The organism is Maribacter sp. 4G9, assembly GCF_002742265.1.
In the GTDB taxonomy this organism is placed as follows: domain Bacteria; phylum Bacteroidota; class Bacteroidia; order Flavobacteriales; family Flavobacteriaceae; genus Maribacter.
The window spans coordinates 57,672-108,570 of record NZ_MDGL01000043.1 but is presented as its reverse complement, the minus strand read 5'-3'; the positions used below and the strand labels follow the sequence as shown (position 1 = coordinate 108,570).

46 protein-coding genes and 2 tRNA genes are annotated in these 50,899 nt (G+C 39.9%); 30 read left to right on the top strand and 18 right to left on the bottom strand.

All coding sequences use genetic code 11. The features are described 5' to 3' along the window. Nucleotides 1-48 precede the first annotated feature (48 nt). Nucleotides 49-1,980: an immunoglobulin-like domain-containing protein gene (locus BFP75_RS22620; protein ID WP_099544465.1), complete on the top strand. Its 1,932-nt coding sequence runs from the start codon at nucleotides 49-51 to the stop codon at nucleotides 1,978-1,980. A 453-nt stretch (nucleotides 1,981-2,433) separates the two neighbouring features. On the opposite strand, the gene BFP75_RS06680 is transcribed toward BFP75_RS22620, so the two are convergent. Together BFP75_RS06680 and BFP75_RS06675 are read right to left on the bottom strand one after the other, a co-directional pair. Next, nucleotides 2,434-4,326, bottom strand: coding sequence for a hypothetical protein (locus tag BFP75_RS06680; RefSeq protein ID WP_123803342.1), 1,893 nt, complete (start codon nucleotides 4,324-4,326; stop codon nucleotides 2,434-2,436). A gap of 215 nt (nucleotides 4,327-4,541) precedes the next feature. Further along, the gene (locus BFP75_RS06675) at nucleotides 4,542-5,105 is read right to left on the bottom strand and encodes a DUF6252 family protein (protein WP_099544463.1); all 564 of its coding nucleotides are present in this window, start codon (nucleotides 5,103-5,105) and stop codon (nucleotides 4,542-4,544) included. Nucleotides 5,106-5,256: 151 nt separating this feature from the next. Between BFP75_RS06675 and BFP75_RS06670 the strand changes: the two genes are divergently transcribed. The 7 genes from BFP75_RS06670 (at nucleotide 5,257) to BFP75_RS06640 (ending at nucleotide 10,355) form a co-directional block, all read left to right on the top strand. Then, nucleotides 5,257-7,035, top strand: a complete 1,779-nt coding sequence (locus tag BFP75_RS06670; protein WP_099544462.1) for a histidine kinase — start codon at nucleotides 5,257-5,259, stop codon at nucleotides 7,033-7,035. Between the two features lie 76 nt (nucleotides 7,036-7,111). Beyond that, complete coding sequence (locus BFP75_RS06665) at nucleotides 7,112-7,846, top strand: LytR/AlgR family response regulator transcription factor (RefSeq protein ID WP_099544461.1); 735 nt, start codon at nucleotides 7,112-7,114, stop codon at nucleotides 7,844-7,846. Between the two features lie 601 nt (nucleotides 7,847-8,447). Next, nucleotides 8,448-8,729 carry a type II toxin-antitoxin system RelE/ParE family toxin gene (locus tag BFP75_RS06660; RefSeq protein ID WP_099544460.1) on the top strand — a complete coding sequence of 94 codons (282 nt, stop codon included), beginning with the start codon at nucleotides 8,448-8,450 and terminating at the stop codon, nucleotides 8,727-8,729. Nucleotides 8,730-8,739: 10 nt separating this feature from the next. Next, a complete protein-coding gene (locus tag BFP75_RS06655; protein ID WP_099544459.1) occupies nucleotides 8,740-9,042 on the top strand; it encodes a HigA family addiction module antitoxin in 303 nt (100 codons plus the stop codon). A gap of 92 nt (nucleotides 9,043-9,134) precedes the next feature. Next, nucleotides 9,135-9,380, top strand: a complete 246-nt coding sequence (locus BFP75_RS06650) for a hypothetical protein (RefSeq protein ID WP_099544458.1) — start codon at nucleotides 9,135-9,137, stop codon at nucleotides 9,378-9,380. Next, the gene (locus tag BFP75_RS06645; protein ID WP_099544457.1) at nucleotides 9,364-9,636 is read left to right on the top strand and encodes a type II toxin-antitoxin system RelE/ParE family toxin; all 273 of its coding nucleotides are present in this window, start codon (nucleotides 9,364-9,366) and stop codon (nucleotides 9,634-9,636) included. The genes BFP75_RS06650 and BFP75_RS06645 overlap by 17 nt, the downstream gene beginning before the upstream one ends. A gap of 8 nt (nucleotides 9,637-9,644) precedes the next feature. Continuing rightward, complete coding sequence (locus BFP75_RS06640; RefSeq protein ID WP_099544456.1) at nucleotides 9,645-10,355, top strand: DUF4253 domain-containing protein; 711 nt, start codon at nucleotides 9,645-9,647, stop codon at nucleotides 10,353-10,355. 454 nt (nucleotides 10,356-10,809) lie between these two features. Here the strand turns inward: BFP75_RS06640 and BFP75_RS06635 are convergent, their stop codons facing one another. From BFP75_RS06635 to gcvT, 5 genes are all read right to left on the bottom strand, one after another. After that, nucleotides 10,810-11,532: a YebC/PmpR family DNA-binding transcriptional regulator gene (locus BFP75_RS06635; RefSeq protein WP_099544455.1), complete on the bottom strand. Its 723-nt coding sequence runs from the start codon at nucleotides 11,530-11,532 to the stop codon at nucleotides 10,810-10,812. 80 nt (nucleotides 11,533-11,612) lie between these two features. Then, the gene (locus tag BFP75_RS06630) at nucleotides 11,613-11,900 is read right to left on the bottom strand and encodes a 4a-hydroxytetrahydrobiopterin dehydratase (RefSeq protein WP_099544454.1); all 288 of its coding nucleotides are present in this window, start codon (nucleotides 11,898-11,900) and stop codon (nucleotides 11,613-11,615) included. Between the two features lie 6 nt (nucleotides 11,901-11,906). Then, a complete protein-coding gene (locus BFP75_RS06625) occupies nucleotides 11,907-12,728 on the bottom strand; it encodes a sugar nucleotide-binding protein (protein WP_099544453.1) in 822 nt (273 codons plus the stop codon). 1 nt (nucleotide 12,729) lies between these two features. Continuing rightward, nucleotides 12,730-13,644, bottom strand: a complete 915-nt coding sequence (locus BFP75_RS06620; RefSeq protein ID WP_099544452.1) for a glutaminase — start codon at nucleotides 13,642-13,644, stop codon at nucleotides 12,730-12,732. After that, nucleotides 13,645-14,730: a glycine cleavage system aminomethyltransferase GcvT gene (gene gcvT / locus BFP75_RS06615; protein ID WP_099544451.1), complete on the bottom strand. Its 1,086-nt coding sequence runs from the start codon at nucleotides 14,728-14,730 to the stop codon at nucleotides 13,645-13,647. It lies immediately after the preceding gene. A 126-nt stretch (nucleotides 14,731-14,856) separates the two neighbouring features. Here gcvT and BFP75_RS22615 point away from each other — a divergent pair, with 126 nt between their 5' ends. Continuing rightward, nucleotides 14,857-15,801 (top strand): aminopeptidase P N-terminal domain-containing protein, encoded by a 945-nt coding sequence (locus BFP75_RS22615; protein ID WP_317044512.1) that lies wholly within the window; start codon nucleotides 14,857-14,859, stop codon nucleotides 15,799-15,801. Then, entirely contained in the window at nucleotides 15,740-16,468 is a 729-nt protein-coding gene (locus BFP75_RS22610; protein ID WP_317044511.1) for a M24B family metallopeptidase, read from the top strand. The genes BFP75_RS22615 and BFP75_RS22610 overlap by 62 nt, the downstream gene beginning before the upstream one ends. On the opposite strand, the gene thrC is transcribed toward BFP75_RS22610, so the two are convergent. From thrC to thrA, 3 genes are read right to left on the bottom strand one after another with little or no spacing between them, the layout of a single operon-like run. Then, a complete protein-coding gene (thrC, locus tag BFP75_RS06605; RefSeq protein ID WP_099544450.1) occupies nucleotides 16,465-17,760 on the bottom strand; it encodes a threonine synthase in 1,296 nt (431 codons plus the stop codon). The genes BFP75_RS22610 and thrC overlap by 4 nt on opposite strands. A 32-nt stretch (nucleotides 17,761-17,792) precedes the next feature. After that, the gene (locus BFP75_RS06600) at nucleotides 17,793-18,713 is read right to left on the bottom strand and encodes a homoserine kinase (protein ID WP_099544449.1); all 921 of its coding nucleotides are present in this window, start codon (nucleotides 18,711-18,713) and stop codon (nucleotides 17,793-17,795) included. Between the two features lie 2 nt (nucleotides 18,714-18,715). After that, nucleotides 18,716-21,157, bottom strand: a complete 2,442-nt coding sequence (thrA, locus tag BFP75_RS06595) for a bifunctional aspartate kinase/homoserine dehydrogenase I (protein ID WP_099544448.1) — start codon at nucleotides 21,155-21,157, stop codon at nucleotides 18,716-18,718. Between the two features lie 268 nt (nucleotides 21,158-21,425). Between thrA and BFP75_RS06590 the strand changes: the two genes are divergently transcribed. After that, nucleotides 21,426-22,973 (top strand): NAD(P)H-hydrate dehydratase, encoded by a 1,548-nt coding sequence (locus BFP75_RS06590; protein ID WP_099544472.1) that lies wholly within the window; start codon nucleotides 21,426-21,428, stop codon nucleotides 22,971-22,973. Between the two features lie 5 nt (nucleotides 22,974-22,978). On the opposite strand, the gene BFP75_RS06585 is transcribed toward BFP75_RS06590, so the two are convergent. Next, a complete protein-coding gene (locus BFP75_RS06585; RefSeq protein WP_099544447.1) occupies nucleotides 22,979-23,380 on the bottom strand; it encodes an STAS/SEC14 domain-containing protein in 402 nt (133 codons plus the stop codon). A gap of 208 nt (nucleotides 23,381-23,588) precedes the next feature. Continuing rightward, nucleotides 23,589-26,141 (bottom strand): ATP-dependent Clp protease ATP-binding subunit, encoded by a 2,553-nt coding sequence (locus tag BFP75_RS06580; protein ID WP_099544446.1) that lies wholly within the window; start codon nucleotides 26,139-26,141, stop codon nucleotides 23,589-23,591. Nucleotides 26,142-26,400: 259 nt separating this feature from the next. Here BFP75_RS06580 and gyrA point away from each other — a divergent pair, with 259 nt between their 5' ends. Both gyrA and BFP75_RS06570 read left to right on the top strand, forming a co-directional pair. Beyond that, entirely contained in the window at nucleotides 26,401-28,890 is a 2,490-nt protein-coding gene (gene gyrA, locus BFP75_RS06575; RefSeq protein ID WP_099544445.1) for a DNA gyrase subunit A, read from the top strand. A gap of 73 nt (nucleotides 28,891-28,963) precedes the next feature. Then, nucleotides 28,964-30,226 (top strand): tetratricopeptide repeat protein, encoded by a 1,263-nt coding sequence (locus BFP75_RS06570; protein WP_099544444.1) that lies wholly within the window; start codon nucleotides 28,964-28,966, stop codon nucleotides 30,224-30,226. 48 nt (nucleotides 30,227-30,274) lie between these two features. Here BFP75_RS06570 and BFP75_RS06565 read toward each other — a convergent pair whose 3' ends face one another. Continuing rightward, a complete protein-coding gene (locus BFP75_RS06565; RefSeq protein ID WP_099544443.1) occupies nucleotides 30,275-31,024 on the bottom strand; it encodes an NlpC/P60 family protein in 750 nt (249 codons plus the stop codon). A gap of 18 nt (nucleotides 31,025-31,042) precedes the next feature. Beyond that, nucleotides 31,043-32,218: an acetyl-CoA C-acyltransferase gene (locus tag BFP75_RS06560; protein ID WP_099544471.1), complete on the bottom strand. Its 1,176-nt coding sequence runs from the start codon at nucleotides 32,216-32,218 to the stop codon at nucleotides 31,043-31,045. A 126-nt stretch (nucleotides 32,219-32,344) separates the two neighbouring features. Between BFP75_RS06560 and BFP75_RS06555 the strand changes: the two genes are divergently transcribed. The 7 genes from BFP75_RS06555 to BFP75_RS06525 all read left to right on the top strand — a co-directional run bounded on the left by BFP75_RS06555 (nucleotide 32,345) and on the right by BFP75_RS06525 (nucleotide 38,978). After that, entirely contained in the window at nucleotides 32,345-34,381 is a 2,037-nt protein-coding gene (locus BFP75_RS06555; protein ID WP_099544442.1) for an HD family phosphohydrolase, read from the top strand. A gap of 112 nt (nucleotides 34,382-34,493) precedes the next feature. Further along, a tRNA-Ser gene (locus tag BFP75_RS06550) sits at nucleotides 34,494-34,577 on the top strand. Between the two features lie 25 nt (nucleotides 34,578-34,602). After that, nucleotides 34,603-34,677 (top strand) — tRNA-Pro (locus BFP75_RS06545). 227 nt (nucleotides 34,678-34,904) lie between these two features. Further along, nucleotides 34,905-36,149: a site-specific integrase gene (locus BFP75_RS06540; RefSeq protein WP_099544441.1), complete on the top strand. Its 1,245-nt coding sequence runs from the start codon at nucleotides 34,905-34,907 to the stop codon at nucleotides 36,147-36,149. A 392-nt stretch (nucleotides 36,150-36,541) separates the two neighbouring features. Beyond that, nucleotides 36,542-37,372, top strand: a complete 831-nt coding sequence (locus BFP75_RS06535) for an RteC domain-containing protein (RefSeq protein WP_099544440.1) — start codon at nucleotides 36,542-36,544, stop codon at nucleotides 37,370-37,372. Nucleotides 37,373-37,548: 176 nt separating this feature from the next. Beyond that, on the top strand, nucleotides 37,549-37,836 hold the full coding sequence (locus BFP75_RS06530; RefSeq protein ID WP_099544439.1) for a helix-turn-helix domain-containing protein: 288 nt from the start codon (nucleotides 37,549-37,551) through the stop codon (nucleotides 37,834-37,836). Beyond that, complete coding sequence (locus BFP75_RS06525; RefSeq protein WP_099544438.1) at nucleotides 37,833-38,978, top strand: hypothetical protein; 1,146 nt, start codon at nucleotides 37,833-37,835, stop codon at nucleotides 38,976-38,978. The genes BFP75_RS06530 and BFP75_RS06525 overlap by 4 nt, the downstream gene beginning before the upstream one ends. 52 nt (nucleotides 38,979-39,030) lie before the next feature. Here BFP75_RS06525 and BFP75_RS06520 read toward each other — a convergent pair whose 3' ends face one another. Together BFP75_RS06520 and BFP75_RS06515 are read right to left on the bottom strand one after the other, a co-directional pair. Next, nucleotides 39,031-40,452, bottom strand: coding sequence for an AAA family ATPase (locus tag BFP75_RS06520; RefSeq protein WP_206073501.1), 1,422 nt, complete (start codon nucleotides 40,450-40,452; stop codon nucleotides 39,031-39,033). Between the two features lie 168 nt (nucleotides 40,453-40,620). Continuing rightward, on the bottom strand, nucleotides 40,621-41,235 hold the full coding sequence (locus BFP75_RS06515) for an N-acetylmuramoyl-L-alanine amidase (RefSeq protein ID WP_123803340.1): 615 nt from the start codon (nucleotides 41,233-41,235) through the stop codon (nucleotides 40,621-40,623). Nucleotides 41,236-41,425: 190 nt separating this feature from the next. Here BFP75_RS06515 and BFP75_RS06510 point away from each other — a divergent pair, with 190 nt between their 5' ends. The 8 genes from BFP75_RS06510 to BFP75_RS06475 all read left to right on the top strand — a co-directional run bounded on the left by BFP75_RS06510 (nucleotide 41,426) and on the right by BFP75_RS06475 (nucleotide 48,304). Further along, complete coding sequence (locus BFP75_RS06510; RefSeq protein WP_099544436.1) at nucleotides 41,426-41,713, top strand: hypothetical protein; 288 nt, start codon at nucleotides 41,426-41,428, stop codon at nucleotides 41,711-41,713. Then, complete coding sequence (locus BFP75_RS06505) at nucleotides 41,713-42,006, top strand: hypothetical protein (protein ID WP_099544435.1); 294 nt, start codon at nucleotides 41,713-41,715, stop codon at nucleotides 42,004-42,006. Before BFP75_RS06510 ends, BFP75_RS06505 begins: the two co-directional genes overlap by 1 nt. Continuing rightward, nucleotides 41,984-44,392: a TraG family conjugative transposon ATPase gene (locus tag BFP75_RS06500; protein ID WP_099544434.1), complete on the top strand. Its 2,409-nt coding sequence runs from the start codon at nucleotides 41,984-41,986 to the stop codon at nucleotides 44,390-44,392. Before BFP75_RS06505 ends, BFP75_RS06500 begins: the two co-directional genes overlap by 23 nt. A 66-nt stretch (nucleotides 44,393-44,458) precedes the next feature. Next, nucleotides 44,459-45,046, top strand: a complete 588-nt coding sequence (locus BFP75_RS06495) for a type IV secretion system protein (RefSeq protein ID WP_206073500.1) — start codon at nucleotides 44,459-44,461, stop codon at nucleotides 45,044-45,046. A gap of 2 nt (nucleotides 45,047-45,048) precedes the next feature. Then, nucleotides 45,049-45,891 (top strand): hypothetical protein, encoded by an 843-nt coding sequence (locus BFP75_RS06490; protein ID WP_099544433.1) that lies wholly within the window; start codon nucleotides 45,049-45,051, stop codon nucleotides 45,889-45,891. Nucleotides 45,892-45,908: 17 nt separating this feature from the next. Further along, nucleotides 45,909-46,523 (top strand): conjugal transfer protein TraK, encoded by a 615-nt coding sequence (locus tag BFP75_RS06485; protein WP_099544432.1) that lies wholly within the window; start codon nucleotides 45,909-45,911, stop codon nucleotides 46,521-46,523. 21 nt (nucleotides 46,524-46,544) lie between these two features. Further along, nucleotides 46,545-47,483 carry a conjugative transposon protein TraM gene (gene traM, locus BFP75_RS06480; protein WP_099544431.1) on the top strand — a complete coding sequence of 313 codons (939 nt, stop codon included), beginning with the start codon at nucleotides 46,545-46,547 and terminating at the stop codon, nucleotides 47,481-47,483. Beyond that, nucleotides 47,480-48,304: a DUF4138 domain-containing protein gene (locus tag BFP75_RS06475; protein ID WP_099544430.1), complete on the top strand. Its 825-nt coding sequence runs from the start codon at nucleotides 47,480-47,482 to the stop codon at nucleotides 48,302-48,304. Before traM ends, BFP75_RS06475 begins: the two co-directional genes overlap by 4 nt. A 15-nt stretch (nucleotides 48,305-48,319) precedes the next feature. Here the strand turns inward: BFP75_RS06475 and BFP75_RS06470 are convergent, their stop codons facing one another. Next, a complete protein-coding gene (locus tag BFP75_RS06470) occupies nucleotides 48,320-49,093 on the bottom strand; it encodes an SOS response-associated peptidase (protein WP_099544429.1) in 774 nt (257 codons plus the stop codon). Nucleotides 49,094-49,207: 114 nt separating this feature from the next. Between BFP75_RS06470 and BFP75_RS06465 the strand changes: the two genes are divergently transcribed. Both BFP75_RS06465 and BFP75_RS06460 read left to right on the top strand, forming a co-directional pair. Beyond that, nucleotides 49,208-49,474 carry a hypothetical protein gene (locus BFP75_RS06465; protein WP_099544428.1) on the top strand — a complete coding sequence of 89 codons (267 nt, stop codon included), beginning with the start codon at nucleotides 49,208-49,210 and terminating at the stop codon, nucleotides 49,472-49,474. Continuing rightward, the gene (locus BFP75_RS06460; protein ID WP_099544427.1) at nucleotides 49,471-49,809 is read left to right on the top strand and encodes a hypothetical protein; all 339 of its coding nucleotides are present in this window, start codon (nucleotides 49,471-49,473) and stop codon (nucleotides 49,807-49,809) included. Before BFP75_RS06465 ends, BFP75_RS06460 begins: the two co-directional genes overlap by 4 nt. Nucleotides 49,810-50,002: 193 nt before the next feature. On the opposite strand, the gene BFP75_RS06455 is transcribed toward BFP75_RS06460, so the two are convergent. After that, nucleotides 50,003-50,740 (bottom strand): hypothetical protein, encoded by a 738-nt coding sequence (locus tag BFP75_RS06455; protein WP_099544426.1) that lies wholly within the window; start codon nucleotides 50,738-50,740, stop codon nucleotides 50,003-50,005. Nucleotides 50,741-50,899: the final 159 nt, after the last annotated feature.

The following is a 50,899-nucleotide window of genomic DNA, read 5'->3' as shown; positions in this document are numbered from 1 at the left end:
GCGGAGACTGGCCTTTTGACCTCGAACGTCACGGAAATAGTATCGGCGATGCCATCGGACCAGAGGATAGTCTATGCAGGGGATGCGTCCAAGTCGCAGATCTACCATAGAACCAATAGCACCACGCCCGGGGTTATGATGCCCCCTTTGGCCAAGGGCCAAGTGGACGAGGAAGGTGTGGCACTTATGGAGGAGTGGATAAATCAGCTTAGTGTACCACCAACGGTTACTGACAATTCCCCTGATGCTGATGTCAATCTTGCGCTGTTGCCAAGTTCTACTGTTTCGGGGAGCGTTTCTGGGGGTCGCGGTACGCCCGATGCTATACTATATGATCCAGTGTCTGGCGATTATTATGCACCTTCGCGCTTCAACGAGTATGGGGTAGCATATAATACGAACCTTGGCCGTCCAAATGTGGATAACGGTTTCTCCTGGCAGGTGGCTTGGCCGACTCCTAAGAACATTAACTATGTTACCTTCGGCGGTACGTACCCCAACCAGCCCCAGACCAGCTCGATGTGGCGCATATCATATCTGCGCAACGGAACTTGGACCGTGCTGGAGCAGGGCCAAGGTGGCTGGATAGATAGTGGCATCTACGAGTGGGGCGGCACAACCCAGTCACCGATAGAGGCAGAGGTGCTCAGGGTCCAAGTATACAGTGACGGATTGAACGACCTTGTCAGCATCCACTTGCGCGGACGTGGGGGAACATCTACAAGGGTTGACGATAGTGCCACCTCCCCGAAGGCGGCGCTCATACAGTATGTACCTGTAAGTGGGAACGTGGATATGGAGTCTCCAGTGATAACCTTGAACGGAGGGTCCTCGATAGACATTCAGTTAGGGGATACCTATACGGAATTTGGTGCGACGGCCTTGGACAACGTTGACGGGGACATCAGCGGGGATATCGTCGTCGACGCCTCGGGTGTTGACACCAACACCCCCGGGGCCTATGCGGTAACCTATAACGTTAGCGACTCCGCGGGAAATGCGGCGGTCGAGGTGGTTCGCACTGTCAACGTGGGCGACGCTACGTCCTATTCGCTTACAGTGGACAATGGAAGCGGTGATGGTTTTTATGTTGCGGGCCAGGTCGTGAACATAGTGGCGGACGCCGCGCCTTCGGGGCAACGGTTCGAGGCCTGGACGGGGGACATATCCTTTGTCGGTTCCGTCAACAGTACCCCGACCACGGTGACCATGCCATCGTCGGACGTGAAGGTTATGGCCACCTACGGTCCGGTTCCCTCAGGGGGTTCCATATGGTTCGAGGATTTCGAGGACCTTCCCGACGGTACTACGGTTGACAACGGTGCCACTGCCTGGGGCTCTTCGCGAAACGGAGGTACGTTCGAGGTCTTGGGCGGAAGGTTCTGGACCAACGGTTCGGCCCCTATGGGGACCTGGACCTCCGAGGTGATACCTATCGGGGGTACGGTTTCGGTATCGTTGGACGTCGACGATTCGGACCAGAAGAAGGAGGCGTCGGACTACCTAAGGGCGTTCTACATCTTGGACGGGGGCACGCCGGTGGAGTTCGCCTCGGTCTCCGGCGACATCGACCCGCAGACCTTCATGGTAGGTGACCTTGTGGGGAGCAGCATCCAAATCGTAGTGGAATCCGAGGTGAGCGGTGCCCCCGAGAACTATTATATCGACAACGTAGCGGTCTATCCGACTAGTGATTTAATTGCAGCTAAGACTTCGGTCAAATCGGACAGCGACATGTCCGTTTACCCAAACCCCGCTAAAATAGAAACTTCAATAAGTTTTGATAATCCGATCAGCATTGGAACAATTCAAATTTATGATGTGACCGGTAAATTGGTCAGGGTTATTGAAGGTGGTGAAATAGATAATACAGGCAGACCAATAAATGTTCAGGAACTTCCGGCCGGTGTTTATTATGTAAAAGCAATTGATGAGAATACAGGTGAAGATTATTCAAGTAAAATTTTGATAGAAAGGTAAAAATAGAGTAAAAAAGGGAGACCAATTGGTCTCCTTTTTTTACATACAAGTATATTATAATATTACTCTTCCATGGTATGATATACGTTCTGTGTATCATCAAAATATATTTAATAGATTGATTATTAATTATTTATATATATATTTAAAATTTAATTTGTTCGTAATTTGTTCGTAACTAGTTCTAAAATTATTGATTATTCATATAATAAATAATTCTTGGATTTTGGTGTTAATATAGGAAAGTCTAAATAAAGGTGGGATTAAGTATACTCGATATATTTTCCGAATTTTTGCGATTAGTGCCAAAAAACGTTCGTTTTGCAAAACCAATATCAAAAGCGATAACGCGAGACGCCAAACGTCCTTAGTGTTGAAGAATCCAAAAACAAATTGTCAAACAAGATATGTCTGGATAAAGGGCCGTTTTAATCAGCCTATTTCTCCAGAGCATTATTTCCCATACTGTCCCAATCCATATTTAGCGACCAATGCACCATTTGGTTTCTTGCAGTTTTCTGGAAAGTCGGAAAAATAGATACAATCTGGCAGACCATCCTTGAATTTAACTGTCACAGCACCAGTCTGTTTTCCTAATAATCCACTAAAATTATAATTGGCTGTCAAGGAAACAGTTTGGGTCTTATCGGAAGACTTAAACTCACGGACATTACTTATGCTATTGGGAACGTACCTATTCATAGCCCACGTTTTGGACTGATTTCCTAATATGTCATTGAGCAGCTTTGAATAGTTTTGGTCACCAGCCGGGCCTCCAAGAATCTTGATTTTCTCATAGACGCTCATCCCTTTTAAACGTGCAGGTGGTTTTTGATTGGCATAGGCCAACAAATTCGTAGCAAACTGCTCTACACTTTTTGAGTCGCAACCGTTCAATGTGAAGAAATTGGCCATATCGGTCTGTAGCGCTTTGGCCTTATGAATCTGATCTACCGAATTGCCCATCGCATTGGGATTGGTATACATATCAATTACGGTGCGCAGGGCGTTCTGGTCTTGTTTTGCGACCAAACGCATTTTTGCAGCGTACAGTTTTGGGTCAGCATAGATGCCTGTACCAACTGTCCGCCAAGCGATGCAATATCGGTCAACTTCCACACCCCAGCCATTTGTGGTGACATTTTCGCGCGAGCATTCTTGCGTCATAATCTCTACTTTATCTTCGGGAAGCTGCTCTGGACAGAGACTACCGAAGGTGTTTAAGTACCCGCTAAGAATCATCAAGAAATGACTGCTGTTGACATCCAGTTCAATATTCTCAAAATGACCACGGTAGATGTAATCGAAGAAAGCGGCATTGTTCAACCCCAAAGTCCTAAACTGCATCGTTCCCTCATCCTTTCCGTTGGTGTTCAAATACGTGATACGATCTTGGCTTTTGGTCAATTTTTCCTGTTGTTTTGCTAGTCTCTGTTTTTCGACCAATTCCTTTTTTCTAGAAACAAGTAGCCCGTTTAATTTCTGGTACTGGATAGATTGTATAGGTAAATAACCTAAATATTCATTTTCCAAACGTTGAAAATTATTACTATCCGCCTGAGCTATTCTATCCTCAATGGTTTTTAATTGGGTTTCAATGAGCCGTTCTTTTCTAGAAAGAAGTTTTTCTTCGCCTTTTTTTACTTCATTATTACCTGAAAATGCATTGTAATCATTTTTAAAATCAAGGATTTTCTGATTGATTTGGGAAATATCCGAATTCTGGTCGACCGAGCTCAGGTCCGAATCGACAGCATTTTTTAATAGTATCGAAGCCTTCATTTCCAGTCGGGATTGGAATTCAACCTGCTTACCTTGAGAAGCTTCAGGTAACAATTGCTGCCCTTGCTGTTTTAGTAGCGTTAATTTGGTCAAAGACTTTTTTTCATTATTTAATTTGTCGATAGAAGATATAACTTCATCAAGTTGAGTATCCACCTTTATGGCAATAGCTGCATCGATTTTTTCATTGGCTTGTTTTAGCTCACTATCTAAAAGTATAGCATACTCACTGGTCAAACTTTTTTTCAACTTCAAAAGTTCACTTTTGGAAATCCCTTTTTCTGATGCTGTATCTAGTTCGTTTTTAAGTTGGTCGCGTTTAGTATCGACTGTTGCAATTTGTTTGATAAAATTTGGATTGCCGTACGCTAGATAGTTATTGTAAATAATGTTCTGGAACACCCAATTGAAGTGTGGGTCGTTTCTGTAATTTCCTTTGGCAAAACAAGCTTGAATTTTTCTGAAATCCTTGACCAATGCTTTTTGGGAAAGTTGTTCGTAAGCTTTTCCACTATAGGGTTCAAAATAAGCTTTCGAGAAATAGTTGGTTGCTAGTTTTTGCATCTTTCCGCGATTCATAGATCTCAAAGATGTGGTCTCGGGATATTCTTGTTTAATCAAATTCATCCATTCTACCAAGTCATTACAATTTTGAGCAACCACTGTAATGGCACTCAAGGTGAAAACTATAAAACATAGAACTCTTTTGGTCAGCATTGGTTAAATAGTGGTTTTAATTGATTACCATAAAGATATAATCATTTTATGAAGTTTACTTCCTAATCATTAGCATAACTGATATTGTTAAATACACCATCAGTGATTTGTAGCACTTCGCCAGTATCTGAATTTTCCACGTTATACTCAAACTCACCGGATATGGTTTGGGCATCTTTATTGATTGCGGTAATTCTCAAAAATCCACTACTACCATCCGTATCAAAATCAAAATTTTCGCCTTCAGTTCCATTGGATGAATATCCTCCTGCGAATTGTAGCGCCAATGGGTTAGTTATCGGATTGTTAATCTGAACGCCTTCCGTGACAAGGTCAAAACTTGATCCTGCCATGGAAAGAGCAATGGCTTCACCTTGGGTGATGTCTGCACTTAGGTCAATACCGGCAATGGTAAAAGTAAAAAAAACTTCACTTTGAACAAGTTGGGCCGAAATGGTAGACACGCCTCTGTCAACAGGTATCGCCTCAAAATCGTTTCCATTAATCCTTGCCGTGATAAACGAATCGCTCAATACTTGGCCATCATCATCCATAAAATTTGAATCATCCTCACTACTGCAGGCTATTAGTAGAATCGAGAAGAGGATAGGAATAATTTGCTTCATAAGAATTTGTTTTTTTAAAACTTAAAGATGCAAATACCACTTTGAAAAAGCTACAGAAAATGTATTATCGTAGGTCTTAATTAGCTTATCGTCAGGTTTTAATTGTATTACCGTTTTTAATGAGTATTTTGTTAAGCCAAACCAAACTTTAATGAGAATACATATTACCCTTTTCTTATTATGGCTTTGTCATTTAGGTCATTCACAAAATAAAGAAGCGGATTCCATCCAAGAGCTCATTATAAAATATGAGACAAACGATACCACGCTGGTCAACCTCAGGCAGAGCTATGTGGCCAAGAAAATGTTGATGACCCCAGCTGATACCACCTGGCTTGCTTACAATAAAAAAACACTCTCGTTGGCCGAAGAATTGAATTATACAAAAGGCGTACTATTGGCCAACAATAATATCGGAGTTATATATCATTATTTTCGTTCAGACCCTTTAACAGCTTTGGATTACTATCAAACGGCATACAGTATATCCGAAAAAAATCCTTCATTGAAACGCTATCAATTCTCAATGTTGACTAATATGGGTTTAATACATTACGAGCAGGAAGATTATGATAAAGCCATGCCTATCTTTAGAAAGTTACTACAGTATCCGCAACGAAAGAGCAATATGCTCTCCAATATTGGTAATATTTATGGGCTTCAACAGCAAACGGACTCTGCGGTATATTATTTCAAGGCGTCAATTAAGGAAGCAGAACGTACTAATGATATGCTGCAAATTGCCAATGTTAAAAGCAATCTTGGATTGGTACAATCACAAGCGGGACAAGTATCCGAAGGATTGGCCAATACAGCTTTCAGCCTAAAAATGATTGATTCTTTGGGTCTCGAAATGATTAGGGTACCAGCTTACGTCAATGCTGCAGAAGTCTATATGCACAGCAATGATTTGGACAAAGCTGAACACTATGCCACTGAAAGTCTTAACGCAATCAAATCTCTCAACAATCTATACACAGAAACCAAGTCGCTTCAAACCTTGGCGACCATCCAGGAAAAAAAAGGCGACTATCAAAAGGCTTTGGAAAATTACAAGGCTGCGAATATCCTGAATGACAGCTTGGTGAATGCCGACCGAAAAGTAGAAATATCACGTAAGGAAATTCAGTACGAAGCTGATAAAAAAGAAGCACTTGCTTTAGCAGAGGCAAAACGCCAGCGCACCATCAAAAATATATTACTAGCAAGTAGTAGCGGTATTGTGTTGGCATCTCTACTCGCATTTGTATTCTATAGACGAAAACAAAAGGCGGACACGGCCATAAAGGAAGCTGAGTTCAATGCCACCGTGGCCGAAGTTGAACTAAAGGCACTTCGTGCTCAGATGAATCCACATTTTATCTTTAACAGCCTTAATTCCATCGGCGATTATATCTTGAACAATGATACACAATCCGCGAGTGACTATCTCAGTAAATTTGCCCGGCTGATGCGATTGACCCTGGAAAATTCTGATAAAAAGCTCATCACTTTGGAAGAGGATATTCAATTGCTTAACGCCTACCTGGCCATCGAGCAGAAACGGTTTGATAAGACCTTTGATTTCGAAATCCAAGTTGCCGACGATTTGGACACTGATGAAGTTCTGCTGCCCCCAATGTTGCTTCAGCCCTTTGTAGAAAACAGTATCATTCACGGACTCTCGAAATCGGAAAATGGTGGTAAGATTCAAATTAACTTCCAATCTGTACAGCAAAAATTGATTTGTACCGTAGAAGATAATGGTATAGGTCGGGCTAAGAGCAAAAATAAGAATGGACATTTGAAGAAAAGTTCAATGGGTGTGTCCATCACCCAGAATAGAATTGAGGTTCTAAATAAAACCAAGGATGCCAATGGGTCTGTCAAAATCATTGATAAGGAAATGGGCACCATGGTAATCGTATCACTACCCTTAGCATTGACCTAATCGAGATTTAGTTTATGGATTATTGAATTTTGTTATCTTGAAGTCCTTAATTTAACCTACTTCAAGAAAAGTTGCCATGATAAACACGCTAATTGTAGATGATGAATCCCATTGCATCAACCGCTTGTTACATCTAATAGATAGGAAACCTGGAATCTTTAATATTGTTGCAACCTGTAAAAGTGTGGATGATGCGCTCAAGGTCGCAGATAACAACTCATTGGATTTAGTCTTTTTGGATATTGAAATCAAGGATAAAACTGGTTTTGACTTTCTACGTCAAGTAGAGCATACCAACTTTAAAACAATTTTCACCACCGCTTTTGACAACTATGCGATTAAGGCTTTTAAGTTCAGTGCTTTTGATTATTTGATGAAACCCATCGATTTTGATGAATTCAATGAAACTATCGTACGCCTTAAGGAAGAGATACAATCTAAAGGACACGATGGCCACGTGCAACAATTATTTGAAAATATAGAACACGAACAGCCAAAGCTTTTAACCATCCCAACCGTTGAAGGTTTTGAAACCGTTTTGGTGGCGGATATTGTACACTTAGAAGCGAATGGTAATTATACCTACATCCATACCAAGGATAAAAAGCAAATAGCTAATAGACCCATAAAATTTTATGAAAATCTTTTAGATGGAAAACAGTTCTTCAAGTGCCATAAATCCCATCTTATCAATATGGAAATGATTAAGACATTTTATAAGGGAAAGCAGGCTTACGTTATAATGACCAATGGTAACCAGGTTCCGTTAGCGGTTAGGCGAAAGAATCGGTTTTTGGGACGGTTCAATTAAAACAACTCTCAATATTTCTAACTACTTTAATTCCTTTAGCTTAGCAGATTTCGACTCAAAATAATTCTAATATTCTGGTTCGTTTGGTCTACGCGTGTCTGGCTGTAGGGGCATTTTTGACGTACGAATGACCTTCATACTATAGTGCTCAAAATCTTCGGTAATCAATCCATAAAATTAGTAGAGTGGGCTTAAATACAAAGGCCACATAGCCGGTTTTGGTTAATAACTCTAATTTCTAGTTTCCCGAATCTTAAATCTCAAGTGGTGCCAAATAACGGCCGTTTTTCGGTACACTTTTCTACAATCACAAATTCTTTTTCGATAGGGTCCCATTCCTGGTCCTTTTTAGTATTCTCGTTAATTAACCTTTTATGGGACACTCAAAGTACATTTAAACGATGGCTAACAAGAGACTAAACTTGCCTAATGAACATTTCATTCTATTTTTCCAATAAGGGCTATGCTGTGTCGAACTGTTGAATTTAGTTGAAAGGAACATTTTGTCCTATTTTTGGCATAAGGCCAAAGAGCAATTTTGGAAAACCATTCTTCACTTAAAATAAAATACCTATCTTTGGCGTTAGTAACGTGAAAAGGTATGATATTATCCTTTGGTTCAAAAGCAACCGAACAGATTTGGAACGGAATCCGAGTAAAAAAAATGCCCATTGAAGTTCAGAACGTAGGACGCCGGAAACTCAGAATGCTGAATAACTCGCAAGACATTTCAGATTTAAGGATCCCACCGTCAAACCGACTTGAAAAACTTGGTGGAAAATTAAGCGAGTTCTATAGTATTCGAATCAACAAACAATGGCGGATCATGTTCTTATGGGACAAAGGAAACGCAAGCGAAGTGGAAATAATTGATTATCACTAAAAAGTAAGAAATGGAAAAGTTAGCAAATGTACATCCTGGTGAAATTTTGTTTTACGAGTTTCTTGAACCTCTTGAAATTACAGCTTATCGACTTTCAAAAGATTTGAGAATACCGCAAACCCGGATTTCGGAAATCGTAAAAGGTAATCGTAGAATAACAGCGGACACAGCTTTGCGATTGAGCAAATATTTTGGGAATTCGGCAAAATTCTGGCTTGGACTTCAAGATGATTATGATATCGAAGAAGAGAAAGAAACAAAGGATTCGGAACTGAACCAAATCAAGCATTACGAGAATAAAAACGTCGCCTAACAAGAACTGATCTAAGCCAAAGTTCAAAAAAAGGATGACATTGTGTTAAATTCGATATTTATACGTATATTGTACGTATAAATATTAATTGTATGATACGAAAAGAACTGCATTTAGACGAAAAAGTCATTTCGGCATTAGAAGTTGAAGCTAAAAGACAAAATCGAAGCCTTAAAAACTACTTGGAGTTTTTAGCCATTGAGCAGGCCAAGAAACTTGAGGTTCCATCAAAAGAGTACACTGATATGATGGACGATTTATTGAACAAGTTTGATAACAATGAAATTGAATTTTCCTCTATTGAAGAAGTAATGAACAGGAATGGCATATCAAATTAATGTTTCAAAAGATGCGGAAAAGGATATATTGACTGCCAAGTGTCATTATAGAGTATCTGGTCTCGAAGATACTTTCGATACTGATTTTAAAAATCAAATTGCCTATTTAAAAGCCAATCCATTTCTTTTTCAAATTTATTACAGGAATGTTAGAAGAGCTCACTTCAATGCCTTTAGGTTTTCCATTCATTTCATCATACAAAAAGAAGTGGTTTATATCTTAAGGGTATTACATCACAAACAAAAGTTCAAATAAACGATAAAATGAACAACATAATAATTCTATTTTTTCTGTCTATTTCACTTACCTCCTGTAATGGCTTTTCCCAACAAAAATCGTCTGCTGACAAAAAGGTCAAGATAGTTTCCAATCTATCTGAAGCGGATAAAAATGGTTTGAATATTTCCTCACAACTGCTAGTTGAAATTCAGTCTAAAACAAAAAAGAAACCACAACCCTTAAAATGGGAGATTTGGAAATATGGCAGGGAAGGTAATGAAGAAAATTATATCATAGATAAAGGGGTGTTTTTTGGTTTTATTGATGAGAGTACTGCTCATGATATTTTTCGAACCTACCGCGAGCAAGTTGTGTCCGAAGGGAACTATCTTTTCTTAACAAAAATGGATTTTGACGATTCCTACAATACTTACTACGATGTGGTTATTTTGGAGTGTAAAAATCAATTCGAACTTGTTAAGCTAATCGGAACAGATGGAATAAACTATGATGTCTACAATGACGAAATCATTAATAAGCTTGAAGATTGGAATAATGAAATAGGGTTTGAAATTGTAGTCGTTGACGCGGCCAGAGTACATGCTTATATGGGAAATCTACCTGCCGATATCAACTCATTTGCAAAGGACGTATATGATTTCTGTCCAGATGTAATTGACCAAGGATATAGTTCTATGGAAGAGATGATTACCGATTATCAGAACAACAGGTATTTTTGGCTATGGTGGGATTAGAGTATTAAAGTTCAAATAAAGGATCCTATCTTTCTCCAAGGTGTAACTGTAGCCACTTAGTAATTGAGTTACAAAAGAAGCAATTGAAACATTTTAAGCGTTTTTATTTATGAAATGTTTGGTGTGCAGAACGGCCACCTCATTCCAAAATAGTCGTTTGATTCTCTGTTGGTTATTGGGTTTTTATATTGCAGGATGGAGCTATATGTAATTTAATTTGTTCGAAATTAGTTCGATTCTTGGTGTATTTTATGCTGAATAAATTGCTTTTAAGTTAGTTGATTTTGAATAACCGTGAACTTTGGACAAAGAGTCCTAATTCATTCTTCACGTAATTTAAATCATTGATTTAAAGATGGTTGTACAATTTTGTTAAGCCTTGGGCAACATCATAAAATATGGAATGTATGATGTACAGACCAGATTTTTCAAATAGATTTTAACTAATTGAAAATCAACTATTTAAATCATTACTCATATTGTGAAAGGCGTTCTGTACATCATCATCCTCCTCGATTTTCTCGAGTAATTTCTCCACATCGGCGGCCTCTTCCTCACTCAAGGGCTTGGTGACTTGGGGTATGCGCTCGAAACCAGATGACAGAATTTCTATTCCCCTGTTTTCAAGCTCTTTTTGAATGGCACCAAAACTTTCAAAAGGGGCATAGATTAAAATACCATCGTCGTCCACAAAGACTTCTTCGGCACCAAAATCTATCATTTCCAATTCCAGTTCCTCTGGGTCAATGCCGTCTGCCGGAATCCTAAAATTACAGGTATGGTCAAACATAAATTCCACGGAACCGGAGGTTCCCAAACTACCGTTGCATTTGTTGAAATAACTTCTAATGTTGGCAACGGTTCGGGTATTATTGTCCGTTGCGGTTTCAATAAGAATAGCAATTCCATGGGGTGCATAGCCTTCAAACAATACCTCTTTATAATCTCCAAGACTTTTATCACTTGCTCTTTTGATGGCGCGCTCCACATTGTCCTTGGGCATGTTTACCGCTTTGGCATTTTGAATCACGGCCCTTAGTCTAGAGTTGGAGTCCGGATCTGGTCCTCCCTCTTTTACTGCCATTACAATATCCTTACCTATTCGTGTAAAGGCTTTGGACATTGCCGACCATCGCTTCATTTTACGTGCTTTCCTAAATTCAAAAGCTCTTCCCATATTCTATTTTTATTGATGCTGGCAAATTTAACAAAAATCCCAAAGGTTAAAACCTAAAACCAATCTTTAAAGATAGGTCGTTAATCACTTTCAATTATGTCCTCGATGCTTCTTGCCAATACAAAGTCTTTTTCCGTTACGCCATTGGCATCGTGTGTGCTTAGACGAATATTAACTGTTTTATATACATTGCTCCAATCAGGGTGATGGCCTTGCGCCTCACATTCAAAAGCTATTCGTGTCATGACAGAAAAAGCCTCCTTAAAATCCTTGAACTCAAAAGTTGTCTCAATGGCCCCGTCCACGTATTCCCAGCCGTCCAGTTGGCTGAGATAATCATAAATCTGTTTGTCCGTAAATTTTTCCATGTGTTATTATTTTATAATATGATGGTCAATAATTTCCTGGTATGTGAATCTCAAATTCTTGGGAAGTAGGTTGGATTTTGGAAGCACTGCCAAATACCTGTCCTCGTTGGTGGTGTACACCCTTTTAATAATAGGGTTGAATTTACCCACACGTTCCAAGACCTCCTTTACAAAATCTTCATGATGCACCAAGTCCGTACTCCCAAGGTGAAAAATTCCTGTTTTATTTCTATTGATAAGATAATGAATTTGCTGCGTTAGCTTGTCATCATTGGTCACATTTAATATCAAATTGGGGAAAACCTCTATCGGTTCGTTGTTCAAAATAAGATTTTTCATCTCCCGTACCCTAGGCGATTGATTGCCAAATACCATGGGAATCCTCAGAATGCCAGTTTTATCTTTTGGCAAGCGCATCAGCATGTTTTCTATCTTGATTTTTAACCTGCCATAAATGCTTTCAGAAAGCGTTTTATCATTTTCGTAGGATGGATACTTACTATAGGCATCAAAAACATTCGCCGAAGAAAGAAAATAAAGTTTGCAATTTCGCTGGCCTATATATTCCACTAGGTGCTGGTGCGTGACGATTTGGGCCGCAAAATTACCTCTTAATGCAGAGATGATTATCTGTGGCTTTACGTTTTCAAGAATATCATAAATATCATCCTCCTCGTGATTGAACCTAAAAAATTGTTGGTTGTTTTCAAATGAGCTCCTTGCATTGAAATAGGTTCCATAGGTATCAAAATAGTTGCACAATTCCTTATAAATTGCATTGCCAAGGAACCCGCTTCCCCCTAATATTAAGACCTTCTTTTTCTCCAAACTAGAAAATTGATAAATCGGATAATGTGGTCAGTCGCTCCAATGCGGCCATGCCCCTAGAGGAGTTTCCTTTTAGATTGAGGCCTGGCGACCAGACGGTCACGCAGAATCTTTTTGGCAACAACGCCACGATACCTCCACCTACACCACTTTTTCCCGGAAGCCCCACTTCAAAGGCAAATTCACCCGCCTCATCGTAAAAGCCACAGGTAAGCATTAAAGCGTTGATTCGTTTTACTTGGCTAACGGTCAAAAATTCAAGGTTTTGCATACACCTACCTCTATTGATGAATAGGTAAAACGTATGACAAAGCTGGGCACAGGACATGGATAGGGAACATTGGTAAAAGTAGAAATCCAATACCTCAATAACATCATTTTTAAGATTGCCATAGGACTTTAGTAAATTGGCCGCAGCATAATTCTTAAACCCGGTAGCCTTTTCTGATTGGGCCACTTTTTCATCATATCTAATAGTGCTGTCACCACTAATTTTATGTACAAAATCCAAAAATTCCTTTTTGGGGTCCTTGAGTTCACTCACCAAAATGTCCGCTATGACAATTGCTCCGGCATTGATCAAAGGGTTTCTTGGGATGCCATTTTCTTGCTCCAGAAGGGAAAGATGGTTGAATGGATCTCCCGATGGTTCTACGTCCACTCGGTCCCATACCTTTTCCCCAACAATACCCATGGCCATGGCCAATGTGAGTACCTTGGAAATACTTTGAACCGAAAAACATTCATCAAAATTCCCTACCTGATAGGATTCTTTTTCTATATCCAGTAAACAAATCCCAAATTTATTCGGACTGATGGAGGCCAATTCGGGAATATAGGTAGCTACCTTTCCGGTATCGGACAACTGCTTTGTCTCCTCGTATAATGTATTTAGTATTTTTTTAAAATCTGGCATTTAACCCTTGTAAAAAGGTAGTTTCACAACGGTGGCCGGAACCGAATTTTTTCTGATCTGGATATGTATTTTACTGCCCGTTTCTGAAAAAACAGCAGGTACATAACCCAGGCCAATTCCCTTTCCAAGGGATGGTGACATGGTTCCTGAGGTAACTACACCTATCTTTTTGCCCTGACCATCCACGATATCATAATCATGCCTAGGTATTCCCCGTTCGTCCAATTCAAAACCGATCAATCTCCTTTCCGGACCCTTATTCTTTTCCTTCTCCAATGCTTCACTGTTGACAAAATCCTTCGTGAACTTCGTAATCCATCCCAAGCCTGCCTCAATAGGTGAGGTTTCATCGTTAATATCGTTACCATAAAGGCAATAGCCCATCTCCAGTCGTAACGTGTCTCGGGCAGCCAAACCAATGGGTTTGATACCAAAATCGGTCCCGGCCTCAAAAACCTTGTCCCAGACTTGTTGCACCTCACTATTTTTACAATAAATCTCAAATCCGCCAGAACCTGTATATCCGGTTGCCGAGATGATGACATATTCGATGCCCGCAAAATCCGCCACTTCAAAATGGTAGAATTTTATGGCCGATAAATCTATTGAGGTCAATGATTGCATCGCTTCAACAGCTTTTGGACCTTGAATGGCCAATAGCGAATAATCTTCTGAAAGGTTACGCATGTCGGCTTTGAAATCGGCATTGTATTTTGAAATATGCTCCCAGTCCTTTTCAATGTTCGAGGCATTGACCACTAATAGGTATTGTTCCTCTTTTATCTTGTACACGATAAGATCATCCACAATGCCACCGGTCTCATTGGGTAAACAGCTATACTGTGCCCTGCCAATGGTCAATTTGGAAGCATCATTGGAGGTCACTTTTTGGATAAGGTCCAAGGCATTGGGCCCACTGATCAAAAATTCGCCCATGTGCGAAACATCAAAGACGCCAACACCATTTCTTACCGTTTCATGTTCTACGTTGACACCTTCGTAAGAAACGGGCATATTGTAACCGGCAAAGGGGACCATCTTGGCTCCTAATTTCTCATGTGTCTGTGTTAAAGCTGTATTTTTCATCTTAAGGTTTTGTGCATTGCAAATTTAATAGAATTAAATAGGATAGCGTTGCAAGGTCATCGTATGTTTTACCCAAATTTTATAGTAACTTGTACCCTACTTATTTTTCAACTTTATTGAATGTTTATGAAAATATATGTGTTTTGGGTTGCCTTGTTTTCTGTTGTATTGGGGTTTTCCCAAAACCTTCCAGAAGACTACTTGTCGGCGGAATTTCACAAAGAAAGAAGGGAGAAAGTTCGTGAATTAATGTCACCCAACAGTGTTCTTGTCTTTTTTGCGAACGCGGAGCGCAACAGGGCCAACGACGTGGATTATATCTATCACCAAGACCCTAATTTCTATTACCTTACGGGTTACAAGGAACCCAATGCCGTGCTGCTCATTTTCTCCGATATGCAAAAGGAAGTCGATGGTCAAGAATATAATGAAATGATTTATGTACAGGAGCGAAACGCCCGGGAGGAGCAATGGACCGGGAAGCGATTAGGTGTTGAGGGGGTAAGAAAACAACTCGGGTTTGATAAGGTTTTCAATGGTAGTGATTTCGCCGATGTCCCTATTGATTTTAAATCCTTCGATACCGTTTCCTTTTTTGATTTTGAAAACGATTACAGGGACAAAAGGGGAGACGCCGATTTGTTCGACCTTATTAAGGCCTTTAAAATAAAGGCCAACTATCCATCCGATTATGATCCGATAAAACAAAACCTTTATGCCATGATCCAATCGGCTACGCCCGATAACACGGAGAATTTGGTAAAGACCGTAGAAAGGTATTTGTCGTTTTATGAAAACCTTAATGATGATGAATTCCTGACGGTCTTCGTGAATGCCACCGATGAATCCAAAAGGCTGGAAGTAAAGGAAAGGGTCAATTTAGTTTTGGCCTCAAATAATTTAGATTCAAGGATGATTTCGGAAATTATGGCTACCCTCCGTGAAACAAAGACCCCAGAAGAACTAAAGTTGTTAAAAAAGGGCCGTAGAGATTTCTGCAGTAGGGCAAATGGAAGTGATGAAAGCGATGCACCCAAATATGTCCGAAACCGAAATCCAAGGTGTCCATGAATATGTGTACAAGAAATACGGGGCGGAGTACGAGGGCTACCCTTCCATAGTTGGTGGTGGAAACAATGGGTGTATCCTTCATTATATAGAAAACAATAAAATGGAGGTGGGCAACGATTTGGTGTTGATGGATCTTGGTGCGGAATACCATGGGTATACGGCAGACGTAACCCGAACCATACCTGCCAATGGAAAATTTTCCCCAGAGCAAAAGGCTATTTACGATATTGTGTATGAGGCCCAGGAGGCGGGGATAAAGGCCAGTGTGGTGGGTGCCGAATTTCAGGCTCCGGGAAAGGCCGCTTTAAAGGTTGTGGAAGAGGGCTTGATCACCTTGGGTATTATAAAGGAAGCCAGTGAAGCAAGGACCTATTTTCCCCATGGCACTTCACATTACTTAGGCTTGGATGTCCATGACCAAGGAACCTATCGTCCCTTTCAACCCAATACGGTCATTACCGTTGAACCTGGTATTTATATTCCAGAAGGAAGTGATTGTGATAAGAAATGGTGGGGTATAGCCGTTCGCATTGAGGACGACATCCTAATTACTGAGGAAGGGCCGGTAAATCTTTCTGCCATGGCTCCAAGAACGACCCAGGCCATCGAGGCCATGATGAAACAACCTAGTCCATTGGACGATTTCCAATTGCCTAAGCTAGACTAGCGATTCAATAAGAAGGAGCTTAAATCCGAATAGTTTTTTATTTTGATGGATTTTTTATCCTTATCCATTACCTTTTGAATTTGAGGTGGTAAGGGAAGTTTTTTACCTATGGTCTCTTCCACCACATCCAAAAACTTCACAGGATGTGCAGTTTCCAAAAATATGCCATATGTATTGGGATGGCTTTGCTGATATTTTTTCAAGCCCAAATAACCCACGGCACCATGTGGATCCGCACAATATCTACTTGAGTCATAGATATCCAGAAGTGCTTTTTTAGTTTCTGCATCGGTAAAGGAATAAGAGGAAAGATTGGATTTTAAGGTTTCAAAATCATCCTGGAACAAATGTCGTATCCTCACAAAATTGCTAGGGTCGCCCACATCCATGGCATTTGAGATGGTCGCCGTGGAAGGTTTGGGATTATAGTTTTGCGTTTTCATGAACTGTGGAACGGTATCGTTTACATTGGTCGCCGCAATAAAGTGCTTCACGGGCATGCCCAGTTTTTGGGCGACCATTCCTGCACAGATATTCCCAAAATTCCCGGACGGTACAGAAAAGACAATATCCATACCCTTGCTTTTTGCTTGTTTGTAAGCAAATAGAAAGTAAAACAATTGTGGTAACCAACGGGCCACATTGATGGAGTTGGCGGAGGTCAGTTTCATGTTTTTTAAAAGGATGTCGTCCAAAAAAGCGGTTTTTACCATGGCCTGGCAATCATCGAACGTACCATCCACTTCCAGTGCCGTGATGTTCTGTCCCAACGTGGTCAATTGTCTTTCTTGGATGTCGCTTACTTTTCCGCTTGGATAGAGGATTACAACCTTTACACCATCCACCCCTAAAAATCCATTGGCCACAGCGCCTCCTGTATCGCCCGAGGTTGCCACCAAAACTGTGACTTCTGTCTTGTTGTCTTGGGAAAAATAACCCAAGCATTGGGCCATGAACCGGGCACCAACATCCTTAAACGCCATGGTAGGACCGTGAAAAAGTTCCAAGGTTGCTACGTTCTTTTCAATTTCGATAACAGGAAACTCAAAATCCAAGGTGTTTTTTAGGATGTCGCGTAATACATCGTTGGGGATTTCTTCATGCACGAATTGATGAATGGCATTAAATGCGATCTCCTGATTGGACAAGTCCTCGATAGTTTCAAAGAAGCTTGTGGGCAAGGGTTCAATATTTTTGGGAAAGTAAAGTCCTTTGTCCGGAGCTATACCATTGATTACGGCCTCCTTAAAGGAAACATCCGGGGCTTTTTTATGTAGACTATAAAATTTCAATGTGTTATTTTTTAATTGCGATTAGGCCTATATTAAACGAGCCTTACTCCTTCATGATTTATTTTGGATACGTGTATATCATGTTCCACACCTATGGTCTCATATACCGCTTTCATGGCCAGGGCTACCTTCTCTGCATTATTCTTTCCCCTGCTCAAAGCGAATATGGATGGTCCCGACCCCGAAATGCCCGCGCCAAGCGCCCCTGCATCCAAGGAAGCTTTTTTGACCTTGTCAAAACCGGGAATTAGAATGGACCTAATAGGTTCTACAATATAATCTTCCAGGGAACGACCGATTAAATCATAGTCATTTTGTAAAAGCCCGGCAATCAATCCACCTACATTTCCCCATTGTTTAATAGCGGTTTGCATGGTGAGGGTCGTCTTAAGAATTTTTCGCGAGTCCGATGTTTTTATTTCGATCTGTGGATGAATCACCGTTGCAAATAATTCCTCTGGTGCCTTTATGGGAACAATGTCCAAAGGGGTGTAGCTTCGCACGAGGGCAAAATCGCCAAATAGGGCAGGGGCCACATTGTCCGCATGGGCCACGTCACTGGCCAATCTTTCCCCCTCCATGGCAAAGGTAACCAGCTCGGTTTTTGAAAAAGGGCTTCCCAATAAATGGTTCATGGCCCAAACCGCCCCTGAAGAACTCGCCGCACTACTACCAATACCACTACCAGGTTTGATTTTTTTATAGATTTCTATCTCAAATCCACCGGTATAGTTGGTTCTATTCAATAAGGCAAGTCCGGCTACCCCGGCGACATTCCGTTCAGTTTCAAGGGGAAGGTCCTGTCCTTCTATTTTTGTTATGAAAACACCTTTCTTTTCGGTCTTTCGTACGACCATTTCGTCCCCTACCGAGTCTAATGCCACACCAAGGACATCGAAACCGCACGAGATATTGGCAATGGTCGCCGGACAGAATACCCTTACTTCTTCCATGTTTAAAAATTACCGATTCTTATGATATCCGCAAAAATGCCGGAAGCCGTGACATCCGAACCTGCACCGGCTCCCTTAATGATCAAGGGCAGGTTTTTATATCTTTCTGTATAGAAGAGGACAATATTGTCACTGCCCTCCAAATTATAAAAGTCGTGGCCTTTGGGAATTTCCTGTAGACCTACACTGGCTTCGCCATTTTCAAATTGGGCAACATATTTGAGCTTACAATTTTTCGCTTTTGCAGCGGCATAAATTTTCTGAAAATCGGACTCATATTTCACCAAGGTTTTAAAGAAATCATCGTTGTTCGTGGTGTCCAAACTTTCTTTGGGCAGAAAGGAATTGTTCTGTATATCGGCTATGTCCAAAACATAACCGCTTTCGCGAGCCAATATGAGAATTTTACGCATCACATCAATCCCACTAAGGTCTATTTTTGGGTCGGGTTCCGTATAACCTTCTTCCTGGGCCCTTTTTACGATATCATGGAATGTATTGGTGTCATTGAAATTATTAAAGACAAAGTTCAAACTACCGGAAAGGACCGCTTGAATCTTTAGAATCTTATCTCCGGAAGCAATCAGGTTCTTTAAAGTATCAATAATTGGTAGGCCCGCTCCCACATTGGTCTCGAACAAAAAGGGCGCACCATATTCCCTTGCGAGGGATTTTAGGTGGGCATAATTAGTATAATCCGATGAGCAGGCTATTTTATTGCAGGTAACCACAGATATACTATTACTTAAGAAGGTAGGGTAGGTGCCCGCTATTTCTGCACTTGCGGTATTGTCCACAAAAATGCTGTTACGGAAATTCAGGTCATTAACTTTATTTATAAAAAGCTGTTTATTAGCCTCTTGTCCCTGGGATAACGTATCTTGCCAGGTATCCAGTTGTATCCCCTTTTCATCAAAATGCATGGTTCTGGAGTTGGAAATGCCAATGACGCGTACGTTCAATTTTAGGTTCTTCTTTAAATATTTTTCTTGTAATTTAATTTGATTCAAGAACTTGGCGCCTACATTACCAACGCCCATAACGAAGAGATTGAGTTGCTTTACATTCTCTTCAAAAAATTCTTCATGAAGTGCATTGAGGGCCTTTTTTACGTCCTTTTCATTGATAACACAGGAAATATTCCTTTCAGAAGCTCCTTGGGCTATCACCCTAATATTCACATTGTTCTTACCCAGGGTACTGAACATTTTTCCGCTGAGCCCTTGATGGCTTTTCATGTTATCTCCAACCAAGGCAACGATGGCAAGTCCTTTCTCGGGAATCACTTCTTTTATCTTGTCCCTTTCAATTTCATAGGCAAACGCTTCGTTCACTACTTCTACTGCTTTTTCTATGTCATCCGCAGATACACCAACGCAGATGGAATGTTCGGAGGAGGCCTGTGTGATAAGCACCACACTGATATCGGCCTGTGACAAGACCTCGAAAAACCGTTTTGAAATTCCGGGAATACCCACCATTCCAGGTCCTTCCAAGGAAAGAAGTGCCATATTGCCAATATGGCTTATGCCCCGCACGGTCTTTCCGCCTTCGTTCCTTGATTTGGTTATCAAAGTGCCTTCCTCTTCTGGCTTAAAGGTATTTTTAATGAGTATCGAAATTCCTTTGGACAAAACAGGCTGAATCGTGGGAGGATAAAGGACCTTTGCCCCAAAGTGTGAAAGTTCCATCGCTTCCTCATAGGAAATATGGGTGATTGCCTTGGCCTGCTTTACCATTTTGGGATTGGCGGTGTACATACCGCTAACATCGGTCCAAATTTCCAAAATATCCGCTTCCAAAGCCGCTGCGTAGATAGCCGCGGTATAATCGGAACCGCCTCTGCCCAATGTGGTGATATCATTGTTTTTGGAGGTTGCGATGAATCCCGGGCAGGCGGTAATGGAAGCCGAATGTTCTCCGAAAAAATCCTTACAATTGGTATCGGTCATGGTAAAGTCCACAACATTTTTACCGGCAAGCTTGAATGTTTTGATCAACTCCCTACTATCCTTGTAAACAGCATCCAATCCCTCGGCCAATAAATATTCGCTAATGATATAGGAAGAAAGCAGTTCCCCAAAACTTACGATTTTATCGGAAAGCTTTGGTGTAATCTCACCAATAAAATAGGCGCCTTCCAATAAGGTTTCCAAAATGTTCAATTCTGATTTAACCTTGCTAAGCACCTTGCTTTGGCCGGTTATTGGTATCAATGCCTTAACGGCATCCAAATGTCTGGTCTCAATTTCATTGAGCAATTCCGTGTATCCCATTTGTTGTTTGGCCGCCAATCCCCCTGCCTGCAACAGTTGGTCCGTTACCCCTCCAAAAGCGGATACGACGACAACGATACGGTCTTCATAGGACAAAAGGATGTTTTTTATTTTTGCAATGTTTTCTGGGTTGGCTACCGAAGAGCCACCAAATTTCAAGACTTTCATGATAGGGTAATGTGTAAATTGACTTTATGGGAATCGTGTTAAAAAAACACAGTGGCGGAAGTACTTTTTTTCTTACCCCATAGGGGTTAAGAACACGTTAAGTGTATTAAAATGCTTTTTGGTTGTAATGGATACAAACAGTATGTCCTTACTGATACGTTTCATTTTCCAAGTGATAAGGGTCAAAAGTAGTACATTTGACTTGCTATTCAAACGTTTCCACAATTTTTTATGGAATCGTTACTTTTTAATTCAATCCAGAAAAGAAATGAAGGTTTTTACCGCAGAACAAATTTATAAGGCAGACAAAATAACCCTTGAAAAGCAACAAATATCAAGTGATGAGTTGATGGAGCGTGCCGCTACCCAAATCTTTAATTGGTTGCATGTAAGGATGCAGGGAGCCCCCGTAAAGATTCATCTGTTCTGTGGTATAGGAAATAATGGCGGAGATGGTATCGCCTTGGCCAGGCAATTGTTCGAGCATGGTTATAACCTTGAAGTATATGTGGTAAAGTATAGCGATAAGCGGTCCAAGGATTTTCTTACCAATTTGGACCGATTGAAGGAACGTAAAATCTGGCCTGTTTATTTGGATGCCGATAGTGATTTGCCGGAGATCCATCCAAACGATATCATTGTGGATGCCATCTTTGGGATAGGGTTGAACAGAACTCCCGATGATTGGGTAGCCCACATTATAGGACATTTGAACAAGTCCAAGGCGTTTATACTTTCCGTGGATATTCCATCCGGACTTTTTACCGATAGGGTTCCGGAGGTAAAGGATTCCGTCATACAGGCTAATTATGTGCTGAGTTTCCAAATGCCCAAACTTGTTTTCTTTCTTCCCCAAACCGGTATTTTTGTAGATCATTGGGAGGTATTGGATATTGGACTGGATACCGAGTTTTTGATGAGCGCAAAAACGGACTACGAGCTTATATCTAAAAATGAGGTGCTTCAATTTTATCGGCCAAGAGAAAAATATTCGCACAAGGGTACCTACGGACACTCCCTTATAATTGGTGGGAGCTATGGAAAAATTGGTGCGGTAACCCTGGCCAGTAGCGCGGCATTGAAGGTAGGAAGTGGGTTGGTGACTGCCTATGTCCCGGAGTGTGGTTATGAAATTTTGCAGACTTCGCTGCCTGAGGTGATGGTTTTAACCAATGGAAAATCCTCGATAGAAGCTATTGATTTTAATATAGAGCCAACCGTTGTAGGCATTGGAATTGGTATGGGAACAACGGAAACATCCGTAAAGGCGCTTGAGGATTTTTTAAACCGAAATAAATTGCCTCTTGTCATAGATGCGGATGCACTGAACATTCTTTCCCAAAACCAGAAGCTTTTGGAACTTGTACCAGAAGAATCGATATTAACGCCACACCCAAAAGAATTGGAACGGCTCGTAGGGAAATGGAAGGATGATTTTGAAAAGTTGGAAAAGGTGAAGCGCTTTTCCAAAGAGCGCAAGCTGGTCGTTGTTATCAAGGGAGCCCACACCATAACCCTATTTGATGGGAGGGGATATATAAACACAACAGGCAATCCCGGGATGGCCACAGCTGGCAGCGGCGATACCCTCACCGGTATCATAACGGGCTTAATGGCACAGGGATACCCAAGTCTACAGGCTGCCATTTTTGGGGTCTATTTACACGGAAGGTCTGGGGACATTGCCATAGAGGAAACAGGGTATCAGGCTTTGATCGCTTCGGATATTACTAAAAGTATCGGTAGTTCGTTTTTGGATTTGTTCAGAGCGCCGGAGCCAGAAGGTGCAGATACTTCTGAAAAAAATAAAAACTAGGGCTGTTACTTGGTATTGATTCTTCTTTTCACCCATTTAAGGGCATTTTCATATTCAATGAAAAACTTCATCGGTTTTTTATAGAAGAGTTTTTCTATCTTGAAATTGTGCATATCAATTTCCTTGACAGAAACGATGGCAAATGCCTTAAGGTTTTCCAGCTCCTTTAAATAGCTGTATATAGTGGGGTCTATGGCATAGGAGTTTTTTCGAAGACTTATAAATCCGAAATTTTTATCCCTGAAATGAATTTCAGAAATCCCTATTATTTGATATGCCCTTTCTAAAGTTAACGTGGCACCTTCATCAAAAATGGATACCATATAATCGTCAAAAACCTGAATTTTTCCAACCTCCAGGTTGTACTCGCGCACGATGATCTTTTTGTTCACAGATCCTACCTTCATTTTATATTCATTATAGTGTCTGTAACGAAAATATACCGATTATCCTCCACCGTATAAATTATTAGATTAAAAGCGTAAATATCTCACGTAATACGATGGGGTCAATCACTTTGTGTTTCAATTCTTACGAGCGCCGATGAATTCCATTAAATAAAAAAAGGGCATCTTACCAAGATGCCCTTCCTTTAATTTTAATATTCTAATTTAATTATTCAGATTTTGGAGACTCTTGTGGTTTGTCAATCTTAATGGTAAGTTCCTCCTTTTTCTCGTCCAGATCCATAGAAATAGTATCTCCTTCAGCCAATTTGGAGTTGACGATCTCCCCTGCCAAAACATCCTCTATGTATTTCTGAATAGCTCTTTTTAGGGGCCTGGCACCGTATTGTTTATCAAAACCTTTTTCCGCTATATAGTCCTTTGCAGCTTCGGAAAGTTTTAATTCATATCCAATTCCCTTGATCCTTTTATACAATTTGGAAAGTTCAATATCTATAATTTGATGGATATGTTCCCTTTCCAAAGGATTAAATACGATAACATCGTCAATTCTGTTTAGGAATTCTGGAGCAAACGCCTTTTTCAAAGCATTTTCAATGACCCCTTTTTGATGTGTGTCCGCCTGTTCCTTTTTAGCGGCGGTGCCAAAACCTACACCTTGCCCAAAATCCTTTAATTGACGGGCTCCAATATTGGAGGTCATAATGATAATGGTATTCCTAAAGTCTATTTTTCTTCCCAGACTATCCGTTAGATACCCATCATCCAATACCTGTAGTAACATATTGAATACATCTGGGTGCGCTTTTTCAACCTCGTCCAATAAAATAACGGAATAAGGTTTTCTCCTCACTTTTTCGGTCAATTGGCCACCTTCCTCATACCCAACATATCCTGGAGGTGCCCCCACCAATCTGGAGATGGCGAATTTCTCCATGTATTCGCTCATATCAATCCGGATTAAGGCGTCTTCCGAATCAAAAAGTTCCTTGGCCATAACCTTGGCCAATTGGGTTTTTCCTACCCCTGTCTGTCCTAAAAATATAAAGGAACCTATAGGTTTGTTGGGGTCCTTCAAACCTGCCCTGTTTCTTTGTATGGCCTTGGAAACCTTGGCTACTGCCTCATCTTGACCTATAACGTTCGCTTTGATAAGTTTTGGAAGCCCCGCCAATTTATTACTCTCGGTTTGGGCAATCCTATTCACTGGGATTCCGCTCATCATGGAAACCACGTCTGCAACGTTATCCTCCGTTACCGTCTCTTTGTGGAGCTTGCTTTCATCCTCCCATTTTTCTTGGGCAATGGCCAAATCCTTTTCAAGTCTTTTTTCGTCGTCCCTCAGTTTTGCGGCCTCTTCGTACTTTTGTTTTTTAACAACTGAATTCTTCAGTTCGCGTACATCTTCCAATTGCTTCTCCAATTCAAGAATTTGTTTAGGGACATCCATATTAACAATGTGCACCCTTGAACCGGCTTCATCCAACGCGTCAATGGCCTTGTCAGGAAGGAACCTGTCCGTCATGTACCTATTGGTCAATTTTACGCATGCCTCTATTGCTTCATCCGTATAACTAACGTTGTGATGGTCCTCATACTTCCCTTTTATATTGTGCAATATTTCTATGGTCTCATCCACACTTGTAGGTTCAACTATCACCTTTTGGAACCTTCTTTCCAAGGCACCATCCTTCTCTATATATTGCCTATACTCGTCCAAAGTGGTAGCCCCTATACATTGGATTTCCCCTCTGGCTAGAGCCGGTTTGAACATATTGGAAGCGTCCAAGCTACCGGTAGCTCCACCAGCGCCTACAATGGTATGAATTTCGTCTATGAACAATATAACATCATCATTCTTTTCAAGCTCGTTCATCACGGCTTTCATACGCTCTTCGAACTGGCCCCGATATTTTGTCCCGGCAACAAGTGAAGCCAAGTCCAAGGTGACCACCCTCTTGTTATAGAGAATTCGCGAAACCTTTTTGTTGATGATTCTAAGGGCCAAGCCTTCTGCTATGGCGCTTTTTCCCACACCAGGTTCGCCTATTAATAGCGGGTTGTTCTTTTTCCTTCTGCTCAATATTTGTGAAACACGTTCTATTTCCTTCTCCCTTCCAACTACAGGGTCTAGCTTGTTTTCTTCGGCCATAAGGGTAAGGTCCCTTCCGAAATTATCCAATACCGGGGTTTTGGATTTTTTGGAACTTTTGTTTCCAGGGTTGGTTCCAAAATTACTTTCCTTTCCTTCGTTGGATTCATCTGAATCACTGGGAAACGATTCGGAAGTAGGGGAATCTACAATTTCGTCGTCGCTGGTTATCATAAACTTGAACTGTTCCTTGACCCCGTCATAGTCCACTTTCAACTTGTGAAGGAGTTTCGTAGTGGGGTCATTTTCGTTTCGTAGGATACATAAAAGCAAATGTGCCGTATTTATGGAACTACTTTGGAAAAGTTTGGCCTCTAAAAATGTGGTTTTCAAAGCTCTTTCCGCTTGGCGCGTCAAATGAAGGTTTTTCTTGTCTTTTTGCACGTTTCCCGCATTTGGATTGGAAGGACTGAGTATTTCAACCTTTCTTCGCAAATGATCTAAATCTACGTCCAAGGCATCCAAGATACTTATTGCTTTTCCACTACCATCCCTCAAAAGGCCCAACATTAAATGCTCAGTACCTATAAAATCATGACCAAGACGTAAAGCTTCTTCTTTGCTGTATGCAATTACATCTTTTACTCTAGGTGAAAAATTATCGTCCATATATCGAATTATCAACTATAAAATTACTAAATATCAATGAATCATGGGCAAATACCGTACCTATATTCGTTAAAGTTGTTCTAAATGACGAAAAAAGTTCAGCAAATCAAAGTACCTATACGTTTAATTATTAACGAACGTGTCCATGTTTTATGTTAATAAAATATTGAATAAATACCTCATGAAGTTCTTCTAACCCCTATATTTTCCGTATATTGGCATGCTTTTTTACGAATAAAAAAACAATTAAAGATTTACGATGGCTGAAGGAGAAAAATTGATTCCTATCAACATAGAAGAGGAAATGAAATCTGCCTACATTGATTATTCAATGTCGGTCATAGTGTCACGAGCACTGCCAGATGTGCGAGATGGTCTGAAACCCGTACATAGGAGGGTGCTTTTTGGAATGCACGAACTAGGAGTACGGAGTAACAGTGCCCATAAGAAATCGGCGCGTATTGTTGGTGAGGTATTGGGTAAATACCATCCTCACGGGGATACTTCGGTATATGATACCATGGTCAGAATGGCCCAGGAATGGAGTCTGCGTTATATGTTGATCGATGGTCAAGGTAACTTTGGTTCCGTGGATGGCGATAGTCCGGCGGCAATGCGTTATACGGAGGCCCGTATGCGAAAAATCGCGGATGAAATGTTGGCAGATATCGATAAGGATACCGTAGATCATCAATTGAATTTTGACGATTCATTACGGGAGCCTACAGTTTTGCCAACCCGAATACCAAATCTTTTGGTGAATGGTGCTTCGGGCATTGCTGTTGGTATGGCGACGAACATGCCCCCACATAACCTTTCCGAGGTTATAGATGGGACCGTAGCCTATATTGATAACAATGACATTGAAATAGATGAGTTGATCACCCATATTAAGGCTCCTGATTTTCCTACGGGTGGGATAATCTATGGTTATGACGGAGTCAAGGAGGCTTTTCATACTGGTCGCGGTAGAATAGTTATGAGGGCCAAGGCCCATTTTGAAGAAGTACAGGGACGCGAATGTATCATTGTGACCGAAATCCCCTATCAGGTTAACAAGGCGGATATGATCAAAAAGACAGCCGACCTTATTAACGATAAAAAAATTGAAGGAATATCAAACATAAGGGACGAATCTGACCGTAAGGGGATGCGCGTTGTTTATATGTTAAAAAGGGATGCTATACCCAATATTGTCCTTAATACGTTATTTAAGTATACCGCTCTACAAACGTCTTTCAGTGTAAACAACATTGCCTTGGTAAAAGGAAGACCACAGTTGCTGAATGTAAAGGAAATGATACATCATTTCGTAGAGCACAGGCACGAAGTGGTGGTTAGACGTTCAGAGTTTGAGCTTAAAAAGGCGGAAGATAGAGCCCATATCCTTGAAGGTCTTATCATTGCATCGGATAATATCGATGAGGTTATCGCCATTATTAGAGCTTCTTCCAATGCAGACGAGGCCAGGGAAAACTTGATGGAGCGATTCAAGCTGACCGAAATCCAAGCCAAGGCGATCGTTGAAATGAGATTGCGTCAGTTGACGGGTCTGGAACAGGACAAATTGCGCTCTGAATATGATGAAATTATCAAGACCATAGCCGATTTGAAAGATATTCTTGCCAGAAAGGAGCGTAGAATGCAGATTATTAAGGAGGAACTTCTTGAAGTGAAGGAAAAGTATGGCGACGAACGACGTTCAGAGATAAATATTGCCGGTGGAGACTTGAGTATGGAGGATATGATTCCCAACGAACAAGTTGTAATTACCATCTCCAGGGCCGGGTATATAAAAAGAACCCCCCTTACGGAATATAAAACACAGAATAGGGGCGGGGTGGGCCAAAAAGCCTCCTCTACCAGAAACGAGGACTTTTTGGAGTACCTTTTTGTGGGTACCAACCACCAATATATGTTGTTCTTTACTCAGAAAGGAAAATGCTTCTGGATGCGCGTATTCGAAATACCGGAAGGAAGCAGAACCTCTAAGGGAAGGGCCATTCAGAACCTTATCAATATAGAGCAGGATGATACGGTCAAGGCCTTTATTTGTACCCAAGATTTAAAGGATGAGGATTATGTGAACAGTCATTATGTGATTATGGCAACCAAAAAAGGTACAGTTAAAAAGACCTTATTGGAACAGTATTCCAGACCAAGACAAAACGGTATCAATGCCATTACAATTCGTGAGGACGATGAATTGTTGGAGGCCAAATTGACCACAGGAACGAGTCAGATTTTCCTTGGATTGAAGTCTGGTAAGGCCATTAGGTTCGAGGAAAGTAAGACGAGACCTATGGGTAGAAGTGCATCTGGTGTACGAGGGATCACTTTGGCCAATGATGATGATGAGGTTATAGGTATGGTTTCCGTACACAATTTTGAGGATGAACTTTTAGTAGTGTCGGAAAACGGATACGGAAAAAGATCCAGTATTGAGGATTATAGAATCACGAATAGGGGAGGTAAGGGTGTTAAAACCATAAGTATTACCGAAAAGACCGGGAATTTGGTCGCCATCAAGAACGTAACGGATTCCGATGATTTAATGATTATCAACAAATCAGGTATTGCCATAAGGATGAGCGTAGAAGACCTAAGGGTTATGGGAAGGGCAACCCAAGGTGTGAAATTAATTAATATTAGGGATAACGATTCCATTGCGGCAGTAGCCAAGGTCATGAAGGATGAGGATGACCTAGATGAAACCAATATTAAGGACATAGAAGTCAACCCTGAGTAAAACTTGGCACGGGAATTGATTAAATTTGCACCGAATGAAAATTAACACTAATTAATATTTAATAACTTCAAAAATGAAAACTAAGATTTCAATAATAGCGGCGATGTCCTTTGCAGTAATTGGATTAGCTCAAAAAAACGAGATAAAGGATGCTGAGAAGGCATTGAAAGATGGTGACGCTTCGGCGGCAAAGACGAGTATTGAATCGGCTATGGGCAGTATAGCGAGTGCTGATGAAAAAATGCAGGCTCAATATTATCACACAAGAGGTAAGATTTATGCTGATTTGGCAAAAAAGGGAGATGATTCGGCCTTTGAAACGGCAGCAGATTCCTTTAAAAAGGTTTTGGAAATCGAGGAGAAATCCGGTAAGAGCAAATACGCTAGCGAAGCCAACCAGTATATGGCCAGTATTGCAGCGGATTTAGTAAACTCAGCTGTATCCGATAACGAGCAAAAGAAGTTCGATTCCGCAGCAGAAAAACTTTACATGAGCTATAAATTAAGTCCTAAAGATACTTCTTACCTGTATTATGCTGCAAGTAGTGCCGTAAATGGTGGGCATTATGAGAAAGCTTTGGATTATTACAGTGAACTTCAAGAAATTGGGTATGATGGTAGTGGTGTCGTATATAAAGCTACCAACACAGCGACCGGTGAAGAGGAAATCATGGGTAAAATACAGCGAGATTTGATGGTTAAATCAGGAACATATAAAGACCCAGTGGACGAAAAAACGCCTTCCAAAAAGGCTGAAATCGTAAAAAATACAGCACTTATATATACTCAGTTGGGTCAGGACGATAAGGCCTTGGAAGCATATAAGGCGGCAAGAGCTAATGACCCTGAGGATGTGAATCTAATCCTTAACGAGGCTAATTTATATTTCAAATTAGGGGATAAGGACAAATTCAAGGAATTGATGGCAGAAGCCATTGCTTTGGCACCGGATAATGCAGATTTGCATTATAATGTAGGTGTAATCAATATGGAGCAGGGTAATTTCGATAAGGCTAGAGAGTCCTACAAGAAAGCTATAGAAATTAACCCTGGTTATACGAACGCCTATTTGAATCTATCTACTACCTACGTAAATGAAGGTAACGGATTGATCGATGAAATGAATTCTTTGGGAAGTTCCCGTGCAGATATTGCCCGCTATGATGAACTTAAGGAAAAGAAGGATAATTTTTTCACGCAAGGCGCTAATATTTTGGAAGAAGCCTTAAAAACTAATCCTGATAATCAAGGTGTTTTGACCCAATTGAAAAATATCTATGGTGCCATGGGCGACAACGAAAACTTCATGAGAATAAAAAAGTTGTTGGGAGAGTAATTGCAATCTTCCCTACAAATTAAAAGGCCCTAAACATAGGGCCTTTTTTTATATTATTTTTTTTATGACGCGGAGTTTATGGGAATAATTTCTCAGTTCGTTATTAAAAATTCCCGTGTGGTCTATTCGGTCTATTCTGACCAATCCGTTCACATGTATGATATAATTGTTCTCCATGATAATACCAACATGGTTGATCATTCCGCTAGAATCATCAAAAAACGCCAGGTCCCCTGGCTCGCTTTCTTCAACAAAACTCAAAGCTTCCCCTTGTTTGGCCTGTTCTTGGGCCGTGCGTAATAAATTATAGCCGTTTATTTTATAGACCATCTGTGCAAATCCAGAGGCATCTATGCCAAATGGGGACTTACCTCCCTTTAATTCAGGTGAGTTAAGATATAATAGTGCCGTGTTTATTAGGTTTCCCTTTACCTGTTTTCCAGTGATTTTATTTCCGTCTACGGTAACCGGTAGGCACTTTGTAAATGGAATGGATGAGCCTAAGAGAATTGCGGTGAGCATACCGTTTGGCCGTTCAGCAAAGCCAATCAGGTCGGACGATAGGACACTTGTTTTTTCTTCGATTGCCTCAAACTCTTCCTTAGTAATGAATTGTAATTGGTTGTTTGGTATCCATCCTTCACATCTATCCGTGGGAACCCTGATCTTTGACCAGTGTTTTCTGGACTCCAAAACCTTAAAATGTTCACCGAACAATAGTTGGCTCGTCATCTCAGAGGTTTCATCGGGCGATTGTCTTAAAGGAACCAGACTTAAAGGGCAAATTCCGTATTGCATCTAATTTTTACAGAATTTTCAGGCTCTTTCCAAAACCATTGAAGAAGCTCCGCCGCCTCCATTGCAAATGGCCGCCGCACCTATTTTTCCATTTTTTTGATCCAGAACATGTAATAAAGTCACAAGAATCCTAGCTCCGGAACAACCTAAGGGGTGTCCCAATGAAACCGCTCCACCGTTCACATTCACCTTGTCATCGGAAATACCCAATAGTTTCATATTGGCCAGGCCAACTACCGAAAAAGCCTCGTTAAATTCAAAAAAGTCAACATCTTTCAATGATACCCCGGATTTTTGTAAGGCCTTTGGCAATGCCTTGGCCGGAGCGGTCGTGAACCATTTGGGCTCCTGTGCGGCATCGGCATAACCTATAATTTTTGCCAAAGGTTTTAGTTTTAGCTCTTCTGCTTTTTCAGCACTCATCAAAACAAGGGCGGCTGCACCGTCATTGATAGTGGATGCATTTGCGGCGGTAACCGTACCATCCTTGGAGAAGGCAGGTCTTAAGTTCGGGATTTTATTCAAAAACACATTCTTATACTCTTCATCTTCAGATATAACCACGGGTTCACCACGTCTCTGCGGTACAGATACCGGGATGACTTCATTTTTGAACAGGCCATTCTTCCAGGCGTTCGCTGATCGAGTATAGGACTGAACCGCAAATTTGTCCTGGTCCTCCCTAGAGAACTCGTATTTGGTAGCACAGGCATCTGCACAGACCCCCATGGCATTTTGGTCATAAGCATCTACCAGGCCATCTTTTTGCATGCCATCTATCATAGAGGATGGTCCAAATTTTACCGGAGTTCTTAAGTATGCATAATGTGGAATCAAGCTCATATTCTCCATACCTCCCGCAACGATGATAGAGGCATCCCCCAAAGCTATTGCTTGGGCGGCCTGCATAACGGCCTTCATCCCTGAAGAGCAAACTTTATTGATTGTGGTACAAGGAACCGTATTGGGTATACCCGCATAAAGAGCCGCCTGTCTCGCAGGAGCTTGACCTGTACCGGCTTGTACCACATTTCCCATCAAAACCTCCTCTACCATATCGGGCTTTAAATCAATTTTTTTTAGAGCTCCCTTTATAGCCTCGGCACCAAGTTTTGGTGCTGGAATTGAAGATAATGCCCCCATAAAACTTCCAATGGGGGTCCGTACTGCAGATACTATAACTACCTCTTTCATATAAATTGTCATCTTTGTATTGGCGAAATTACTAAATTCTACATCAACCATGCCCCACGGCCACCAATTCGTCACCGTAAGTTTATATTTTCTATTTTTGGGTACAGGTACACTAAAATCGTAATCTTGGATAACCTTTACAAAAAACAATCCCTAATTTTCAAATATGTCCTATATGTTTCGGCGATTGGATTTATCGTTTTCTTTTTTCCCAAGGGGGGTAAGTTCAAGTACGAGTTTCAAAAAGGAAAGCCCTGGCAGTTTGAGACCCTGTACGCACCTTTTGATTTCTCCATAAAAAAGACCGATGCCGAAATAGCTGAAGAAAAGCAGAGCATAGATGAAACTAGTGGCCAATATTTCAGGTATGACCAACAAAAGGTGAATAACGTTTATGAAGGATACAATGATTCTTTTGAAGAAGTATTCCGTAGTTCCGACTATACCGATTCACAGAGGCGATTTTTAAAAAGTATTGGTGAAACGCTATTGGATTCCATATACAAAAACGGAATCCTGGATAGTAGTGCAGGGCAAGTCAAAGCCAATGCTATTTTCCTGCTTAGGAACAACGAGGCCACAAGCAAGCAGGTTGCTTCCTTTTATAGGGTTTCTGATGTGGGAACTTTGGTACAAAGGAAACTCGAAGATGAAAATATTCCACAACTGACACAGGAATTCCAAGATATCTTTTTTGATCTTATAGTCCCTAATGTTAGTTATGATGCCAATCTGACCCAGAAGAGTAGGGAGGATGCCCTGTCTAAAATTAGTTATACAAGAGGTACTGTGGATGAGGGTAAATTGATTATTGCCAAAGGAGAGGTGGTCGAAGGCGAAAACTTAAAAATATTGGAGTCGTTGAAGTCCGAGTATGAATCTGAATTATGGACCGCCAATAACTATTATATCATTCTGATAGGGTACACGGTTCTAGTGGCCTTGGTATTGTTAATGCTCTTCCTTTTTTTAAAGAAATACAGGCCTACCATTTATGCTAACAACACAAAGGTAACCTTCATTTTTTTCAATATACTACTGATGGTTTTCATTACCACTATGGTAGTAAAATATAACGATTCATTGGTATTTGTTGTACCTCTCTGCATACTTCCCTTAATTCTAAAGACTTTTTTTGATGCTAGATTAGGTCTTTTTGCGCATGTATTGACGGTATTGATTCTGGGCTTTGTTGTACCCAACAGTTTTGAATATATATTTTTACAAATAATTACGGGCATCGTTACCATTTTGACCGTTTCCGAGTTGTACAAACGAGCCAATCTTTTTATCTCCATTGGTCAAATAATATCCATTTACATAGTGGGTTATTTGGCTTTTCATATTATCCATGAAGGCAATCTGAACAATATATCATGGTATACCTTGGGACTCTTTTTGCTCAATGGAATGATTACCCTATTTGTGCAGCCCTTGATTTATATTTATGAAAAGGTCTTTGGTCTTGTCTCCGATGTATCCTTATTGGAGCTATCCGATACCAATTCAAAACTTTTAAAGGAACTATCCAATAAGGCACCAGGAACTTTTAATCATTCCCTGCAAGTGGCGAATTTGGCGGAATCAGCAGCTAATGAAATTGGGGCGAACGCCATGTTGGTCAGGGTAGGGGCCTTGTACCACGATATTGGTAAAATGAATAACCCTACTTATTTTACTGAAAACCAGATTACCAATGTAAACCCACACGATGAGATTACGCCCAGGGAAAGTGCTAAAATTATTATTGGCCATGTCATCAAGGGCATTGAACTAGCCAGAAAAAATAAATTGCCGGACAGAATTATCGATTTTATAAGGTCTCACCACGGGACCACGTATGTTTATTATTTTTATAAGAAGCAAAAGGAACTGGAAATGGATATGAACGAGGAAGAGTTTAGATATCCCGGGCCCCTTCCTTTCTCCAAGGAAACGGCAATCTTAATGATGGCAGATTCCGTAGAAGCGGCCTCCAAAAGCCTTAAAGATCCTACCTACACAATTATCGATGAATTTGTGGATAAGATTATCGCCGGGCAAATGAAGGCGAATCAGTTCTTGAATGCCGATATTACATTTAAGGAGATAGAGATCATCAAAAAAATCTTCAAGCAAAAACTAATGAATATTTACCATCTTAGGGTGGAGTATCCTGAATGATGGATATTTGTTTAATTTTTACCAAAAAACCTTCAAAAATAGTTGCGTGCTTCTGAGGTAAAATTTACATTTGCAACCGCATTTGGGCGAACGTTCATAGAAATAAATTATAGGAGAGGTGCCGGAGTGGTAACGGAGCAGATTGCTAATCTGTCGACGCGTAAGTGTCGCATGGGTTCGAGTCCCATTCTCTCCGCAATTTCTTTTAATTAATAGAGTTTCGGGGTGTAGCGTAGCCCGGTTATCGCGCCTGCTTTGGGAGCAGGAGGTCGCAGGTTCGAATCCTGCCACCCCGACAAAAAGGGTATTTTTAAATACCATCTTTTTGCTAAACAAATGAAAATCAAGGAATTACATTTTCCTTGATTTCATTTGAATAGTTTTAGAATCATATTTGAAGGTGTCCTATTAGGTGTCCTATTGATAAATATCAATTTTGTATCTTACAACTAGATCGTCGCAATTGATCTTCACAGCGATTTGACTTTCGTTTAACGGAATTAATAACTCTAAAACGAAAGTGATGAAAACAGTACACACTTTTAGCGTAGTATTTTGGTTAAAGAAGCGTTCCACCAAAAAGGATGGTACTATCCCAATTTATGCGCGAATTACGGTAGACGGCATCCGAGCCGATGTCAGCACAAAACATTCTGTATTACAGTCCAATTGGTCTTATGATACAGGTAGGGTAAAAACCAAGGTAAACGGAGCCAAGTCTATAAACGATGACTTGATGGAAGTTTACCAAGATATTACCCAGAGCAAAAAAGAGCTCCTAGAAGAAGGCAGGATCCTTACCGCACAGTCGGTAAAATTGAGATATCTCGGTCAGGACGTTCCTCTTAGAACACTTAAGGACTTGCTTCAATATCATAAGGATAATGAAGTACCGAAGTTGGAGCAGGGTACCGCTAAGAATTATGGTGCCACAGAAAAATACTTGTTATTGTTTATCAAAAAGAAGTATAAGTCAAAGAATGTGCACCTCGCCCACATCAACTATTCCTTTGTTCTTAGTTTTGAGAACTACCTTCGGAATTGTAAACCGTTAAAGGCCTCTCAACCATTGACTAATAACGGAATTATGAAGCATATGGAACGGTTGAAAAAGATGACGACCATCGCATTCAAATTGGATTGCATCAAGAAAGACCCTTTCGCGTTTTTCCGTGCAAACTTCAACCGGTACGATAGACCTTTCCTGAGTATCGAGGAATTGAAATTGATGGAGAGTCTTTCTTTGAAGGACATTGGACTTGAATATGTTAGGGATGTTTTCGTCTTTGCCTGCTATACGGGCTTATCCTACATAGATGCAAAACAACTTAAGCCTGAACACGTTGTTCTTGGGATGGACGGGGATGATTGGATATTCACGCGAAGGGAAAAAAGTGAGACACTTGTTAAGGTTCCATTATTGGACAAGGCCAAGGCCATAATGGACAAATATGCAGATAAACTTTACGGGACGAATGAAGACTTGCTTTTACCGGTATATTCTAATCAGAAATGTAATAAATATTTGAAAATCTTAGCTGCCAAATGTGGAATTGACAAGAATCTTTCTTTTCACTGTGCAAGACATACTTTCGCAACATCTGTTACTTTGGCCAATGGTGTTCCAATAGAAACCGTATCTAAATTACTTGGTCATAAGAAACTTTCGACCACTCAGATCTATGCCAGAGTATTGGAAAAGAAGATTAGTGAGGATATTTCGGACCTAAAAACGAAACTTAAATCCACGGAAAGAAAAGTTGCGTAAAGCGTGTTTTTTTGAAGATTACGAAATTTTGATAAACAAAATGTGTTAAGATCGTTCGATTTTGGTTCTGGGTGTTTTATTTCCAATATGTTTATCGTTGAAGGTCAAATTGCGAGAAAAGGCTGAAATCAAACTTGGTTTTTGATTCAGCCTTTTTTTATTGGTATTTCATTTTCTATCAAAACCACTTGACTAACCCTACCCTTTGTTTCCCTAATTTTAGTTTTAATTTTTTATTCTTTTCAACTATATTTTGAAGTCTATGCCAATGAAGGCATGATTTTTGGTGTTTGTTTAATAGAGAATTTCCTAACCTCTATTTAGTAATTCATATAGTTATTCCCCAATCCTATGATGAACGATAGTATGAACTATTGTCTAAATTTTGGGATATGGAAAGAGCATTACTTTCAGAAAAGTTATTAGAGGATTTAAAGTTAATTGAGAACACCATTTCGGAGGTCATTAAAAAATGTGACCTATCCATCACGAAATGCAGAGATGTTATTTATCGGTTTAAAAAGCAGATTTCAAGCTTCAAGTTCAAAAATACCGATGCCGAAATCCACTTCTTTAAATACATCAAACAAGTTCCATTGTCCAATTTGGTGTACTATTCGGAACTGCGTTCATTTGAAATTCAATTTCCATTAGGTAACCAAGATGTCCAAAAAGAGTATATCCAGAAAAAGATGGACAAGATCAATCGATTCTTTAGATATAATCTTGACTTTACGCAATACATTGAACAGGAAAAGAACCACCTAGATGAGAATTACTTTACTAGGGCAAATTTTCGAGATGTAAATATTACTTATTCTAGACACTATTATCGTGACAGGGATTTCAGTACATCTCATGACTTATTGTTAGCCAAGTTATTTGCAAATAAGAGGTTGATAGACTATTTGAAAAAGCGCCTTTCAAAAATTGATTCCGACTGTCCACCATGCGATGAATGTTCTGAGAGTGAATTGAGATGGACATTTTCAAATACCGCTTATGTAGAACTCATATACGCTCTGGTGAGTGTAGGTGCGGTAAACGATGGTAAGATTGAAATTTCGACAATCGATAGGGCTCTCCGTAGGGTTTTTAACCACGACTCAGGTGATATTTATAAAATCTATTCAGAAATTCGAAGAAGAAAAAAAAGCCGTGCTAAATTTATGGAAGACCTGTCCAAAGGCCTTGAAGATCGCATGGACTCTGCTGATGCATAATTTAAAATTACCTTCATCTTAGCGACCGTTAAAAATGTTAAAATTTCACCAGAGGTCGGGTTAACTGGTGAATATTCTCCATTGTTTATAATCAAATTTGTTTAAAGGGATTCAAATTACTACAAGTAGGATTGATTCATTCCCTGTACTTCAATTCTAACCTAAACAAATAAGTTATGGCAGCAAATATTATTACAACAGAAGATTTAGAAGAGTTCAGGATAAAACTTCTTAACGAAATAAAAGAATTACTTGTGTCTAGTGGGAGGGTAGGAGTTGATCATTGGATTAAGTCTGGACAAGTTATGAGTAAACTCGAAATTAGTCCTGGTACGCTACAAAATTTCCGAATAAACGGAACCATTCCCTTTTCAAAACTTGGCGGAATCATCTATTATGATGTGGAAAAAATTAATGAGATACTGGAAAACAACGAGATTGATTTTAAAAGAAAAGCAGCATGAAAATAGCGACCTTTAATATTCAAAACCTATTCCACAGACATATTGATATGATAGAGTTGGAATACGAAATTAAATCCGAGATTTGGAAAGAGGAGTTCGAATCACTTTTTTCCAAAACCCAAAAGAATTCTCTAGACTATAATCGTATGAGGGAACTGGCAAATCTTCTGGGCTTCCATCAAGCAACACATACGTCTTATCTATCAATGAGAAATATAGAAGGAAATCTACATGTGAAATCGGATATGCAGGTAATGGAGACACAAGCTTCTTACTTGACCAATTGGAACGGTTGGACAAGATTAAAATCAGCCCCAATAAATAAGAAGTCCATTATCAATAAAGCTAAAGTCATTTTAGAAATTGACCCAGATATTGTTTTATTACAACAAGTTGAAAATAGGGAATCCCTTATCCAGTTCCATGAATTATTCTTTGAAAAAAATAGTGAATCAGCCTATTCTGAGATTATGCATCTTCAGGGTAATGACGGCTTAGGTTTAGGTATGGGCATCCTTTTAAAGAAGGGTTATCATATCAAGTCAGTGAAATCCTTTTCAAATGAAAAAGATGCTAAGGGAAGGTTACTTTTCAATACTGATTTTCAAAAATATAAAATCAAAACTCCCCAAAATAAGACATTACATCTTCTATGTTGTCAGCTTGCAGGGGAAAACGAACCTGATTCCTTAAGAAGGCAACAAGCAAATAAGATTGTAGAGATTTATAACGACCTACAATCAAAAGGAGCAGAAAATATTATCATAGCCGGAACTTTAAATGCACCCCCGTATGCTGCCTCCATTTCTACAATTTTGGATACAGGAGTTATGGATATTGTCAAACATGATTCTTTCCATACAGTTCTGGATTCAGGAAACGATTCTCGTTATTTCAGAATGGGGGCTTACAGGATGGGTGTCAATATCAAACAGAAGGACTATCTATTGGTTTCCCCTTTGTTATTTCACAAAGTGGAGGATAGTGGATTGAATAGAAAAGCCATGTGGCCACTCAAAAAACCAGAATGGGAAACTTATGATACTGTTGAAAATGAAAAGGATGCAGCTAGTGATCATCCATTGCTATGGGCCGGATTCAAATTAGAAGATTCCATTCGGTTCTATAAAAAATGTGCCTGAACAGCTAGTTATAAATGGCCAAAACCATACTTTTTATATGAGTTTTGGCGACTTATAACTTTATAAATAGATTATCCATTGTAAGTTCATTTTGCACATACTGCTTAGAATATTGATTTGAAACCAATCCGTAAGTAGTTATAAAAGTTACAAAAACACTCTTCTTGGTTTTAGTACTTTCTACAAATTTGTTGGACTTATTTGCTATTTCATTGGCGTACTTTTTATTCAATGTAAATTCAGTATTGTAGAACTTCATTTCACATAGATTGATGACATTATCATCCCTATCGATAAGCATATCTATTTGGGCTCCCTTTCCGTCACCTTTTTCAATCCAGCTTCCATGAGTCGAATTGATTCCTGCTATTTTTAACCCCTCCTTAATTTGTTCGACATGCTTTATACATATGGTTTCAAAGCTGTATCCAGACCATATTTTATAGGACTGTTTCCCTTGCATTACCATCCAAAGACCACCCTGCGAAGGTTTTGTTTTTTCAATGTATTTGATATAGAACATCGAATATTCGTCACTAAGTCTATAGATGGAATCTTTGACACCTTGATATGGTAAGTAGTTTTCAATAAACCCAGAATCTTCCAATTCCATTAAAGCTTTTGTAAGTCCTCCTCCGGAAGGTATGCCCGTTTTGGCGGATATTTCATTTCTAGTGAGACCTTTTCTTACCGAAGCTAATGAACGTACAATCGACTCGTGGTTCTCATAAAAATCAAAAAGGGAAGCGAATACATTTTCAAATTCCGTTCGTAGAAATCCGTTTTTCATAAAACACAATCGATCAAGGGCCTGTGGAACGCTTTCACCAGAGTTTATCTTATCGAGATAATGAGGAATACCACCCATTGCCATGTAGATTTGTAAGATGTCATAACGAGAGAATTTTACCTTGTTCTGTTTTAGAAGTTGTTCTGTCTCATTAAGGTTAAATTCAGCCAATTGAATACTTTCCGTTAATCTATTGTGCAAGCCTCCTTTATTCTTGATGATATTCTGAATCATATAAGATGCGGCTGAGCCACAAACGATGACAACCATATCATCTCTTTTTGAAGCATAATTATTCCAGAAATTATCAAAGGCAGAGAGAAAATTCGACCGCCTAGAATCAAGCCAGGGAAATTCATCAATAAACAATACCTTTTTCTTTTTTGACTTTAAGGTATCAAAATACTTACCTAAATGATGGAAAGCCTCAATCCAACTTTTTGGTTCCTTGAACTTTAGGTTTTTATCAGAAAGTACTAAATGAAAATTAGCTAATTGTTCTTTTAAAGAAGCATTATGAATTCCAGAAAACCTGAATTTTATTTCTTTCTCATAAACTTTATCAATCAAAAATGTCTTCCCAATCCGTCTTCTTCCATATACTACAATAAGTTCAGGACGGTTGCTTTTTAAAGCTGCCTCTAAAATTCCTCTCTCCTGTATTCTTCCTACTAATTGTCTCATATATATATTATATCTCGCCAAATGTATTATAAAAATACTAGTTTTGGCGACTTATAAGTTCTTGTTTTTACAATTTCCCATGAAATAGGTCACTTCTTTGTACATCGTTGAAATAATACTTCCTATACTTTTTACAACCTCAAATAATAGCTCCTTCATAATCTTGATTTAAATGGACATTAATATGGATAAGGCCAATGCCTTCCTGTTTTGGCTGCCATTTAAATAGTGGGACTCACTTGAATTGGACAAATACCCGAGCTCTAATAGAAGAGCAGGACAGTGCTCTTTTGTTTCCCTTAAAACCTGAAAATTGCCCTTCCTAGGTTTTCTAGTCTTAAAACCAAGGTCCTGATTTAGCTTATTCAAAATTGTTTTCGCATACAACAGAGATAATTCATTACTATCATAGGTATAGATTTCTGCACCTTGTATGTTCGAATCATTTATATGATTACAATGCAGAGAAATGAAAACATCAGGTTTTAGATGTTTGACGAGCTTGGTTCTATCGGTCAATGAAATCAAGGTATCCTTTCTCCTTGTCAAATAGATATCATATTTGGATTCAAATAAAATTCTGTTCCATACTTTCATCTGCCGAACTATGTCTAGAACGACATCCTTTTCTTGAAGCCCGTTTCTTGATACTGTGCCTGAATCGATGCCACCATGCCCGGCATCAAGAACAATAACTTTTCTCTCTGCCTTTAATGTTTGCCCAATAGCATTGTTATTACCTAGAATTAATAGACATATAAGAAGGTACGTCGTTGTTTTCATCGATTCATGATTTTCCAATTCTTTATTGAGCAATATTCAACGAATCTCTCAAAACCATGTATTTCTATCAAAAATTAACGCTATTCCTAGTTAATTTTTAGGAATCCTTCGGTAAAAAGTTCATTCCACTTCTACATTTCATAATAATTAATCACAGGCCGAACATGTTTCGACCTTAAAATTATCAGTTATGGAAAAAACTAAAAGTCTAACATTGGCAGCCTTGTTTATGAGCCTTGCCAGTTACGCTCAGGTAGGTGGAATCGAAGATTCCGTAAACGATGTATCGGATACCATCCGTGCCATTTTTCCCATTATCCTTGGGGTCATCTTTCTCATAGGCTTCCTATTTAATGCGGGTCACTTCTTCGGTGAAAACGCCGACCTCAAAAAGGGCATTACAAGGGTACTGGTATTCGTACTTATCGCCGGTGCCGTAGTCGGCATCTTTACCTATCTCATTTCAATAGTTGTGTAATGAGAAGCTACGAGGTTTACCGGAACATCCGCAAAGGGGCATTGATATGGGGTCTGCCCATATCGCTCTTTGCCCTTTTGATGGTGTCCGTGGTTGCCTCGCTGTTGGTCATTATTTTCTCTTTCAGCTTGATCATGGTGCTCACGCTTTTCATCTGGAACGCTGGTCTCTTTATAGCTTTAAATAAAATGAGCAGCAGTACTCAACTTTTCAATATCAGAAAAGTATTCCCTAAAAGTATCAGTAATAAAAAAGACAATATCCTGAACCATGTCGAAGATCAATATCTCTAAATATCACCCCATAGCGGACATCAAGGACCACTTGTTATTCTGTAACAACGGGAATGTCGTGGCTTGCTACAAGGTACAGCTGCCTGAGATCTATTCCCTTTCGGAAAAGGATTTCGAGGACATGCACAGTAATTGGTTCCAGGCAATGAAATCCTTACCTGTCGGAACCGTAGTGCATAAACAGGACGTTTATTTCAAGAAATCCTTCACTTCGAAAAATCTTCCCAATAACACCTTTCTATCCAGGGCAACACATGACTACTTCAAAGGAAGGGAGCATATGGAACACCAAGGGTATCTCTTCTTTACCCTTACCAAGAACAAACAGCTCAACAACTCAAAATATGTCAACCCCTTTCGCAAAGTGGATGCAAAGATTCCCGAGGTGCTACAAGAAAACCTGCAGCGTTTTAAAGCAGCCGTCAATGATTCGGTTTCCTTTGTCAATAATGGACGAAAGGTGTCACTGATACCGATGAAGAGCCAAGAAATTATATCTATGAGTTCGGATTATTTCAATGGTTATAATGAAGGTTTCGATACAGCTATCGAATTGGAAAGAAAAGACATCCAAATAGGGGAGCATCATTTCGATGTACTTACGGTGAATAGCGAAAGCTGTTTCGGGGAGAAAGTACAGACCAGTAAGATAAACGAACGCTTCACCTCGGATGACTTCAGTTTCCATCAAGGGTTCATAGATGGATTGGGGCTTTCCCTAAACGAAAATCATGTAGTCAATCAAATCATCTATCTCGATGACAAACAAAAATGGCGAAAGCTATTGGACAAGAAAATCGAGGAGCTGAACAAGAGTTCCAATTTTGGTTCGCAGAACAAGGTCATCCTTAAGAAAATCCAACACATCCAAGAGCAGATCAATACAGATGATAGCTCCCGAATCATTCGCGGACACTTAAACATCATCTACTGGCACAAAGAGGAAAAACAACTCGAAAAAATTGCTTCACAAATTAAGACGGAGTTTAAGGAGCTGGATATCGTGCCTTATTATCCTAGTAGCGAAGAGCGGAAAAATTATTTTCTCAATAGTTATTGCTGTTTCGCTTCCAACTTTTCAAATGAAGACCTCTACGTGACCGATTTGAAGCATGCCTTGTGTTTGCTGATCAACAATACGAATTATCAATCTGATAAGACAGGTATCATCTTCAACGATCGGGAACATAACATTCCAGTACTCAAAGATGTTTGGGATGAAAAGAAGAAGCGGATAAAAGCACGGAACTTTGCCATTTTCGCCCCAACGGGAGAAGGGAAATCATTCTTGGCCAATAACATCCTGCGCCAATATTTTGAAATGGATGTCCGTCTGGTCATCATCGATTTAGGGGGTTCGTATACCAAGTTCGCACAGTTATACCCTGAGCAGTATACTGTTCTGCGTTATGAGAGCGGAAAGAATTTAGGTATCAACCCCTTTTATATCTCGGATGTAAACGATATCAGTCCAGAGCGATTGGAAGACCTGTCCGTCTTTCTGTTCGAACTACTAGCATCGGATCTGAAAGTGACCAAGGCACAATCGGTATCGCTCAAGAAAATCCTTCAACATTATTACAAAACTGTTTCCGAGGCCCATTCCTTAGAAAGTTTCTATGGATTTATCCGAAATAATCGAGAACGACTTTTGGAAACCCTTGGTATCGATAAGGCTTATTTCAACATTACAAACTTCCTTCATATCCTATCCGAATATGTGGAAGGCGGATTGTACAGTTTCCTTTTTGAAATGAGCGAGGATCAATCTTATAAGATAGAAGACAAGCGATTGATCGTCTTCGAACTGGACGAGGTCAAGGACAACAAGGAAATCCTATCAGTAATGCTCAAGCTTATCAAGACAGCTATCCAAAGAACTATTTGGAGAAATAAAGAAGAAAAAGGGATTATCCTTTTCGATGAGTTCGCGAAGCAATTGAAATTCCCGAACGTACTGGAGAGTGTGGAATTTTACTATCAGGCCATTCGGAAACAGGAAGGGGCCATCGGAATCATTTTACAATCGATTAATCAACTTCCTGATAACTCCACATCCGCAAGTATACTGGAAAATACACAGGTCATTTATAGCCTGAACAATGAAAAGGGATATGATGAATTGATAAAGCGGCTCAACCTTTCGAGCCACGACCTGAACCAATTGAAATCCATTAAGAATGACCTTACTAGTGAACGCAAATACACCGAAATGTTCATCAAGATTGGAAAGGAGAGTAACATCTTCCGATTGGAAGTACCACCAGAAGTATTCGCGGCCTACCTAACAGATGGTTCTGACAACGAGGCCATAATGGCACTTTATAAGGAAGAAGACAGTATGGAAATAGCTATCAGGCGGTTCTTGGAACGTAAAGCTGCATAGCATAAAAAATGAATGTTGAATCAGATGACGAAATCAAAAGTTTCGGCATCACAAAACCCGTAAATCATGAAAATAGGAATCAAGAAAATACTTTTAACGACATCCCTAATCTTGGCTTTATCAATGCCCAGCCGTGCCACGGCTCAGGGAATACCTGTTTACGACAATGTGAACTTCATCTCATTTGTCAAACAACTGTTGGAAGCTGGAAAACAGACCGCGAATATCATAAAGACGGTCAAATTCCTGAAAAAGCAGAAAGAAAATATCGAAAAGGTTAGTGCCGCCATCGAGAAACTAAAGGCGGTGCAAGAACTCATCCGCAATAACAAACGCCTTTATGATATGGTACAGGGCGATTTAAGGGATATTCTTAATTCACCGCATATACGAGCGGATGAAGTGGAACGGATATCGACATCGTTCAACGCCATTTTAGATCAAGCTACGGAGGACCTGGAATTCATAAACGAAATCCTATCAAGTGACCATTTGAAATTGACAGATGGGGAACGCATGCGGGCCATCCGTGCTCATCAACAGGAATCCAAGGAAATGGTGACCGAAATCGAGCGTAAAACCGAGCGGTATCGGGATATCATTGCCTTTCGTGAAATGCAGGACAAGATTAACAATAGAAAAACAAATTACTAGAAATGGAACTCATGATTTCCTTGAGCATAGGACTTGAATATGTGGACGCTGTCTTTGAGACGATCAAGGGCACCGACTTCTCTACCTATACCATTCGTGGTATCAAGGTCCTGGCCGTGCTGTTCTTTTTGGTCAACATCCTCAAAAAATACAATGAGGGAGTTGCCGATAAGGAAGGATATTCATGGGGATTGTCCCCAAGAGATCTCGCCAAGAATTTTGTCATCGTGCTATTGGTCATATTCTCAACGCAGATACTGGGCTTTTTCGATGGTATCTTGGTCGCTATCGAAGGACAGTATCGTGATACTGCTCCGGCCTTGATTCCGCTGCAATTACAGGAAATTCCGATTGAAGAAGATGTTGGTGCTTTCGATGCGGCCAAGAAAGCTTGGGCCTTATTGTACGAAGCTTTGGTCACTCCTGTATTCGGCATCAAGATGTTCAGCTTTTTCATCGGATTGATTCTATGGATGATAGACCTGTTTATCTACCCCTTGTTCCTAGCGGAACGATATTTCCTTTTAGGAATCATGCAGGCCTTTTTTCCTTTGGTCATCAGTTTGGCGGTTTTTGAGAAATTCAGAACTATGGCCTATACCTTTTTCAAATTGTATGCTGCGGTCTATATGCTTGTACCAGCTTTTTTTCTGGTCAACATTTTCGTGAACCAACTGTATTCCGAAATCAACGCCAATTTCTGGACGAACCTCTGGGGTGGACCAACCGACAATAACACTATTAAGATTTTAGTGGAAGCCGCGACCATAGGGTTTATCGTCTTCCTAAAATTCAAACTCTATAAAAGGGCGACCTCCTTTACGCTGAGGCTTTTCACACAATAAACTTAAATGATAGAAGTATGAAACTACCGTATAAGAACATTTATGACATACTCAAATTGAACCGCTATGTGACGATTATAGTAACTGTTACAGCACTTTTATCAAGCGTATTTTCAGGGGTGATGGTATTCAATATGTACCAAAAAGCGATGGGAAGCGCCTTTGCCGTGAATACCGATGGTTCCGTTATTCCCCTGAAGCTGGTATCCCAAAAGGAAAACCTTCAGGTCGAGGCATTGTCTCATTTGCAACTGTTCCATGAATACTTCTATGGAATCGATGACAGTAACTATGAAAGCAATTTGGAGAAAGCGCTTTGGCTTGGAAACAGCACGGTCGACAATGTTTATCGGCAGAAAAAGGCGGATGGGGTCTACAACCGGATATTGCAATATTCCCTGGTCCAAAAAGTATTGAGTGTCGAATCACAAGTGGATTTAAGGGCCGAACCCTATCGCTTTAAAACTATAACCGTTTTTGAAATCAACAGAGGGTCTGTCATTGACCGCTATGAAATGGTCTCAACAGGTGGTCTTATTACCGTAGACCGAAACTATCCCAAGAACACCCATGGTCTGCTGATTACCGATTATTTCGAGAATTCCCTAAAAAAGGTAAAAGAGCAGGAGTGAATTGAACTTAAAAAGTGAGCTATGAAAATGGACAAAAAGAAAATAGTGTTTGCAGCGGTAATCGGAGTGGTCATACTATTCATCATCGGTTATTCGGTTTTTGTTTTGGGTGCGGATGATCAAAGTGCCAACGAACTCCAACAGACTTTGGTGCCAGAACTAGAAGATGGGGAGGATATGTACTCCTCCAAAAAGGTAGCAGTGGATGCCATAAAAGATGAAAGGGAACGGATTGCGCCCAGTATTTATGACGAGCGTTTCTTAGATGAATCGGGAATATACGATGAAGACCTTTTGGACAAAAAGAAACAGCGTATCGTAGATAGCATATACCGAATCGGTCGTATAGATTACTCCCAGGATTCCGCAGCTTCGGGAACCCGAAAACCATTACGCAAAAAACGAAGAAAGAAAGGTGAGGTAATCGATACTAAGGACACTATTTCTCCCTTGAAGGCAATGGGTCTCGAGCATCAATTGTTCTTTGCCGTTAGTCCCCAAGTGTTGGCGGATGGCACTGGTGAATCTTTGGTAGTCGAAATCGATGGCGAACAGACCATAAGGGTCAATGACCGGCTACAAATGCGAGTAACCCAAAACACGACCCTACAAGGTTTGGAAATCAAAAAAAATACCCTGCTCTACGGAGTTGTAAAGTTCCGGCCGAACCGGGTCATCTTAACTGTGGAAAATATTGAGGGAATACCTCTGAAGCTAAAGGCCTATGATAATGCCGACGGACTGGAAGGCATTTACATTCGAAATAGTTTCCGTGGCGATGTGTTTAACGAGGTCTTGGGCGATGCGATTGCAGAATTCAATATACCCGGTGTTCCCGATGTTTCAGGGGCTGTTAATACTGGGGTTAGTGGCGTGAAAAAAGTATTCCAACGCAATAATCGTAACATCAGGGTTACGGTCAACAATAATTACAAACTCATTTTAAAACCGAAGCTATGAAACATATATTCTTGATTTTTCTTTTATCGATTTTGGGGAATATCGCATTCGCCCAAGAGTCTCAACAATTGGATACCATTTATGCCAATGAAAAAATGAACCTGGCGCTTTTCTTCCCTACCAACATCCGTCAGGGAATCGTCGGCGCAAATAACTTTGTCTTCAGTTATAATCGGGAGCGAGCACAACCTTTGGGATTGTTGAAGGCAACTAAAGGAAAACAAAGCAATCTACTGGTAGTTACCACCGATGGAAAGGTATATTCATACATCATCAAGTATGCCGATTCATTAAAGGAGCTGAACCGTTTTGTTTCCTTTTCGGAAAGTATCGGGCACGAGCATCAAAGGGAGCCTCTTGTAATTCGTGATACCATACAACTGGATTCCAATATGGTCGTACACAAACAATACCCAAAAACGTTTTTGGAAAAGTCTTCCACGGCAATTCTCAAACAATCTGAACGCAAGAATATTTCAAAGCGTAAAGACGGCATGTCACTTGCCATCAAGAATCTGGTCTACTATGAAGATTTGGTTTTTATGCAGTTCGAGATTAAGAACGAATCGGGGATTGATTTTGACATCGACTATCTGAAAGTAGCGCTGGTCATCGGTAATGAAAAACGCAGAGCTTCATATCAATCCGTACCGCTTAAGCCTCAATATGTTTATAAAATGCCTGAAAAAACTAGGCATGCGGAGACTTCAAGGTTTGTTTATGTACTACCGAAATTTACTTTGGGCGATAATGAGAAACTGGAATTAAGGCTAAAGGAATTGAAAGGGAATCGGGAAATGATACTAAGAAGAAGATTATAAGTAACTAGGACGGAATCAAAAATCGATTGCCAATTCTTCGTACACAACCTTCTCGATAATGTCAGGTCTATCACTATCGGCCTTATGTAGGTCCTTGCTTATGGGCCAGGTTTTAAATTCAAAGTCGGGCAGATCGTTGTCCAGAATATCGATTAGGTCATCTTGGTCCAGGTCATCCTCTAGCCAGTATTCAGCTTCGCCGTCTTCAAGTACCACAGGCCTTCTATAATCTCCATATTTGTTGCTAGGTTGATTATGTATGTCTTCGAACAAAGGGGTAGCCTTTTTGGTAAAAATAGAGAACGTGACCATTTTATCTTTGGTAACATTATAAATACCTGCAAGATTCATCGGTTTGTCTTTTATTCTTCTAAAGTAGAACGGAACCTTAAAAGGTTTTCCTTTGACCTTTACCGGAGTGGTATGTGGCTCGAAAAAACCATCAACGGGAATTATGCATCTTTTGGTAAAAACATTGTCGCCGTACATGTAATGATTGAATACATCTTCAGACCTAAGATTTAGTCCACCGTAGGCCCCACGGTTGTTCTTGAAATACTCTTTGAATTCAGTACCTTCTGCAGTAGAGGGCATAATACCCCATTTTGCCGGAATCATATGACCCTTTCGCTGTTGGGGAAGAATCCACATATTAGGGTGCGCCCAGCCGTTGGCATGATTGTATATTAATTCGTATTCTTTTTCTTCCTGTTCCCCTAACAGTCTTTCAATTTCATAATAATCCTCTAACTCTCCGACCTTTCTTGTAGCTCTCGTACTGTAGCACATAACAAATCGTGTTTATTTAAATTTCAATTTACTGAAAATTGTTAAAGTTTTAAAAGTATAAAAAAGGAATGATATATTTGGAATAAATCCATAAAATAGGAATATATCCAAATTATGTTTGTTCACAATATTGTTTTTAGAAATAATGATCGGTTCGCCATTACTACCCTTTTGAGGGAGATAGGAGAAAATACCTTGAACCATCATTGCTGGAACAGGAAGCTCAACAAACCAAGACGCCTCAATCAATTTTTTTTGGAGGCAAACGAGCACGGAACAAGGCTAAAATATAGATACCCCCAAAAAGGAGTTCATACCATAATGGAAGTCGATAAATATGAACTTCCTGAATGTGGATGGATAAGGGTAAAAGTCAAATGAAAAAGAACACAGATGTTAGGACCATTTATATTGGAATGCGAAAACTAGACTTGATTGAAGGGCTTACGATTAAAAAGTATCTACCTGAAGGAATACTAAAGAGGGTACATATGGCCATGGATGATCAGGGAATGGAATGGAGGGATGAAATAATCGAAGACTGCACTATGGTTATTTCTAATAAAGTGCATATTTCGGTCATGTACAAATACGATGCCTTACGATTTAAAGGCTTATTGCTCTTTTGTTTTATGGACGAACCCAAACATGATTATCGGTTCTCGTTTCCTTTGAAGCAGTTTCATATTGAATACTATACAAGAACAAAATATTGAAAGTATTACAAGAACGATTTTACCACTTTTTTAAAACTCTTTACAAAAAGCGGATTTTGTAAAGAGTTTGACCTTTTTGAATCATTTTTAAAGGGTTCAATTACAATCTTGAAACCAAGTTCGAAAGGTGAAATGTAAAGAGTTAGAGAAAAGAGACTATACAAGTTTGAGTATTTGATGATTCCAAGTTATTTCATTCTGGCGTAAATGATTCTTTTTTATCGAGATGCATTGGCACATAATTTTGAATAATGTATGGAGTTATTTTTCGTAAAGTTTCTCCATTTATCGGATGCAGACCAGGAGCTGTAAAAAATTCATGCTCATTACTTTTATTTTTAAAATACCATACCAAGGGTTTGCCATCTTCTGAAAAAAAATCATAGGCCGCATTAACTTCTACTTTTCGCATATTATTTAATTCCATCTGGTCTAATGGTTTCACTTGGGTGCCATATTTAGATAAAGGGCCTTTGTTACATGAAATTGGAATGTAAATCGAATCTGCCCAGGTCATGCATTTGTCAACCGCAGAGTTATTGTTATACTTGAAGTCAGACCATTTTTGAAAAGCAAAAAACAATAAAATCAATCCAAAAGCAATACTTATATTAATAATTAATTTCTGTTTATCAATTCCATTAATTGGAGGTTGTTCAATAACTGCGTCCCTAGGTTTACTTTCTGCGTAGTCTCTAAAATCTTCATAGCCCAAGTATTTGCAAAATAAATCGATACTCTCTGCTTGGGGCACACCATATTTAGTCTTTTTATTTATGTATCTATCGTAGGCTCTTTCAAGAGTTCTAGAGCTTAAATCGGTTTGATTGCTGATGTGATTGGATAACGCAAATTTTGAATGAGAAGCATGCTCCTTCTTTGCTTTTTTAAAAACCTCTCCTATAATTTCCTCTACTATTTTTTCATCCATTAGCTTAAAAATACAAATTTTAACCAGACACAAGTTCGACATCGCCTCCTGTCAACCATTGATTTCATTGATGTCAGTTAAATGACGAAAACAAGTCGATTCTTTGTCTGCAATCACCTCCACACCTTCAATTTACTTTGTTCCCAAGAATGATTCACT

What these genes read in the sequence shown, in the direction of transcription:
- BFP75_RS06620 (WP_099544452.1), bottom strand. Translation starts at nt 13,644, where the DNA reads ATGCCAGATTTTAAAAAAATACTAAATACATTATACGAGGAGACAAAG.
- BFP75_RS06680 (WP_123803342.1), bottom strand. Translation starts at nt 4,326, where the DNA reads ATGCAAAAACTAGCAACCAACTATTTCTCGAAAGCTTATTTTGAACCC.
- BFP75_RS06510 (WP_099544436.1), top strand. Translation starts at nt 41,426, where the DNA reads ATGGAAAAAACTAAAAGTCTAACATTGGCAGCCTTGTTTATGAGCCTT.
- BFP75_RS06650 (WP_099544458.1), top strand. Translation starts at nt 9,135, where the DNA reads ATGATACGAAAAGAACTGCATTTAGACGAAAAAGTCATTTCGGCATTA.
- BFP75_RS06630 (WP_099544454.1), bottom strand. Translation starts at nt 11,900, where the DNA reads ATGGAAAAATTTACGGACAAACAGATTTATGATTATCTCAGCCAACTG.
- gyrA (WP_099544445.1), top strand. Translation starts at nt 26,401, where the DNA reads ATGGCTGAAGGAGAAAAATTGATTCCTATCAACATAGAAGAGGAAATG.
- BFP75_RS06665 (WP_099544461.1), top strand. Translation starts at nt 7,112, where the DNA reads ATGATAAACACGCTAATTGTAGATGATGAATCCCATTGCATCAACCGC.
- BFP75_RS06515 (WP_123803340.1), bottom strand. Translation starts at nt 41,235, where the DNA reads ATGAAAACAACGACGTACCTTCTTATATGTCTATTAATTCTAGGTAAT.
- BFP75_RS06585 (WP_099544447.1), bottom strand. Translation starts at nt 23,380, where the DNA reads ATGAAGGTAGGATCTGTGAACAAAAAGATCATCGTGCGCGAGTACAAC.
- BFP75_RS06675 (WP_099544463.1), bottom strand. Translation starts at nt 5,105, where the DNA reads ATGAAGCAAATTATTCCTATCCTCTTCTCGATTCTACTAATAGCCTGC.
- BFP75_RS06475 (WP_099544430.1), top strand. Translation starts at nt 47,480, where the DNA reads ATGAAACATATATTCTTGATTTTTCTTTTATCGATTTTGGGGAATATC.
- BFP75_RS06495 (WP_206073500.1), top strand. Translation starts at nt 44,459, where the DNA reads ATGAAAATAGGAATCAAGAAAATACTTTTAACGACATCCCTAATCTTG.
- BFP75_RS06530 (WP_099544439.1), top strand. Translation starts at nt 37,549, where the DNA reads ATGGCAGCAAATATTATTACAACAGAAGATTTAGAAGAGTTCAGGATA.
- traM (WP_099544431.1), top strand. Translation starts at nt 46,545, where the DNA reads ATGAAAATGGACAAAAAGAAAATAGTGTTTGCAGCGGTAATCGGAGTG.
- BFP75_RS06505 (WP_099544435.1), top strand. Translation starts at nt 41,713, where the DNA reads ATGAGAAGCTACGAGGTTTACCGGAACATCCGCAAAGGGGCATTGATA.
- BFP75_RS06660 (WP_099544460.1), top strand. Translation starts at nt 8,448, where the DNA reads ATGATATTATCCTTTGGTTCAAAAGCAACCGAACAGATTTGGAACGGA.
- BFP75_RS06580 (WP_099544446.1), bottom strand. Translation starts at nt 26,141, where the DNA reads ATGGACGATAATTTTTCACCTAGAGTAAAAGATGTAATTGCATACAGC.
- BFP75_RS06635 (WP_099544455.1), bottom strand. Translation starts at nt 11,532, where the DNA reads ATGGGAAGAGCTTTTGAATTTAGGAAAGCACGTAAAATGAAGCGATGG.
- BFP75_RS06590 (WP_099544472.1), top strand. Translation starts at nt 21,426, where the DNA reads ATGAAGGTTTTTACCGCAGAACAAATTTATAAGGCAGACAAAATAACC.
- BFP75_RS06520 (WP_206073501.1), bottom strand. Translation starts at nt 40,452, where the DNA reads ATGAGACAATTAGTAGGAAGAATACAGGAGAGAGGAATTTTAGAGGCA.
- thrA (WP_099544448.1), bottom strand. Translation starts at nt 21,157, where the DNA reads ATGAAAGTCTTGAAATTTGGTGGCTCTTCGGTAGCCAACCCAGAAAAC.
- gcvT (WP_099544451.1), bottom strand. Translation starts at nt 14,730, where the DNA reads ATGAAAAATACAGCTTTAACACAGACACATGAGAAATTAGGAGCCAAG.
- BFP75_RS06640 (WP_099544456.1), top strand. Translation starts at nt 9,645, where the DNA reads ATGAACAACATAATAATTCTATTTTTTCTGTCTATTTCACTTACCTCC.
- BFP75_RS06670 (WP_099544462.1), top strand. Translation starts at nt 5,257, where the DNA reads ATGAGAATACATATTACCCTTTTCTTATTATGGCTTTGTCATTTAGGT.
- BFP75_RS22615 (WP_317044512.1), top strand. Translation starts at nt 14,857, where the DNA reads ATGAAAATATATGTGTTTTGGGTTGCCTTGTTTTCTGTTGTATTGGGG.
- BFP75_RS06560 (WP_099544471.1), bottom strand. Translation starts at nt 32,218, where the DNA reads ATGAAAGAGGTAGTTATAGTATCTGCAGTACGGACCCCCATTGGAAGT.
- BFP75_RS06535 (WP_099544440.1), top strand. Translation starts at nt 36,542, where the DNA reads ATGGAAAGAGCATTACTTTCAGAAAAGTTATTAGAGGATTTAAAGTTA.
- BFP75_RS06455 (WP_099544426.1), bottom strand. Translation starts at nt 50,740, where the DNA reads ATGGATGAAAAAATAGTAGAGGAAATTATAGGAGAGGTTTTTAAAAAA.
- BFP75_RS06565 (WP_099544443.1), bottom strand. Translation starts at nt 31,024, where the DNA reads ATGCAATACGGAATTTGCCCTTTAAGTCTGGTTCCTTTAAGACAATCG.
- BFP75_RS06490 (WP_099544433.1), top strand. Translation starts at nt 45,049, where the DNA reads ATGGAACTCATGATTTCCTTGAGCATAGGACTTGAATATGTGGACGCT.
- BFP75_RS06465 (WP_099544428.1), top strand. Translation starts at nt 49,208, where the DNA reads ATGTTTGTTCACAATATTGTTTTTAGAAATAATGATCGGTTCGCCATT.
- BFP75_RS06655 (WP_099544459.1), top strand. Translation starts at nt 8,740, where the DNA reads ATGGAAAAGTTAGCAAATGTACATCCTGGTGAAATTTTGTTTTACGAG.
- BFP75_RS06540 (WP_099544441.1), top strand. Translation starts at nt 34,905, where the DNA reads ATGAAAACAGTACACACTTTTAGCGTAGTATTTTGGTTAAAGAAGCGT.
- BFP75_RS06485 (WP_099544432.1), top strand. Translation starts at nt 45,909, where the DNA reads ATGAAACTACCGTATAAGAACATTTATGACATACTCAAATTGAACCGC.
- BFP75_RS06570 (WP_099544444.1), top strand. Translation starts at nt 28,964, where the DNA reads ATGAAAACTAAGATTTCAATAATAGCGGCGATGTCCTTTGCAGTAATT.
- BFP75_RS06525 (WP_099544438.1), top strand. Translation starts at nt 37,833, where the DNA reads ATGAAAATAGCGACCTTTAATATTCAAAACCTATTCCACAGACATATT.
- BFP75_RS06645 (WP_099544457.1), top strand. Translation starts at nt 9,364, where the DNA reads ATGGCATATCAAATTAATGTTTCAAAAGATGCGGAAAAGGATATATTG.
- BFP75_RS22620 (WP_099544465.1), top strand. Translation starts at nt 49, where the DNA reads ATGCCATCGGACCAGAGGATAGTCTATGCAGGGGATGCGTCCAAGTCG.
- BFP75_RS06460 (WP_099544427.1), top strand. Translation starts at nt 49,471, where the DNA reads ATGAAAAAGAACACAGATGTTAGGACCATTTATATTGGAATGCGAAAA.
- BFP75_RS06500 (WP_099544434.1), top strand. Translation starts at nt 41,984, where the DNA reads ATGTCGAAGATCAATATCTCTAAATATCACCCCATAGCGGACATCAAG.
- BFP75_RS06470 (WP_099544429.1), bottom strand. Translation starts at nt 49,093, where the DNA reads ATGTGCTACAGTACGAGAGCTACAAGAAAGGTCGGAGAGTTAGAGGAT.
- BFP75_RS06600 (WP_099544449.1), bottom strand. Translation starts at nt 18,713, where the DNA reads ATGGAAGAAGTAAGGGTATTCTGTCCGGCGACCATTGCCAATATCTCG.
- BFP75_RS22610 (WP_317044511.1), top strand. Translation starts at nt 15,740, where the DNA reads ATGGAAGTGATGAAAGCGATGCACCCAAATATGTCCGAAACCGAAATC.